This is a genomic window from Streptomyces sp. NPDC126497 (genome assembly GCF_040302425.1).
Taxonomy (GTDB): Bacteria; Actinomycetota; Actinomycetes; order Streptomycetales; family Streptomycetaceae; genus Streptomyces.
Genome location: NZ_JBEORT010000043.1, coordinates 1 through 53,292, shown reverse-complemented (window position 1 = coordinate 53,292; position 53,292 = coordinate 1). Strand labels below are relative to the sequence as shown.

The window sequence follows — 53,292 nt, the reverse complement described above, 5'->3', positions numbered from 1 at the left end:
TGATCGAGATCCGCAAGCAGAACCCGGCGTTCGGCCTCGGCTCCTACACCGAGCTGCCGTCCTCCAACCCGGCCGTCCTCGCCTTCCTGCGCGAGGCCCCGCCGAACGGGGAGGGCGGGGACGACCTGGTGCTGTGCGTGAACAACTTCTCCCGCTTCTCCCAGCCCACCGAGCTGGACCTGCGCGAGTTCGACGGACGCCACCCGGTCGAGCTCTTCGGCGGGGTGCGCTTCCCGGCCATCGGTGAACTGCCGTACCTGCTGACCCTCGGGGGGCACGGCTTCTACTGGTTCCGGCTCACCCGCGTCGCGTCCCGCATCGGCCGACGACTGTGAGCGTGTGCCGGGGAGAGGAGGCGTCACCATGACGAAGACCGCATTCCTGCGGCCGCGAAGCGCGCCCACCGAGCCCATGGAGTCGCTCACCGGGCTGCTGAGGGAGTGGCTGCCGCTGCAGCGCTGGTTCGCCGGCAAGGACCGGCCCGTCACCGACCTCGGTGTGCTGTCGATGACGGAGCTGTTCCCCGGCTGTCTGCACGTGCTGGTGCACGCCGGCCACGGAGGCGTGCCCGCCCCCGGCGGGACGACCCCGGCCGGGGACTGCTACCAGCTCCTCCTCGGGGTGCGGGAGCACCCCTCGCCACGGCTCGGCAGGGCGCTCATCGGCAGGGTGCCGGACGGCCGGCTGGCCGGGCTGACGGTCTACGACGCCCTGCACGACCCGCGCGCCGCCCAGCTGCTCCTGGAGCGGCTGCGCCGCCCCGGCACGGCGGGCCCGCTGCGGTTCGAGTGCGACGGGTCCCGTCAGGTGCCCGCCGGACTGGTGCCGCGCCTGATGACCGCCGAGCAGTCCAACACCTCCCTGGTGTACGGCGACGAGTACATCCTGAAGCTGTTCCGGCGCGTCCAGCCCGGTGTCAACCCGGACCTGGAGGTGCCGGGGGCGCTGGCCCGGCAGGGCTGCCACCGGGTGCCCGCCCCGGTGGCCTGGCTCTGCACCACGCATCCGTTCACGGCGACGCTCGGCGTGCTCCAGCCGTATCTGCGCAACGCCTCCGACGGCTGGACGCTGGCCCTGGACGCGCTCGCCTCCGGTGACGACTTCACCGCGCAGTCGCACGCGCTGGGCCGGGCCACGGCGGACGTCCACCTGGCGCTGTCCTCCGCCTTCCCCGTCGGCGCGCCCGGCGAGAACGGGCGGACGGCGGCGGCGATGACCGAGCGGCTGACCGCCGCGGCGCACGCCGTGCCCGCGCTCCAGCCGTTCGTGCCGGGGCTGCGGGCCGCCTTCGCCGCGCTGGCCACCTGCGACGCCGGGCCGCCCGCCCAGCGCATCCACGGCGACCTGCACCTGGGGCAGGTGCTGCGGGCGGGGCGCGAGTGGTTCGTCATCGACTTCGAGGGCGAGCCGTCCCGGCCGCTCTCCGAACGGCGCAGCGCCCACTCCCCCGTGCGGGACATCGCCGGGATGCTGCGCTCCTTCGACTACGCCGCCCGCCAGCGCCGCCCCTGGCGCCCGGAGTGGGCGCGCCGCTGCCGTGAGGCCTACTGCGCGGGCTACGCCGCCCGCGCCGGCTGGGACCCGCGCAAGAAGCACGGCCTGCTCCGCGCCTACGAGACGGACCGGGCCGTGTACGAGGTGCTGTACGAGGCCCGGCACCGACCCGACTGGCTGCCCGTACCCATGGCGGCGATCGAGCGCCTCGCCGTGAGAGGAGACTGAAGCCGTGGCCCTGCGTGACACCCCGCTTCCCGAATCGGCCGGGCCCGTCCCGTCCGCCGCGCCCCCCGGCGCCGCACCCGCCCTCGACCCGGTCGACCGGGGGCGCCTGCTGGCGGGCGCCCACCACGATCCGCACGCGCTGCTCGGCGCCCATCCGGTGCCCGGCGGGATCGCCTTCCGGGCGCTGAGGCCCTTCGCCCGGGAGGTGAGCGTGATCGTCGACGGCGCGCGCACCCCGCTCGTCCCGGAGGGCGACGGCCTCTTCTCCCGCGTGCTGCCGCTGGCCGCGATCCCCGCGTACACGCTGGCGGTGGCCTACGAGGACGACGAGGCCGTGGAGACGCACGACCCGTACCGGTTCCTGCCCGCGCTCGGCGAGCTCGACCTGCACCTGATCGGCGAGGGCCGGCACGAGGAACTCTGGACGGCGCTCGGCGCGCACCCCATGACCCACCAGGGCGTCACCGGCACCCGCTTCACGGTGTGGGCGCCGAACGCCCTGGGGGTGCGGGTCGCCGCGGACTTCACCCACTGGGACGGCACGGCGTTCCCCATGCGCTCGCTCGGCTCGTCCGGGGTGTGGGAGCTGTTCCTGCCGGGCGTGGGCGAGGGCACCTGCTACAAGTTCGAGATCCACTCGCGCCACGGCCACCGGTTCCTCAAGGCCGACCCGATGGCCCGGCGCACCGAGGCGCCGCCGAACACGGCGTCCGTGGTGACGGCCTCGCACTACGAGTGGGGCGACGCCGAGTGGTTCGCGCGGCGGGCCGCGACGCCGGTGCACGAGGCGCCGTTCTCGGTGTACGAGGTGCACCTGCCGTCCTGGCGGCCGGGACTGACCTACCGCGAGCTCGCCGAGCAGCTCCCCGCCTACGTCAAGGACCTCGGCTTCACCCACGTCGAGCTGATGCCGGTCGCCGAGCACCCCTTCGGGCCGTCCTGGGGCTACCAGGTCACCGGGTTCTACGCGCCCACGGCCCGCCTCGGCACCCCCGACGACTTCCGGTACCTGGTCGACGCCCTGCACCGGGCCGGCATCGGCGTGATCATGGACTGGGTGCCGGCGCACTTCCCGAAGGACGACTGGGCGCTGGCCCGCTTCGACGGGGAGCCGCTGTACGAGCCCGGGGACTCCCGGCGCGCCGAGCACCCCGACTGGGGCACGTACACCTTCGACTTCGCCCGCACCGAGGTGCGCAACTTCCTGGTGGCGAACGCCGTGTACTGGTGCCAGGAGTTCCACATCGACGGGCTGCGGGTGGACGCGGTGGCCTCCATGCTCTACCTGGACTACTCGCGCGAGGAGGGCGGCTGGGAGCCCAACGCCTACGGCGGCCGGGAGGACCTGGCGGCGATGGCGTTCCTGCAGGAGATGAACGCGACCGTGTACCGGCGCTGCCCCGGGGTGGTGACCATCGCGGAGGAGTCCACGGCGTGGGGCGGGGTGACCCGGCCCACCGACACCGGCGGCCTCGGGTTCGGGCTGAAGTGGAACATGGGCTGGATGCACGACTCGCTGGAGTACGTCGCCCACGAGCCGGTGCACCGCAAGTACCACCACCACGAGATGACGTTCGCGATGGTGTACGCCTACAGCGAGAACTACGTGCTGCCGATCTCCCACGACGAGGTGGTGCACGGCAAGCAGGCGCTGGTGTCGAAGATGCCGGGCGACTGGTGGCAGCGGCGCGCCACCGTCCGCGCCTACCTCGGCTTCATGTGGGCCCACCCGGGCAAGCAACTGCTGTTCATGGGCCAGGAGTTCGCGCAGGGTGCCGAATGGTCCGAGCAGCAGGGGCCGGAGTGGTGGCTGCTCGACGAGGGGTACCACTCGGCCGGTGACCATCGCGGGGTGCGGGACCTGGTGCGTGATCTCAACGCCCGCTACCGGGCGACCCCGGCGCTGTGGCAGCGCGACACCGATCCGTCCGGCTTCCGGTGGGTCGCGGTCGACGCGGCCGACGACAACGTCTTCGCGTTCCTGCGGTACGACGCCGGGGGACGGCCGCTGCTCGCGGTGTCGAACTTCTCCCCCGTGGTCCGGCACGACTACCCGCTCGCCGTCGGTGACGACGTGATCGCCTGGCAGGAGGTCCTCAACACCGACGCCGCGCACTACGGCGGCGGAAACGTCACGAACCCGGACCCGGTCAAGCCCGAGGACGGCCGCGTCCGGCTCACCCTGCCGCCGCTCGCGACGGTGTGGCTGGCGCCGACCGCCTGGTGAGGCTCCGGCGACGCCGCCAGGTGTCCGACGCCGCGACCGGGGCATCCGGGGTCGTACGGCCGAGGGCTTCTCGGCGTCGCGGCAGGTCACAGAAGGGCGGCATCAGGTGCGCACCGTGGGAGTGGAGGAGGAGCTCCTCCTGGTCGATCCGGAGAGCGGGGAACCGCGGGCGAGGTCCGCGGCGGTACTCGCCAGGGCCGCCCGGGACGACGCGGAACAGGACGTCTTCGAGAAGGAACTGCACGAGCAGATGCTGGAGTTCGCCACGCATCCGCAGTCCTCGATGGAGAGCCTGCACGCGGAGATCGTCCGCTGCCGCGAGGAGGCCGCCCGGCACGCCGGGGAGATCGGCTGCGCCGTCGCCGCCCTCGCCACCTCACCGCTGCCGGTGAGCCCGTCCGTCGGCGTCAACCGGCGGTACCGGTGGATGGAGGAGCAGTACGGCATCGCCACCCGGGAACAGCTCGTCATGGGCTGCCACGTCCACGTGTCCGTCGAGTCCGACGAGGAGGGGGTCGGGGTCGTGGACCGGCTGCGGCCCTGGCTGGCGGTGCTGGCGGCACTGAGCGCGAACTCGCCGTTCTGGCAGGGCAAGGAGACGGGGTACAGCAGCTACCGCAGCCGGGTCTGGCAGCGCTGGCCGTCGGCCGGCCCGACCGAGACGTTCGGTTCGGCAGAGCGGTACCACCGCCGGGTCGCCGACATGGTGGCCACCGGCGTGATCCTCGACGAGAAGATGGCCTACTTCGACGCCCGGCTGTCCCAGCAGTACCCGACGGTGGAGATCCGCGTCTCCGACGTCTGTCTGCACGCGGAGACGGCGGGACTGATCGCCACGCTCGCCCGCGGGCTGGTGGAGACCGCGGCACGCGAGTGGCGGGCCGGCCGGGAACCGGTGGACCCGGGTGTCAGCCTGCTCCGGCTGGCCGCCTGGCAGGCGGCCCGGTCGGGGCTGACGGGCGAGCTGCTGCACCCCGCGACCATGCGCCGCATGCCCGCCGAGGCCGTCGTACGGGCCCTCCTCGACCACGTCGCCGACGCCCTGGAGGCCACCGGCGACCTGGAGCGCGCCCGCGAGGGCTGCGCACGGCTGCTGCGCGACGGCAACGGGGCGCAGGTGCAGCACGCCCTGTGGGAACGCACGGGCAGTCTGCGGGATGTCGTCACGGAGTGCATACGGCACACCCAGGGGGCGGGGCGCGCCGGGTCCGCTCCTCGCGGGTAGGGGCGTCAGAGGATGAGGATGAGGGCGTAGGCCAGGAAGAACGCCGCGACCAGCACCACGAGGACGAGGATCGCGGCCAGTGGGCCCTTGGCCCAGCCCTTGGTCGGGTTGTGCGTCTCCCGGGGGCCCGCCTCGGGCATGCTGCTCTCCGCGGGCGGGGTCTCGCCCGGGGGTACGCCGCCGCCCGGTTCGAGGCCGGTGGTGCGCTCGGGTTCGGGGTCTGGATTGACGTAGCTCATGCCGTCCGGGTCCCCCGAAAGCGCCGAGATCATCAGTGCGGACACACTTGTCGTGATCCCGGCGCGGGGGCGCCCCGGCTCGGCTACATTCAGGCACCGCCGATGACGGTGCCCGTCGGCCGAGTCACGCCCCGTACACGTCAGGAGCAGCGCATGCGCGATCTCGCTCTCGCTCCCCCGTCCGCCTCGCCCCTGACCGGTGGCCTCGCCGACAGCCTCTTCGAGACGGCCGCCGCGCGCCCCTCCCTGCCGATGCTCGCCCACCGCTCCCATCCGGCCTCCGCCACCTGGGAGCGGGTCACCGCCCTCGAGTTCCGCGACGAGGTCGTCGCCCTGGCCAAGGGGCTGGTGGCCTCCGGCATCTCCCCGGGCCACCGGGTGGCGATCATGGCGCGCACCCGGTACGAGTGGACCCTTCTGGGCCACGCCCTGTGGACGGTGGGCGCCGAGGTCGTCCCCGTCCATCCGGCCTCCTCGCGCGAACAGGTGGAGTGGATCTTGGGGGACTCCGGCTGTGTGGCCGTGCTGGTGGAGGACGAGCAGGGCGTGATGACCGTCGGCTCCGTGTGCGCCGCGCTGCCGCGGCTGCGGCACGTGTGGCAGCTGGACGCGGGTGCCCTGGACCAGCTGGCGGCGCGCGGCGAGCTCATCCCGGCCGCCTCGGTCGACTCGATGCGCCGCATCGTCCTGCCGGACTCCACGGCCGTCGTCGCCTACACCTCCGGCACCTCCGGCCGCCCCGTGGGCTGCGCGCTGAGCCACCGCGGTCTGGCCTTCACGAGCGACACCCTGCTGGCCGGCCGGGGCCACACCGCGGCGCCGCCCGGTGAGCAGGCCGCCGTCCTCGCCTTCCTGCCCTTCTCCCACGTCCACGGTCTGATGATCCAGGTGCTGTGTGTGCGCGGCGGGCTGCTGATGGGCCACGAACCCGACAGCGGCGGGGAGTCCCTGTCCTCGGCCCTGCGCACCTTCCGGCCCACCCATCTGTACGCCGTCCCGTCGCTGCTGGAGAAGATCTACAAGGACTTCCTGCGGGCGGCGCAGCTGTCGGGGCGCGGCACCCTGTTCGAGCGGGCGGCCGGCACGGCACGCGACTTCGCCGCCGCGCTGGAGCGGCAGCGGCTGGGACGCGGCCCGGGGCCCGGCCTCGACCTGCGGCTGCAGCACTCCCTGTACGAGCGCACGGTCTACCGCAGGCTGCGGGCCGCGCTGGGCGGCCGGGTGCTGCGGGCCACCTCCGGGGGTTCGGCGCTCGGCCGCGACCTGTCCCTCTTCTACGAGGGGATCGGCGTCCACGTCCACGACGGGTACGGGCTCACCGAGACCGGCGGCGGGGTGACGATGCAGCCGTTCGGGCGGGAGAAGTCCGGCACCGTCGGGCAGGCGCTGCCGGGCACCGAGATCCGGGTGGCCGGCGACGGGGAGATCCTGGTGCGCGGGCCGTCGGTGTTCCAGGGGTACGTCGGTGACGGCGAGGCCGCCACCCGGGCCGTGCTGCGCGACGGCTGGCTGGCCACGGGCGACCTGGGCCGGCTGGACGCCGAGGGCTACCTGACGATCACCGGGCGCAAGAAGGACGTCATCGTCACGAGCAGTGGCAGGAGCGTGGCGCCGGCGGCCCTGGAGCAGCGGCTGCGGGCGCACCCGCTGGTCCACCAGGCCGTCGTCGTGGGCGACAACCGGCCGTGCGTGGGCGCCCTGATCACGCTGGACCCGGAGTTCCTCGACGACTGGCGGGCGGCGCTGTCCCTGCCGGGTGACGCGCCGGCCCGGCAGGCGCGGGAGGAGAACGCGCTGCGGGAGGAGATCACGCGGGCGGTCGCCGCGGCCAACAGCAGTGTGTCGCGTGCGGAGTCGATCCGGGTGTTCCGGGTGCTGCCGGAACCGTTCGACGTGGCCAACGGGCTGCTGACGCCGTCGATGAAGCTGCGCCGGGACGAGATCGTGCGGCGCCACGCGCTGGAGATCGACGCGATGTACCAGTCCCGGACGCGTCCCGGGAGGACGCCCGCCGTGGACGAGTCGTCCGGCTGGGACGACTCGGACGACGTCTTCCGCTGACCGTCCGGGAGGGACGGCACACCGTGCCCGGCCGGTGACGGGTTTGTCACCGGCCGGGCACGGGCATGCGGGCGCGTAGGCTCCGCCCGCGCGGGAACCCACAGTTCGAGGGGACGCAGAGGGCGGAACGACCGCCCCGCGACAACGGGGCCTGGAAGGCGAGATGGCACGCGAGCCGCATAGGGACAGGACACTGGCTGCCGAGGACATCACGAGCCGCATCGCCAGCTTCCCGGGGGAGCTGCACGATGTGACGGACGCACGCCTGGTCGCGGAGGAGTTCCTCTTCGAGCTGGCCCGCGTGTCGGCTCCGTCGGCTCCGGAGCACTGGGACGACATTCTGCTGGTGGTCACGGAACTGGCCGCCAACGCGGTCCAGTACGCCCCGGGCCCCTTCCAGCTGCGGCTGCGCAGAACGTTCGACGGGGTGCACGTGGTGATGCACGACACCAGCACCACCGAGCCGGCCCCGCGCCCCTTCCACCCCAACCGCGGGGGCGGCGGCATCGGCTGGCACCTGATCCACACGCTGTGCGACCAGGTCAGCGTCGTCAGCGACGACCACGGCAAGGACATCCACGTCTTTCTCCCCTGGTGAGGCCCACGCCCCGTCAGCCCCGGCCGGCGGCGGGCGCGTCGCGCAGGGGGACCAGCACGCTGACGGTCTTGCCCCCGCCGGGGCGCCTGCGGACCGTGATGTCCCGCGCCAGCCGGATCACCAGCGGCCAGCCGTAGCCGCTGCCCCGGTGCACGGCGGGCAGGGCGCCGGTTCCGGCGGCGGCCTCGGGGATCACGTCGCTGTGGTCGTGCACGTCGATCCGTACGCCCTCCTGCGTCGTCCGCACCTCGAAGCCGGCCAGTCCGTCGCCGTGCAGGAGGGCGTTGGTGACCAGCTCCGACACGACGAGGGAGAGGTCGATCATGTCCTGGTGGTGCGGGGTGCGGCCCTCGGCGTCCCACCGGTCGCGCACCGTCGCCTCGGCGTGCGCCCGCGCGTCCGCGGCGCTGCGCACCCCCGTGCCGTCGGCCGGACGCGTCCGTCGTGCGGTGGTCACCCGGTGGGGCTCTCGCGCGGCGGCAGTCGGTGGTAGTAGTCACCGACCGCGGTGAGGTAGGCGGGGTCCATGGTCTCGCTGTCGGTCCGGAACCGGGGCGCCTCCTTCACCTCGGCCCTGGTGCAGGACAAGGTCACCTGGCGTTCCCCGGCGTGGACGTCCGTGACGACGCCGACCGGCACCAGGAGGCTGCGGCCGAACACCCACACCCCGGTGTCGACGACGAGGTGCCGCATGCCGTGGTGGTCGGCCTGCCGGTCCACGTGTCCGATGGTGCCGTCGCTCGCGACGACGGTGTAGTCCGTGAGGTCCTGCCCCTGGACGTGCTCCAGGTCCGGCGCGTATGACCAGATGCTGTCGATGGGCACTGCTCCTTGCCTCCCCGATGACGACGGATCCCCTGGGTCCCGCACCCAGCTCCACAGCAGCAAATACCCGTCAGGCGCGCGCGCATTCGAGAGGCGCGGACCGAAACGGCACGTCGGCCTCCCGGCCTTACACGCCCGGCGCAACCCGTCCGTGTACCCGTCAGGTGCCAGGGTATGCACATGGACCGGGATTTTCCCGGACCGGTTCCGCCGGTGGTGCCGCGCTTTGTTCCGCACCCGCGAACTGGGTTAGCCTTCGGCGTATTTTCTCATCGCGCAGATCCGTGAACTGCGGAAATGCATACTGACCTTGCCGGAACGAGGGTGCGCATGACCAGCAAGAGCACCGAGGGGGCCGAGGCGGCGCCGGGGGACCAGGAGCTGAGGCGGCTCCTGGCGGGGCTGACGGCCGTTCGGGACGGGGACTTCGGCACCCGGCTGCCGGACGACGCGGACGGTCTCATGGGGGACATCGCCAAGGTCTTCAACGGGATGGTGGACCAGCTCTCGGTGTTCACCTCCGAGGTGACCCGGGTGGCCCGCGAGGTCGGCACCGAGGGGGCGCTGGGCGGCCAGGCCCAGGTGCCGGGGGTCTCGGGCACCTGGGCCGACCTGACGGACTCGGTGAACGCCATGGCGGGCAACCTCACCGCCCAGGTCCGCAACGTCGCGCAGGTGACGACGGCGGTCGCCAAGGGCGACCTGTCGCAGAAGATCACCGTGGACGCCCGCGGCGAGATCCTCGAGCTCAAGAACACCATCAACACGATGGTCGACCAGCTCTCCGCCTTCGCCGACGAGGTCACCCGCGTCGCCCGCGAGGTCGGCACCGAGGGCCGCCTCGGCGGCCAGGCCGACGTGCAGGGCGTCAAGGGCACCTGGCGCGACCTCACCCACTCGGTGAACTTCATGGCGGGCAACCTCACCGGCCAGGTGCGCAACATCGCGCTGGTGGCGACGGCGGTCGCCAAGGGCGACCTGTCGCAGAAGATCACCGTGGACGCCCGCGGCGAGATCCTCGAGCTCAAGAACACCATCAACACGATGGTCGACCAGCTCTCCGCCTTCGCCGACGAGGTCACCCGCGTCGCCCGCGAGGTCGGCACCGAGGGCCGCCTCGGCGGCCAGGCGCAGGTGCGCGGCGTCTCCGGCACCTGGAAGGACCTCACCGACAACGTCAACGTGATGGCGTCCAACCTGACCGGTCAGGTCCGCTCCATCGCCCAGGTCGCCTCCGCGGTGGGCCGGGGCGACCTGTCGCAGCGGATCCGGGTCGAGGCGGCCGGCGAGGTCGGGGCGCTGGCCGACGTCATCAACACCATGGTCGACACGCTGTCGGCCTTCGCCGACGAGGTCACCCGCGTCGCCCGCGAGGTCGGCACCGAGGGCCGCCTCGGCGGCCAGGCGCACGTGCCCCATGTCGCGGGCACCTGGAAGGACCTCACCGACAACGTCAACTCCATGGCCAACAACCTCACCGGCCAGGTGCGCAACATCGCGCTGGTGACGACCGCCGTGGCCCGGGGCGACCTGTCGAAGAAGATCGACGTCGACGCGCGCGGCGAGATCCTGGAGCTGAAGACGACCATCAACACGATGGTCGACCAGCTCTCCGCCTTCGCCCAGGAGGTCACCCGCGTCGCCCGCGAGGTCGGCACCGAGGGCCGCCTCGGCGGCCAGGCCGAGGTCGAGGGGGTCTCCGGCACCTGGAAGCGGCTCACGGAGAACGTCAACGAGCTGGCGGGCAACCTCACCCGGCAGGTCCGGGCGATCGCCGAGGTCACCAGCGCCGTCGCCGAGGGCGATCTGACCCGCTCCGTCAACGTGGAGGCCTCCGGTGAGGTCGCCGAGCTCAAGGACAACATCAACTCGATGGTGGAGTCCCTGCGCGAGACCACCCGGGCCAACCAGGAGCAGGACTGGCTCAAGACCAACCTCGCCCGGGTCTCCGGCCTGATGCAGGGCCACCGCGACCTGCCCGTGGTCGCCGAACTGATCATGGACGAGCTGGTGCCGCTGGTGTCGGCCCAGTACGGCGCCTTCTACCTCGCGGAGGACGGCCACGACGGCCCCGAGCTGCGGCTCGTCGGCTCCTACGGCTACCCCGACGACGACGGCCGGCCCACCCGCATCCCCTTCGGCCGCACCCTGGTCGGCCAGGCCGCGCGCAGCCGCCGCGCCATCACGGTGGACGAGCTGCCGCCGGACTACGTCACCATCTCCTCCGGGCTGGGGCAGGTGGTGCCGACCACGCTGGTGCTGCTGCCCATCGTGGTCGAGGGCCAGGTCCTCGGTGTGATCGAGCTGGCGTCGGTGACCCCGTTCACCCAGATCCACCAGGACTTCCTGGCCCAGCTGATGGAGACCATCGGCGTCAACGTCAACACCATCGTGGCCAACGCCCGCACCGACGAGCTGCTCGTCGAGTCGCAGCGGCTCACCGCCGAACTGCAGGAGCGGTCGGCGGAGTTGCAGACCCAGCAGGAGGAACTCCAGCACTCCAACGCCGAGCTGGAGGACAAGGCGGCGCTGCTGGCCGCGCAGAACCGGGACATCGAGGCGAAGAACCTGCAGATCGAGCAGGCCCGGCAGGAACTGGAGGCGCGGGCCCAGCAGCTGTCGCTGGCCTCGAAGTACAAGTCGGAGTTCCTGGCGAACATGAGCCACGAGCTGCGCACCCCGCTCAACAGCCTGCTGATCCTGGCCCAGTTGCTCGCCCAGAACCCCTCGCGCAACCTCAGCCCCAAGCAGGTCGAGTACGCGCAGATCATCCACTCGGCCGGCTCGGACCTGCTGCAGCTGATCAACGACATCCTCGACCTGTCCAAGGTCGAGGCCGGGAAGATGGACGTCAGCCCCGAGCGGGTGGAGCTGCGCCGGCTCATCGAGTACGTCGAGGCCACCTTCCGGCCGATGACGATGCAGAAGAGCCTGGACTTCACCGTGACGACGGCGCCGGGCGCGCCGGCCGACCTGCTCACCGACGACTCGCGGCTGCGGCAGGTGCTGCGCAACCTGCTGTCCAACGCGGTCAAGTTCACCGAGCGGGGCCGCGTGGAGCTGCGGATCGAGCCCGCGCCGGACGACGAGGTGCCGAGCGGTGTGCTGCGGGGCGGGCCCGTGGTGGCCTTCCGGGTGCAGGACACCGGTGTGGGCATTCCCGAGCAGCACCTGGAGGCGATCTTCGGCGCCTTCCAGCAGGCGGACGGCACGACCAGCCGCAAGTACGGGGGCACCGGGCTCGGTCTGTCCATCACCCGGGAGATCGCGCACCTGCTGGGCGGCGCGGTGACGGTGGACAGCGTCGCCGGCCAGGGCAGTACGTTCACCCTGTTCCTGCCCGTGGCGCGACCGGACTTCGAGGAGCTGCTGCGGCCCTCCGTGCTCCCGGACGGGGACCGGGGAGAGGCCCTGCCGGAGGTGCCGGCCCGGCAGCCGGCGGCGGTCGAGACGGGGGCGTCGTCCGGCCGGCGTCCGCGGCGGCTGCTCGTCGTGGAGGAGCGGCCCCGGGGTCTGCTGACCCTGGTCGCGGAGAGCGTGGTCCAGGACGTCGCGCACGGCGACGGCGCCTCCCAGCCCTCGGTCGACATCCTCACCGCCGTCGGCGCCCAGGAGGCGGCCGGTGCGCTGGCCGCCGATCCGTGCCACTGCGTGGTGCTGGAGCTCGGTACGGCCCAGGAGGAGGTGACCCGGTTCCTGGAGGCGCTGCGGGGCGACTCCGCCCTGGCGAGCGTGCCGGTGCTGGTGCACAGCGGCCACCGTGTGGACGCGGCGGTCGAGGAGCACCTGCGGTCCCGTGCCGAGGGCACCGCCCTGGAGTTCCTGTCCAGCCTCGACGAGCTGCGCGAACGCATCGCCCTGCACCTCTCCGCGGAGGAGCCCGGCGACGTGCTGTCGCTGGTGCGGCCCGACGAGCCGCAGCGGCCGGCGCCGCAGGCCGTGGTGGACGACTCCTTCTCCGGCCGCACGATCCTCGTCGTCGACGACGACGCGCGCAATCTCTTCGCGCTCAGCGGGATCCTGGAGCTGCACGGCTTCCGGGTGCTGCACGCGGAGAACGGCCGCAAGGGCATCGAGAGACTGGTGGACAACCCCGACGTGGCGCTCGTACTGATGGACGTGATGATGCCCGAGCTGGACGGCTACGCCGCCACGGCCGAGATCCGCACCATGCCGCAGTACGCCGAGCTGCCCATCATCGCCGTCACCGCGAAGGCCATGCCCGGGGACCGGGAGAAGAGTCTCGCCTCGGGAGCCAGCGACTACGTCACCAAACCGGTCGACACCCAGGACCTGATCGCCTGTGTCCGCCGCTGGCTGCCGGCATGAGCCCCGCCACGGGGCTCCGCCTCCGAGGAGCGTGCGCACAGTGAGCATCAGTGAACGGCAGGGCGAGCCGCGAGACGGCGGGGCCTCGCTCGAGCGCCCGTCGGCCGGGCCGGCCGGGGTGTCCGCGGACTCGCCCGTGGGCAGACTGGCGGCCACCGTGGACCGGCTCAGCCGGGAGGTGCGGGCCGCGCAGGCCGAGGCCGAGGGCCGGGCGCTGATCGAACTCGCCAAGGGCATCCTCGTCGAACGGCTGGGGTGCGGTCCCTCGCAGGCCGCCCGCCAGCTCGCCGAGCTGACCGAGCAGGCCGGGACGAGCCAGCTGGAGTTCGCGGTCGAGGTCATCAACCAGGCCGCCCGGGACCGGATGTCCGAGGTGACGGACGCCTTCCTGGCCGCCACCCGGGCCGCCGAGGAGGCGGGGCGGGACCCCGCCGCCGTACGGCTGCGCGCGGCCGAGAGCGGGGCGCTGGCCGCGGACGACACCCAGGCCGTGGCCGAGTCCCTGCTCGCGCAGGCGCTGCGTCCGCTGGGCGCGGTGGCCGTGGCGATCTGGGCGGCCGGCGCCGACGGGTCGCTCACCCTGGCGGGCAGCGCCGGCTTCTCCCCCGCGGAGGCCGCGCGCTGGTACTACGTGCCGCCGGACGTGGCGACGGTCGCCCGGTGCGGCCTCGCGGAGCGCGACGGCCTGTGGATCACGTCGCTGGCCGACCGGGGACTGCCCAGTGTCGGCCGGCACCACCACCCGGACGGCGGCCGGGCGGCCCTGCCCGCCGGCACGGGGGGCCGGGTGTACGGCGTGCTGGAGATCGTCTGGCCGGATCCGCTGCCCGCGCAGCCGCCGCAGATCGTGCGCCAGGTGGAGGCCCTGGCGGAGCTGTGCGCGCACACCCTGGAGACGTACACGGCGCCGGGCGGTCCGGCCCTGCAGCCCCGGGTGCTGCCGGACGCCGCGGAGCTGATGGACCTGGCCGACGGGCTGTACGACCCGGCCCTCGTCCTGGTGCCGCACCTGGACGACCAGGGCAACCTGCTGGACTTCCGCATCCAGCACGTCAACAGCCGTTTCCTGGACCCGGCGGGCCGGCCGCGCGCCACGGTCAGCGGGGCGCTGCTCCTGGAGGCCTACCCGATGGCCGCCGGGAACAGCGAGCTGTTCCAGCGGATCGAACGGGTGTACGCCACGGGGGAGCCGTTCCGCGCCCGGCGGATGAACCTGACCGCCCTCGTCGACCAGGTGCCGCTGTCGTCGGTCGCCGACATCAGCGTCAGCCGGCACGGTGCCGGCATCCTGTTCATCTGGCGGATCGAGGACGAGACGGCCCGCCTGGCGAGCCTGCTCCAGCACGCCCAGCGGCTCGGCCGGATCGGCGGTTTCGAGGAGAACCTGCTGACCGGGGAGATCACCTGGAACGGACAGCTCTTCGACCTGTACGGACGTCCCGAGTCCAGCCCGCCGGTGCCGCTGCAGGAGCTGCCCGCGCACGCCCACCCGGACGACGCCGTCGCCATCGGCCGCTTCCTGCGCACGCTGCTGCACCACCGCCGTCCGGCGTCGGCCGCCTTCCGGCTGCAGCGGCCGGACGGGGTGACCCGGCACATCCGGGTCGTCGCCGAGCCGGTCCTGGACACCGACGGCCGGCTGCTCACCACCCGCGGCGCCTACCAGGACATCTCCTCCCAGCACTGGACGGAGGTGGCGCTGGCGGCCACCCGCGACCAGCTGGCCCACACCGAACAGCAGGCAAGCGAGCGCGACCGGCTGGCGCTGCAGCTGCAGCGCGCCATCATGCCGCCCACCCAGGCGCCGCTGCAGGTGCCCGACCTGGACGTGGCCGTGCGCTACCGGCCCGCGGAGGCCGAGCAGCTGGTGGGCGGCGACTGGTACGACGCCGTGGTGCTGCCGTCCGGCCTGGTGCTGCTGTGCGTGGGCGACGTCGCCGGGCACGGGATAGAGGCGGCGACCAGCATGGTCGTCCTGCGCAACGCGCTGCGCGGCCTCGCGGTCACCGGGGCGGGCCCCGGACAGCTGCTGTCCTGGCTGAACATCGTGACGCACCACCTGACGGGCGGCGTCACCGCCACCGCCGTGTGCGGCCTGTACGACCCGGACTCGCGCACCCTGCGGTGGGCCCGTGCCGGCCACCTGCCGCCGGTGCTGGTGCGCGGCTCCGAGGCCGCTCCGCTGCCGCTGGTGCGCGGGCTGCTGCTCGGTGCCCTGCCGGAGGCGGTGTACGAGGAGTCGGAGGTGCGGCTGGCCGCCGAGGACAACCTGCTGATGTACACCGACGGTCTGATCGAGCGCCGGGACCGCAGCGTGGAGGAGTCGCTGACCCATCTGCTCACCACCGCCGCCGCGGCTCCGGACACGCTCGACCAGCGGCTGGACCGGCTGCTCACGTACAGCAGGTCGGACACGGACGACGACACCTGCATCGTGGGCATCCGGGTCGGCTGAGGAGGGTGCCTCGGCCCGCCGGGCGGGCCGAGGCATGACCGGGCGATTCGGGGGTACGCGCGGCTGCGCGACGAAGAGCTTGATCACCTTGTTGGAGGTACTCGTGCCCATTGCCCAGGACCCGTTGTCCGTCGAGGTGACCCTGCCGCGTGACGATGTGGCGCTGCTCACCGTGGAGGGGTACTTGGACGTCGACACGGCGACCGAGTTCCAGCACCACCTGGCGAACCAGCTCCATCACGGCCGCCGGCACTTCCTGCTCGACCTGTCGGCGGTCCCCTTCATGGACTCCTCCGGCATGAACATCATCCTGCGGGTCTACCAGGAGGCCCGTGAACTGCCCGGGAGCGTGCACATCATCTCCCCCACCCCCGCGGTGCGCCGCATCCTCGACCTGACGGGCGTGAGCATCACCGTGCCCGTCTCGGAGAGCGTCGACGAGGCGCTGGAGCGCGTGGACGCGCTGCCGGAGACCCCGGTCGAACCGGAGGTCTGAGCGCGGTCCGCGGGGCCCGGCGCACACGGCGCCGGGGCGTGGTTAGAGTGGCCACCCGGCCAAGGTCACACCGTGGTCCCGGAGTTGGGGCGCGGTGCGACGTGACGACGACGAGGAGAGGAAACAGGTGCCGGAGCACGAAGCGGGCGGACCACTCGGGACGCCGGCGCACGAGGTCAGGGACTTCCTGCGGCGCCGACGCGAGCAGATCGCCCAGCGGTGGGCGGACGAGCCCCTGTTCCGTACGGTGTTCACGGTCTCGCGCGACGAGGCGGTGGAGGCGGGGAAGGCGGTCGTCGACGCGCTGGCCCAGGTCGCCGACGCGCAGCAGGTCGAGGACCCGGACGCCGCGGGTTTCTCGGCGGTGCGCGAGCAGCTGGCCCGGATGGGGGCGGCCCGCTCCCGCGCGGGGCTGTCCAACACGCAGGTGTCGAGCGAGCTGGCGGCGCTGTGGCCGCCGGCCGAGAACCTCCTGGTCGCCGAATTGGACCAGGCGTCACCGGAGGAACTGCGGGCGTGCTCGACCACGCTCAGCATGCTCCTGGGCACGCTGCGCCTGGTGGCCATGCAGACGGCGCTGAGCGAGACGCAGTCCCTCATCGACCGGCAGCGGCTGCAGCTGCTGGAGGTGGCGACGCCGGTGATCAAGCTCTGGGACGGCATCGTGGCGGTCCCGCTGATCGGGACGCTGGACAGCGCCCGCAGCCAGGTGGTGATGGAGACCCTGCTGAACGCGGTCGTCGACCAGCACGCCCGGTTCGCGATCCTCGACATCACCGGGGTGCCGACGGTCGACTCCCTGGTGGCGCAGCACCTGATGAAGACGGTCGCCGCGGCCCGGCTGATGGGCGCGGAGTGCGTGGTGTCCGGCATCCGTCCGGCGATCGCGCAGACCATCGTCCACCTGGGTCTGGACCTCGGCACGGTGAAGACGCGGGCGAGCCTCGCCGACGCGCTCGGGCACTGTCTGCACGAGCTGGGGACGAACATCGTGCACGCGGCGCCCGACGGTGCGGGCCGGCGGTGAGCGAGGGGTTCTCCCGCCCGGTCGCGGGACATGTGCCGGTCCTCAGACTCGGTGACCTGCTGCTGGTCACCCTCCAGGGCGACCTGTACGACGGCGCGGCGCACCAGCTGCAGCAGGACCTCTCCGAGACGATTGCGCGCAGCGGGGTCACGGGGGTGGTCATCGACATCTCCGGTGTGGAGATCGTCGACTCCTTCCTCGGGCGGGTGCTGGCCGAGATCGCGGCGCAGACCGAGCTGCTGGCCGCGCGCACCGTGGTGGCCGGCATGCGGCCGGCGGTCGCCATCACCCTGGTGGAGCTGGGGCTGACGCTGCCGGGGGTGCGGACCGCGCTCACCACCGAGGCGGCGATGGAACTCCTCGCGCAGCCCGTCGTGCGGCCGCGTTCCGGCGGCGGGGGCGAGGGGAGTCCGTGATGCACACCGCCGCGGACGTCGAGGCCCGCCTGCCCATCCGGTCGGACATGGACCTGGTGTGGGTGCGCCAGCACGTGCGGCAGGCCGCCGCCCGGCTCGGCTTCGGTCTGGTGGACCAGACGAAACTGGTGACCGCCGCCAGCGAGCTGGCCCGCAACACCCTGGTGCACGGCGGGGGCGGCCTGATGGAGGCGGCGCACGTCAGCTCCGGCGGGGCCGACGGGCTGCGGCTGGTCTTCAGCGACTCGGGCCCCGGCATCCCCGACCTCGAGCGGGCGCTGAGCGACGGCTACACCTCCGGCGGCGGGCTGGGGATGGGGCTGGGCGGCTCCCGGCGCCTGGTGCACGACTTCGAGGTGGAGAGCGCCCCGGGGACGGGGACCACGGTGCGGGTGACGTCGTGGGTGACCCGGCCGCCGCGCCGGCGTGAGGACGTCTGATGCCCCGCGTCCGGTACGTGCCGGTGCAGGACTCGACCCGGGTGCGCGACGTCCGGGTCGCGGCGGAGGAGGCCGCGGCCGAGGCCGGGCTCGACGAAGGGCGCACCGACGCCGCCGCGCTGGTGGCGACCGAGCTCGCCACCAATCTCCTCAAGCACGCGCGGGCGGGAGAGGTGGTCGTCGACGTCGTCGACCCGCCCGTGCCGCGGGAGGGCCGGCCCGGACGGGTCGTGCAGATCACCGCGCTCGACCACGGGCCGGGCATCGCCGATGTGGCGGGTGCGCTGCGGGACGGGTTCTCCACCACCCGCTCGCTCGGCGCGGGCCTCGGCACCTGCCGTCGTCTGGCCGACGACTTCGGTCTGCACAGTGTGCTCGGCCGGGGCACCGTGGCGGTGGCCCGCCTCGGCGCCGCCGGGGAGGACTCCCCCGGGGTTCCCGGCGCGCGCGCCGGCGGCGTCAACGTCCCGTTCGCCGGGGCGGACTTCTCGGGGGACGCCTGGGCCTGGGTCGGCTCCGGCGACCGGCTGACCCTGATGCTGGCCGACGGGCTGGGCCACGGCGGCGAGGCGGCGCGGGCCTCGACCGCCGCCGTCGAGGAACTGCGCCGCTGGGCCCGGCTCCCGCCCGCCGAGTGCCTGGTCAAGCTGCACACGGCGCTGGCCGGCACCCGGGGGGCGGCCGTCGCCGTGGCGCAGCTCGACACCTGGGCCGGCCGGCTGCGCTTCGCGGGGATCGGCAACGTGACGGCCCGGCTGCGGGAGGGCGGCCGCTGGCGGTCCCTGCTGTCGCGGCCCGGCATCGTCGGGGTGCACCGGCCGCTCACCGTGCGCGAGGACGACGTCGCCTGGACCGAGGAGAGCCTGCTGATCCTGCACACCGACGGCCTGCCCGGCCGCTGGACGCCGCCCCCGGACACGGGGGTGCCGCCGGCCGACCCCGCCGTGACGGCCGCCGTGGCCCTCCGGGACGCCGGAAGCCCGGCGCGCCCGGTCCGGGACGACACCGCCGTGGCCGTGCTGGCCCCCGCCCCGGTGGGCCGCCTATGACGCGCACCTGGCGGATCCGGACCGTCACGGACGCGGCACGCGCCCGCATCGCCGTGGCCCGGCTGGCGGCGGCGCACGGGGTGCCCACCGTCGCACGCGCCCGGCTGGCCACGGAGCTCAGCGGCCGGCTGCGGCAGTGCCTCACCAAGGGCGGCGTCTGGGTGCTCACCCTGGACGGCCCCGGCCCGTCCGCCGGGGCGGGGACGCTGCACGTCGCGGTGGTGCCGACCCCGGACGCCGCCGTCGGCGACCGCGCCCCGTGGACGCTGGCCGTGCCGTGCCCCGAGCCGGGCCCCGAACGGGGCCGGGCGTCCGGCGTCGGCCGGGTGCCGGAGGACCCGGCCGGTCTGTCCGAGGCGCTGCTGGGCGCCGACGAGGACACGGCCGTGGTGCTGGACAAGCTCGCCGAGCAGGAGGAACTGGTCGCCTTCCACCGCGAGGAGCTGCACCAGACCAACCAGGGGGTCCTGGCGCTGCACGCCGATCTCGACGCGGCGGGGCGCGCCCAGCGGGAGGCGTTCGCCGCCGAGCGCCGGGCGCGCAGGGAGGCGGAGAACGCGCGCCGCAGACTGATGTTCCTGGCGGACGCGAGCGCCGTGCTGAACGCCTCGCTCAACCACGACGAGATCGTGCGCCGGCTGCCGGAGCTGCTGGTGCCGCGGTACGCCCGCCACGTCGACCTCTGGCTGTTCGACCAGGAGGACGACCGGCGGCCGCCCGCCTCCCACCCGCGGGCCGCGGTCCGCGCCGCCCGCACCGGGCGCCCGCAGTACGCCGCCGTCCACCCCGGCGGTCTGCCCGGGGTGGACGACCACCCCCCGTCGGCCCTGGAGCCCGGCCGGCCGCTGCTCTGCATCCCGCTGCTGACCCGCCGTGCGCCGCTGGGCGTGCTGACGCTGTCGCCGCCCGGTGAGCGCTGGGACCCGGACGACGCGGTGATGCTGCTCGAGCTCGCCCGGCGGGCCGGCACGGCCATCGACAACGCCCGCCGCTTCGAGCACAGCCGTGACATCGCCGAGACGCTGCAGCGCGCCCTGCTCACCGAGCTGCCGGCGACGCCGGGCCTGAGCCTGGCCGCGCGCTATCTGCCGGCCACGCACGGGCTGAACATCGGCGGCGACTGGTACGACGCCTTCCGGCAGCGCGACGGCGGTCTGATCACCGTCATCGGCGACGTGACCGGGCACGGGCTGCACGCGGCGGTGATGATGAGCCAGCTGCGCACCGCGCTGCGCGCCTACGCCGTCGACGGCGACGGCCCCGGCCGGCTGCTGACCCGGCTGCACGGGTACCTGCGCCATCTGCAGCCCGATCTGTTCGCCACGGCGGTCATCGCGCGGTTCCATCCGGACGGGCACACGCTGACCTGGGCCGCCGCCGGTCATCCGCCGCCGGTGCTGCGGCTGCCCGACGGGCGGGTGCGCACGCTGGACGCCAAGCCCGGGGCGATGCTCGGCATCCCGTTGCGGCAGGACATCGCCGACCACACCGAGCGGCTGACGCCCGGTTCGACGCTCGCGCTCTACACGGACGGGCTGGTCGAGCGGCGCGCCCGGGGCATCGACCCGGGCATCGAGCGGCTCGCGGCGGCCCTCGGGACGTTCGGCTCCGAGGAGCTGGAGGCGGACCTGGAGGACTCGGCGGACCGGCTCCTGCGCCCGCTGCTCAGCGACTCCGACCGCGACGACGACGTGTGCCTGCTCCTGTGCCACCTGCACGGCTGAAGGACCGGCCGCGGATCTCCTCCCGGTGCGCTCCGGCGAAGGTGCGGGCATCGTGGTGCTGAACAGGGGCACGCGTCAGTTGTCGATGTTCGAGGCAGACCGCCTGGAGCCGCAGGAAGGGATGGACACCGTGACACGACCCAGGATCCTGGTGGTGGGCGCAGGTTTCGCCGGCGTGGAGTGCGTGCGCCGGCTGGAACGCAGGCTCGCCCCGAACGAGGCCGACCTCACTCTGGTGACGCCGTTCTCCTACCAGCTGTACCTGCCGCTGCTCCCCCAGGTCGCCTCCGGGGTGCTGACCCCGCAGTCGGTGGCGCTCTCCCTGCGCCGCAGCGAGAAGTACCGCACCCGGATCATCCCGGGCGGTGCCGTCGGCGTGGACCTGAAGTCCAAGGTCTGTGTCGTCCGCACCGTCAACGGCGACGTCGTCAACGAGCCGTACGACTACATCGTGCTGGCCCCCGGCAGCGTCACCCGCACCTTCGACATCCCGGGGCTGACGGACCACGCCTTCGGGCTCAAGTCGCTCGCCGAGGCCGCCTACCTCCGCGACCACGTCATCTCCCAGCTCGACCTGGCCGACGCGAGCCACGATCCGGCCGAGCGGGCCTCGCGGCTGCAGTTCGTGGTGGTCGGCGGCGGTTACGCGGGCACCGAGACCGCGGCCAGCCTGCAGCGGCTGACGCACGCCGCCGTCAAGCGCTACCCCCGGCTGGACCCGGGCCTGATCAAGTGGCACCTCATCGACATCGCGCCGAAGCTGATGCCCGAACTGGGCGAGAAGCTCGGACGCAGCGCGCAGGAGATCCTGTCCCGGCGCGGCATCGAGATCTCGCTGGGCGTCTCCATCGCGAAGGCGGGCGCCGAGGAGGTCACCTTCACCGACGGCCGGGCGGTGCCCACCCGCACCCTGATCTGGACCGCCGGGGTGGTCGCCAGCCCGCTCATCGCCACGCTCGGCGCGGAGACCGTCCGGGGCCGGCTCGCGGTCAACGCGGACATGTGCCTGCCGGGACACGACGGGGTGTTCGCGCTCGGCGACTCGGCCGCGGTGCCCGACGTGGCCAAGGGCGACGACGCCGTGTGCCCGCCGACCGCGCAGCACGCCCTGCGGCAGGGCAGGCACGTCGCCGAGAACGTCCTGGCGACGCTGCGGGGCCGGCCGACACGGCCGTACGTCCACAAGGACCTCGGGCTCGTGGTGGACCTCGGCGGCACCGACGCGGTGTCCAAGCCGCTCGGCCTCGAACTGCACGGGCTGCCCGCCCAGGCGGTGGCCCGCGGCTACCACTGGTCGGCGCTGCGCACCGGTGTCGCCAAGACGCGGGTGATGACCAACTGGCTGCTGAACGCGGTCGCCGGCGACGACTTCGTCCGTACCGGGTTCCAGGCGCACAGGCCCGGCAACCTGCGGGACTTCGAGTACCTGGACGCCTATCTGACGCCGGAGCAGGTGCGGGCGCACGTCGAGGAAGCGGGCCGGGCAGCGCGGTGATCCGGGGCGCGGGAGACGGTCCGCGCCCGGTGGTGCCGGGATCCGGGCGGGAGTGCGCGACGGGAGAGAGTGCGGCGGAGTGAAGGCGTCGGGACGCTCGGTGCGGGCACGGCTGGGGGACCGGCTGGCGGCGTCCGACCCCGGTCTGCTGCGGCTGACGGCCGGGCTGCGGACGGTGGGCGCGGTGGCGCTGACACTGGCCGTGCTCGCCCCGGCGGGATCGGACACCACCCACTTGGTGGCGGGCGCGATGGCGGCGATGGTCGCCACCTTCTCCATCCGGGAGCGGCAGCGCGGTGCCCAGGCGGTCACGCTGGCCGCCGGCCTGCCGGTCGCGCTGGCCTCCGTGTCGCTGGGCGCGGTGCTCGACGCGCGGGTCGTCGTGGGGGACGTCCTCTTCGTCGTCCTCATCTTCTGCGCGGTCTACGGCCGCCGGTTCGGCGACCGCGGAACCGCGCTCGGGCTGATCGGCTTCCAGGTCTACTTCATGTCCCTGTTCGTCGGCGCCTCCGCCTCCGGATTGCCGGAGCTGTGGGCCGTGCTGACCGTCGCGTTCGCGTGCAGCGCCCTGGTGCGGTTCGCCGTCGTCCCCGTCACGCCCGCCGGGACGCTCGCGCGGCTGCGGCAGGCCTTCCGGGCCCGGCTGGGCCGGCTCGTCTCCGCGCACCTGGCGCTGCTGGACGCCGGGCCGGACGGGATGGACAAGGCGCTGGAGGACGTGCGGGAGGGCAACGCGCGGCTGCACGAGACGGCCCTGATGATCCAGAGCCGGCTGGAGGAGGGCACGCCGGACGAGGCGGCGGCGCGGCTGGTGCAGCGCCGGATCGCCGACGCGGAGATCGCCGCCGAGCGGCTCGGCCTGCTGCTGCTGTCGGCGCGCAGCGCCCGGCGGGCGGACACCCTCACCCTGCACCTGCCCGGGGCGCCCGCCCCGGAGGTGGGCCGGCTGCCCGGCCCGGACGAGGCCACGGCGGTACTGCGGCGGGACCTGCTCGCGCTGCGGGCGCTGGTGGTGCGCCCCGGGCCCGGCGGGACGGGCGTGGCCCAGCTGCGCAACCGGCTGCTCGGCTACCGGGACGAGGAGAACCTGCCGGCCGCCACCCCGGCCGTGCGGGACGTGTTCCGGGCCGTCGGCGAGACCGCCCGCGCCGTGATGGGGCTGCGCGTCGCCCTGGAGGGTCCGCAGGACGAGTCGGACGACAGTCCGGCCACGGCCCGTTCCCGGGAGGAGCTGGACGCCGAGGACGCCGCCATCGACGCCGGCGAGGAGGCCGGGCCCGACGAGCGGCGGAAGGGGCTGCAACGGCCCACCACGCGCGCCGCCGTGCAGGTCTCCGTGGGTTCCACGCTGGCCATCGCCGGGGGCGAGCTGCTGTCCACGGACCGCTGGTACTGGGCGGTGCTGACCTGCTGGATCGTCTTCATCAACACGGCCTCGACCGGCGAGATCCTGGTCAAGGGCTACCGGCGGCTGCTGGGGACGGTGTTCGGCGTCGTCGCCGGCATCGTGCTGGCCGGCCTGGTGGGCCCCCACACCTGGACGGCCTTCGCCCTGGTGCTGGTGCTGATCTTCACGATGTTCTACACGGCGCCGCTGTCCTACACGCTGATGTCGTTCTTCGTGACGGCGCTGCTGGGGCTGCTCTACACCCTGCTGCACACCTACAGCTGGGAGGTGCTGGTGCTGCGGGTGGAGGAGACGGCGCTGGGCGCGGCCTGCGGGGTGGTCGCGGCGGCGCTGGTCCTGCCGGTGCGCACCGACCGGCGCACCAACGAGCTGCTGGTCACCGTGCTGGAGCGGCTCGCCGAGGTGTCCGAGGCCGCCGTCGGGCAGCTCAGCGGCGGCCCGGCCGGCGACCTGCTGGACAAGGCACGGGAGCTGGACCAGGCGCTGGGCGACCTGCGTTCCGCGACCCAGCCGCTGACGCATCCGGTCACCCCGCTGCGGAGCCGGCGCGCCACCGCCCGGTACGTGGTGGCGCTCCTGGAGACGTGCGCGTACCACGCCCGCTCGCTGGCGGCGACGGCGGAGCTGCTGCCGGCGCATCCCTCGATCGCGGCGGACCCCCGGCTGAGCGGGGCGGCGGGGCGCACGGTGCGCAACATCGTGACGATCGCGGACCGGGTCGCCGACGGGGAGGTCACCGCGCCGGTCGAGACCGGACCGAGCATCGCGTCCCTCCTGGGCGGCGACGGCGCCGCCCGCTACGGCCGCGTCACCGGCCGGGTGCTGCGCCACCTGGAGCGCCTGGACGAGGCCGTGGTGGGCCTCGCCCGTCCCCTGGCCGTCCCGGTGAGGGCTCCCGAGCGGTGAGCGACCCGCCGCCGCGGACCGCCACGAAGCACGCCCCGCCCGCGCGGTCGCGCGGGCGGGGCGTGGGCGGGGGTTCAGAAGTCGGTGGGCAGGCCGCTGGCCTCGGCGATGCCGCGCAGCTCCTCGTTCTGACGGTGGCGGTCCCTGATGTAGTCGGCGATCTCGTCCAGGCGGGAGGGATCGGCGGCGGTCGCCGCGTCGGTGACCACGCGGACCGGCCCGCTCTCGTCGACCTCCAGCTCGACCACCTCGTTGTCCAGGCGTCCGGTGACGGCCGTGGCGATGACCAGGGCGGCCTCGTCGCGGACCTCCTGGGGCAGTTCCTCGTCGCCGCCGTCCAGCGCGAGGTCCAGGCCGGACATCCGGTGTTCCTCGATCGCCTGGAGGACCGGCTCCACCACGTGCAGCAGAAGCCGGTAGTCCTCGGTGTCCATCCGGATCCGCAGGAGGTCGAGGTAGACGTCCACGGGCCGGCTTTCCGGGGGAATCTCGGATTCGCTCATCGGCTTCGGGTTCCCCGCATGCCGCGGGTCATACGGCGGCCGGCGCACCGGTTCCGGACGCGTCCCGGCCGGCCGCCGCCAGCCAGCCCCGGGCGGTGCCGAGCGCCTGGCGCACGTCCCGGGTGCCGGTCGACACGCACAGGGTGTACGCCAGGTCGTCGATCCGCGGGTCCCGGCCGGCCGGTCCGCCTCCGGCCGCGGTCAGGCCCTCGTACTCCTCGACGAGCCGGCGCAGCACGGTGGGGTGGGGCTTCAGCATGTGTCTCGCTTCCTGGTCGGGGCGGGCGCGCTCACGCCGTCGCCGAGTGTCCGCCGGTGCCGCGCCGGACGGCGCGCTGTCCCATCACCTCGGCGCGCACCCGGGCGCAGCTGCGGCTGATGAGGCGGGAGACGTGCATCTGGGAGATGCCCAGCCGGTCGGCGATGCGGCTCTGGGTCATGTCCTCGAAGAAACGCATGTAGAGGATGGCGCGTTCGCGTTCCGGCAGCCTGCGCAGGCCCTCCTTGGCGGACTCGCGGTCGACCACGATGTCGTAGGAGGCGTCCGCGGCGCCGAGGGTGTCGGCGAGGCTGTAGCCGTCGTCGTCGGTCGAGAGTTCCGCGTCCAGGGAGAGGGTGCTGAAGCTCTCCAGCGCCTCCATCCCGGCGGCGACCTCCTCCTCGGTCAGCCCGGTGTGGGCGGCGAGGGCCGCCACGGACGGCTCGGGGCTGCCGGGGTTCTGGGTGAGTTCGCGCCGGGCCACCCGCACCTTGTTGCGCAGCTCCTGCACCCGGCGGGGCACGCGCAGGGCCCACATCCGGTCACGGAAGTGCCGCTTGACCTCTCCGGTGATGGTGGGGACGGCGTAGCTCTCGAAGGCCCCGCGGCTGGGGTCGAAGCGGTCGATGGCCTTCACCAGGCCCAGGGCGGCCACCTGACGCAGGTCCTCGACGGACTCGCCGCGGTCGCGGAAGCGGCCGGCGATGCGGTGGGCCATGGGCAGCCACGCGGTGACGAGCTCGTCGCGGACGGCGTCCCGCTCGGGACCGTCCTCCAGGGAGGCCAGCCGGGCGAAGAGGGCGGCGGTGTCGGGGGCGTCGTCGTGCCGCCGCCGGGGTGCGGCGGTCGTCGTGTCGGAGAGGCCGGAACGAGGGGTGGGCGTGTCAATGAGCATGCGGTTCGCTCCCGAACGGTGGTTTCAGGGATCTACCGCGGGACGGTCGCCGCCGGGACGCCCGGAGGGTCCACAGCAGCCGTACCGCTCCCGCTGGCGCGCCTCCGGTCCGAAGCACGAACCTCCGATTGCCCCCTCGCCGGTGGAACAAACTCCGCTTCTCCACACGATGTGCCGGGGCCTGTTCCGGCCGGTCAGGACAGGGGTACTACGGCGGTGATGCACTTGCCTCCGGCGGGCAGGTCGGACACCCGGACGTCGCGGGACAGCCGGCACACGATGGGCCAGCCGTGACCGCCGGGACGGCGGCGGCCCTGCGGGTCGGTCGGCGGCACGACGGCGGGCAGTTCGTCGCTGCGGTCGCTCACCGACAGGCGCACTCCGGGGCCGCTGACGTCGACCTGGAAGTCGGTGATCCCGCCGCCGTGCAGCATGGCGTTGGTGGTGAGTTCGGAGGCGACGAGCAGGGCGTCCTCCAGGGCCTCGCTGTCGTAGGGGGTGTGCGTGGCCCGGCAGCGTTCGGACACCGCGCGCATCACGGCCTCGCGGACCTCGGCCGGGCGGCTCGGGCGGGGGGAACCTGCCCGGTGCGCGCCGAGCGGTTCGAAGGGTTCGGTCATGTGCTGCTCACACATCGTGGGGACTCCCGATTCGGTGACGAAGTGGAAGAAATGCCTCAGACCTCCCTCTCCGGCTCACCTGTCCCGGTGACGGCAAACCTCCCCGCTGTCCGGTGTACGCCTGTCTTCCTCCCGGCGCACGGGGTACGCGGTCGGTATGGCAGATGTGGTGGACTCGGGTGAACTGCTGCGGCGCATCCAGCGGGCGCGGGCCTGCGCGGCACAGGAGGAGCGGGCCTGGCGGGCCCGGGGCGACGAACTCGGGCGGGCGGACACCGGCGATCCCTCCGCGGCGCGCGACGCGGAGGCGCACCGGGTGGCCTACGGGGTGGTGCTGCGGGTGCTGGACGAGATCCTGACGCCCGGCCGGCACACGGCGCAGGGCTGACCGGCCCGGACACGGTCCGGGGGTGGACGAACGCGTCGGCCCGGACCCGTGAAACAGGTCACGCGACCTGATTACCTGAACGCCGCTCGAATGGTTTATCGTTCATTCATACGTGGTGGCGGAGTCGACACCCCCGTCCTCCGGGCACCACCGCTTACGGCCCTGGCTGGCTTCCCCCGTCCAGCCAGGGCTTCTTCATGCCCGGGCGGAGCCGACGGCGGAAACCGGACTTCCCGTCTCCGCCGAGGTGCCCCGAACGGCCGCAGCGGCTGAAATGAACGTAGGGAAAGCACCGGAACCGATTGCCCGGCGAGGAGCCCCGCGCCATGACCAAAGCGATCAAACTCCTGACCGCCCTTCCCCCGCCGCAGCGCGAGCGCCTGATGGCCCTGGCGCGGGAGGTGTCCTTCCCGGAGGACACCCGGATCTTCGAGACGGGTGGCACCGCCGACCGGTTCTGGGTGATCCGCTCCGGGGCGGTCTCGCTGGACCAGCGGGTGAACGACCTGCACCGGGTGACCGTCGCCGGCCTCGGCGCGGGCGATCTGCTGGGCTGGTCCTGGCTGTTCCCGCCGTACCAGTGGGACTTCGGCGCCGTGGCCTTCAGCCCGGTGCGCGCCTACGAGTTCGACGCGGCGGCCGTGCTGCGGCTCTGCGAGGAGGACCCGCCGCTCGGGATGACCCTCGTGCGCAGCGTCGCCGAGGTGCTCGCCCACCGGCTGGAGACGGCGCGCGGCACGCTGATGGAACAGGTCGCGGTGCACCGGCGCACAACGCTGTAGACGGGGTCGCACCCGGTGCCGCTCGTCGCCGCGTCAGGCCCCGGCGACGAGCGTGAGACCCAGGACGATCATGGTGACGGCGACCAGCCCGTCCAGGACGCGCCAGGCGGCGGGTCGGGTCAGGAAGCGGCTCAGCAGGCGGGCGCCGAAGCCGAGCGCGGCGAACCAGCAGACGCTGGCCAGTACGGCGCCCAGGCCGAAGGTCCAGCGCAGCGGGCCGTGGTCGGCGGCGACCGAGCCCAGCAGGAACACCGTGTCGAGGTAGACGTGCGGGTTGAGCCAGGTCATCGCGAGGCAGGTGAGCACGGCCCGGCGCCGGGAGCCCGCCGCCTCGCCCTCCGCCTCCAGTCCGGTGGCGGCCGGACGGAACACCCGGCGGGCGGCCAGCACGCCGTAGCCGAGCAGGAACGCGCCGCCGATCCAGCCGACCGCCGTCAGCGCGCCGGGCCACGCCACCACCACCGCGCCGACCCCGCCGACCCCCAGGGCGATGAGGACGGCGTCGGAGAGGGCGCAGATGCCGACGACGGCGAGGACGGCGTCCCGGCGGACGCCCTGGCGCAGGACGAAGGCGTTCTGGGCGCCGATGGCGACGATGAGGGAGAGGCCGGTGCCGAAGCCGGCGACGGCGGTGGTCAGGGAGCTGCTCATGCCGAGGACGTTACGGACGGGAGGGACCTGCAGTACAGCTGAGGATTCTTACGTACCCTTAGCCCTCGTGATGAGGGATCTCCCGCTGGACCAGGTACGGACCCTGCTCGCCGTGGTGGACGAGGGGACGTTCGACGCGGCGGCCGCCGCGTTGCACGTGACGCCGTCGGCGGTGAGCCAGCGGGTGAAGGCGCTGGAGCAGCGCACGGGGCGGGTGCTGCTGCTGCGCACCAAGCCGGTGCGGCCGACCGAGTCGGGCGAGGTGCTGGTGCGGCTGGCCCGCCAGGTGGCCCGGCTGGAGCGGGACGCGTACGCCGAGCTGGGGCTGAGCGGAGCCGGGGAGCCGGTCCGGGTGTCGGTGGCGGTGAACGCGGACTCGCTGGCGACCTGGTTCCTGGACGCCCTCACGCGTCTGACGGCCGGGTCCCGGCTCTGCTTCGAACTGCGCCGGGAGGACGAGGCGCACACGGCGGCGCTGCTGCGGGAGGGGGCGGTGATGGCCGCGGTGACCTCGTCGCCGGAGGCGGTGCCGGGCTGTTCCGTACGGCACCTGGGGCGGATGCGCTACCTCCCGGTGGCGCACCCGGAGTTCGCCGCACGGCATCTCGCGGGGCCCTTGCGGGAGGCGCTGCCCGCGGCGCCGGTGGTGGTGTTCGACCGGAAGGACGACTTCCAGGACGGCTTCGTGCGCCGCCTCACGCGCGGACGCACCGAGGCGAGCGCGCTGCGCCACCACGTGCCGACCTCGGAGGGCTTCGTCGAGGCGGTCGCCGCGGGTCTGGGCTGGGGCATGGTCCCCGAGGCGCAGGCGGACCCGCTGCTGCGGGCCGGCCGCCTCACGGTGTTCGCCCCGGACCGCGAGGTCGACGTCTCCCTGTACTGGCAGCAGTGGAAGCTGGACTCCCCCGCGCTGGCGGCGGTGGCCGACGCGGTCGCCGAGGCGGCGGCGCGGGCCCTGCGGCGTTAGGCCAGGCCGTTCCCCGCGCTGTCCAGGAGCATGTCCAGCGCGGTCGGGTAGGCGCTGGTGACCATGCGGGTGGCCAGCAGCGGCGCGGCCTCGGCGATGCGGGGGTGGGTGGCGGCGGGGAGGCGGGCATAGGTGGAACGCCACATCTCCTCGTCGGCGCGGCGCGCCGCGCCGGGCAGGGCCAGGGACGCGGCGTCGAGGGCGGCGAAGGCCAGCGTGGTGTCGATGAAGGCGTGGTAGACGCGCACCGTCTCCGGCAGCGGGAAGCCCGCCGTGCGCAGTACGTCCAGCACCGCCTCGTCGGCCGCCAGCTCACTGGCCCGGCCGGAGACCCGGCTCGCCGTGAGGACGGCGGCCTGCGGGTGCGCCACATAGGCCGCGTGGATGCGCAGCCCGACGGCCCGCAGGTCCTCACGCCACCGCCCCGTGGGGCGCCAGTCGTGCAGCGCCCGCCCGATCAGCGCGTCCCCGATGGCGAGGGTCAGCTCGTCCATGCCGCGGAAGTAGCGGTAGAGGGTGCTCGGGTCGCAGTCCAGGGCGCGACCGAGCCGGCGGGCGGTCAGACCCGTGCTGCCGTGCTCGCGCAGCAGACGGAGCGCGGCCTCGACGATCAGCGCCTCGGACAGGACCACGCCGCCCTTCGTCGGTCTGCGGCGCCGTCGGCGCTCCTCGGGAACCACACGCTTCGGCACCGGCCCGCTCCTCGTCCTCTTATGCCAACGCCATTGACCTTACGCCGTCGCACGGCGTTGTATCTCCGGACCGGGGCCCCGCACACATCCCGGATCCATGAGGATCCACGAGGCAGAAAGGGAGTGCTCCGTCATGCGCGTACTGCTCGTGGGAGCCGGCGGGGTGGGCACCGCCGTCACCCGGATCGCCGCCCGGCGACCGTTCTTCGACCACATGGTCGTGGCCGACCACGACCCGGCCCGCGCCGAGGCGGCGGTCGCCGCGCTCGGCGCGGAGGGCGCCCGGTTCCGCGCCGGGCGCGTGGACGCCGGCGACGAGGACGCGGTGGCGGCGCTGCTCGAACGGCACGGCTGCGACGTGCTGCTCAACGCCACCGACCCCCGGTTCGTGATGCCGCTGTTCCGGGCCGCGCGCCGCGCCGGCGCCACCTATGTCGACATGGCGATGTCCCTGTCCCGGCCGCACGCCGGGCGCCCGTACGAGCAGTGCGGGGTGAAGCTCGGCGACGAGCAGTTCGCGCGGGCCGGGGAGTGGGAGGAGGCCGGCACGCTGGCCCTGGTCGGGATGGGCGTGGAGCCCGGGCTGTCGGACGTCTTCGCCCGGTACGCCGCCGACGAGCTCTTCGACGAGATCGAGGAGATCGGCGTCCGCGACGGCGCGAACCTCACGGTGGACGGCTACGACTTCGCGCCGTCCTTCAACATCTGGACCACCATCGAGGAGTGCCTCAACCCGCCCGTGGTCTACGAGAAGGACCGCGGCTGGTTCACCACCGAGCCGTTCAGCGAGCCGGAGGTGTTCGACTTCCCCGAGGGCATCGGCCCGGTGGAGTGCGTGAACGTCGAGCACGAGGAGGTGCTGCTCGTCCCGCGCTGGGTCGACGCGCGCCGCGTCACCTTCAAGTACGGTCTGGGCCGCGCGTTCATCGACACGCTCAGGACGCTGCACCTGCTGGGCCTGGACCGCACCGAGCCGGTGACCGTGCCCGGCCCGGAGGGCCCGGTGCGGGTCTCCCCCAGGGACGTGGTGGCCGCCTGCCTGCCCGACCCGGCGACGCTGGGCGGGCGGATGCACGGCAAGACCTGCGCCGGCACCTGGGTGCGGGGCGTGAAGGACGGGGCGCCGCGCGAGGTGTACCTGTACCACGTGGTCGACAACCAGTGGTCCATGGCCGAGTACGGCTGCCAGGCCGTGGTGTGGCAGACCGCCGTCAACCCGGTCGTCGCCCTCGAGCTGCTGGCCACCGGCGCCTGGTCGGGCACGGGTGTGCTCGGCCCGGAGGCGTTCCCCGCGGGACCGTTCCTGGAACTGCTGACCGCGTACGGATCGCCCTGGGGGCTGCGCGAACAGTGAGCGCTCGCACGGCGTCACGTTGTTTCACCGCCCGTCGACAGGTCACCCGAAAGGAGCAAGGTGCCCAAAAGGGTGTCTGTCCGTATCCACACCGATCGCAGGTGACTCTCGATGGACAACTGGCGCAGCCGTGCGGCCTGCAGGACCGAGGACCCCGACCTCTTCTTCCCGATCGGCACCACCGGCCCCGCCCTGATGCAGACGGAACAGGCCAAGGCCGTGTGCCGACGCTGCCCCGTGCGGGAACAGTGCCTCCGCTGGGCACTGGACACGGGGCAGACCATCGGGGTGTGGGGCGGTACGAGTGAGACGGAACGCCGCGCCCTGAAGCGCCGCATCGCCGCCCGGCGCTCGTCCGGTTAGGCCCGGGCGGCCGGCCCGTGCGAGCCCCGTGCGGCGTTCAGCGGCCGGTGCGGCGCAGTGGCCCCCAGGGACTGGCCTGGCGGGCCACTTCCGTCCGCGCCTGGGCGATCACGGCGTCGTCGATCCAGCACAGCGGACGGACGTCCGCGACCAGCGGCTCGTTGTCGGGGCCGCGGGCGACCTCCCGGCCCTTGAGCGCCCAGGGCCGGATGCCGGCCCCCTTCTCCCGCGGCAGGTGCCCGTAGTCGTACAGCCTGCGCGCCACCCACAGCTCCACCGGCCGGCCCCGCCACCACGTCTCGACGTCGAGCGGATTGGCGGACAGCCCGGGCATGGCGACCCCCGTGAGGTCGTCGGTGCTGGACACGGCGCGCAGATCGGCCGCCGGCCCGCGCGACCAGCGGACGTACAGGTTCCGGTCGCGCTCGACCAGTGACGTGAGGTCGGCGAGCGTGCCGACCACCGGCAGATCGTCCGATGCCTCCATGAGCGCCCTCCCGCGGTGCCACGGCCCCAGGCGGTCCGTAGTACCCGCCCCGCGCGGACGGAACCCGGACCGGCGGTCCCGGCGCGCCCGGCCCGGCGCGCCGCAGTAGGCTCGCGGGAGATCACCGGAAGGGGACGGTCATGAGCGTGCGCGTGCGCCGTGTCCACGAACCGCCCGAGCCGGACGACGGCGTCCGGGTCCTGGTCGACCGGCTGTGGCCGCGCGGTCTGGCGAAGGACGCGGCGCGGGTGGACGAGTGGCCCAAGGGGCTCACGCCCTCGACGGAGCTGCGCCGCTGGTACCACGGGGGCGAGGGCTCCTACGAGGAGTTCTGCGAGCGGTACGGGGCCGAACTGGCCGCGCCGGAGGCCGCAGGGCTCCTGGAGCGGGTGCGGGAGCTGGCGGGGAAGGGCCCCGTGACCCTGCTGACGGCGTCCAAGGACCCGGAGCACAGCCACGCGCAGGTGCTGGCCCGCCTGCTCACCGGCTGAGGGCGGGCCGCTCACCGGCTGAGGGCGGGCCGCTCCCCGCCCCTCGCCGTGGCCTACGCCGTCCGTTCGGCCGCCGCCCGTCCGGCCGCCCGGCCCGAGAAGAGGCAGCCGCCGAGGAAGGTGCCCTCCAGGGCGTTGTAGCCGTGGAGGCCGCCGCCGCCGAAGCCCGCCACCTCGCCGGCCGCGTACAGCCCCTCGACCGGCCGGCCGTCGGCGCCCAGCGCGCGGGAGTCCAGGTCGGTCTGGATGCCGCCGAGGGTCTTGCGGGTGAGGACGTGCAGCTTGACGCCGATCAGCGGACCGGCCGCCGGGTCGAGGATGCGGTGCGGAGCGGCGACGCGGCCGAGGCGGTCGCCGATGTAGCGGCGGGCGTTGCGGATGCCCTGCACCTGCGCGTCCTTGCTGTACGCGTTGGCCATCTGCAGGTCGCGGGCCTCGATCTGGCGGCGTACGAGGTCCGCGTCGAGCAGCGGTTCGTCGGTGAGGGCGTTCATCTTCTCGACGAGCTGCTCGACGGTCGGGGCGGTCACGAAGTCGGCGCCCTTGCGCAGGAACGCGTCCACCGGCCCGGGGGCGCCCTTGCCCAGCAGGCGGGTGCGCAGGAAGCCGGCCCGGTCCTTGGCGGTGATGTCGGGGTTCTGCTCGGAGCCCGACAGCGCGAACTCCTTCTCGATGATCCGCTGGGTGAGGACGAACCAGGAGTGGTCGTGTCCGGCGAGGTCCCCGGTGGTGCGCAGGTGCCTCAGCGTGCCGAGGGTGTCGTAGCCGGGCAGGCAGGGTTCGGGCAGGCGGCGGCCGAGGGCGTCGAACCACATCGAGGACGGTCCGGGCAGGATGCGGATGCCGTGTCCGGGCCAGATGGGGTCCCAGTTGCGCAGTCCCTCGGTGTAGTGCCACATGCGGTCCCGGTTGACCAGCCGGACGCCCGCGCGGGCGCTGATGTCGAGCATCCGCCCGTCGACGTAGGCCGGCACTCCGGTGACCATCTCGCGGGGCGGGGTGCCCAGCCGTTCGGGCCAATGACGACGGACCGTGTCGTGGTCGGCGCCGATGCCGCCGCTGGTCACGATCACGGCCTGGGCGGTGAGTTCGAACTCGCCGGTCGTCTCGCGGCTGGAGGCGACCCCGCGCGGTGCGTCGTCCGCGGCCAGTACGCTGCCGCGCACCCCGCGCACGGCACCGCCCTCGACGACGAGTCCGTCGACCCGGTGGCGGTGGTGGAAGGTGAGCAGTCCGTCGCGCACGGCCTGCCGGGCGTACCGGACGAAGGGCTCGACGACGCCCGTTCCGGTGCCCCAGGCGATGTGGAAGCGGGGCACGGTGTTGCCGTGGCCGTCCGCGCGGAGGTCGCCGCGCTCGGCCCAGCCGACCGTGGGCAGGAAGGTGATGCCGTGGCCGTCCAGCCAGGACCGCTTCTCCCCCGCCGCCCACTCGACGTAGGCCCTCGCCCAGCGCACCGCCCAGCTGTCCTCGTCGTCGAGGCGGTCGAAGCCCGCGCTGCCCCGCCAGTCGCTCCAGGCCAGGTCGAAGGAGTCCTTGATGCCCAGGCGCCGCTGCTCCGGCGAGCCGACGAGGAACAGCCCGCCGAAGGACCAGAAGGCCTGCCCGCCGAGGTTGGCGGCGTTCTCCTGGTCGACCAGGGCGACCCTGCGGCCCCTGGCGGTCAGCTCGTGGGCCGCGACGAGGCCCGCGAGTCCCGCTCCGACGACGATGACGTCGGCATCCATGGCGACCGTCCCTTCCTGTTATCCGGTGAGCAGCGCGGTCAGCAGTCGTCCCAGCCAGGCCCGGGCGTGCTCGGCGTCCCGGTCCAGCAGCAGTTGGGTGGTGACGCCGTCGTAGGCGGCGATCACCGCGTGCGCGGCCCCCTCGGCGTCACCGAGCGCGGCGGGCAGTCCGGTGCGGCCGCGGGCCCGGGCGAGCCGGTCCGCGACGGCCCTCCGCAGCCGCGCCCGGTGTTCCAGCAGGGCGCGCGCCACCTCCGGGTCTCGGGCGGCGTGCACCAGGAAGTCGGTCTTCACCAGCAGCCAGTCGCGGTCGAGGAGCAGGACCTCGGTGACGCGGTCGACGGCGGCGGCCACGTCGAGGTCGGGTCCGTCCTGGGCGAGGGCCCCGGCGACCTGCTCCGCGATCAGCTCGGCGCGCTGTGTGTACAGGGCGAAGAACAGGTCGTCCAGACCGGCGAAGTTGGAGTAGAAGGCGCCCCTGGTGTAGCCGGCGGCCTCGCAGACCTCCTCGATCGAGACGTGCCCGAAGCCCTTGGCGGCGAAGACGGAGAACGCGGCTTCGAGCAGGTTCGCGCGGGTGCGCAGCCGGCGCCTGGTGACGCGCCCCGCCGTACCGCCCGCCGCCATGCCGGCCCCGTTCCCTCGGTTCGATACGGGAACGTATCCGATACACCGGTGCATCGAAAGATCCGGGAGCCGCGGAGTTCACGCCGCGAGCCCGTACTCCCCCTCCCCGCTCCCCCGCTCCCCCGCACCGGGCGGCGCCCGGGCGGGGCGGGAGCCGGCCGGCGCGGCCGGGCCCACCGCCCGCGTCCGCGCCGTGATCTGCTTTCCTTCTCCCGTCCGGCAGCAACGACTCCCACGACTGGAACGCGGAGCGATCATGCGAGCAACCGTCCGGCACGTCACGGAGGGCACCTATCTGGTGCACGGCACGAACACCAACTGGGTGATCCTGACCGAGGGGGACGCCGTCACCCTGATCGACACCGGCTACCCCGGCGACCGTGAGGGGCTGCTCGCCTCCCTGGCCGAGGTGGGGAGTTCACCGGAGGCGGTGACGGCCGTGCTGATCACCCACGCCCACAGCGACCACCTGGGGTCCGCCGAGTACCTGAGCGCCGCCCACGGCACCCCCGTCTACACCCACGAGGCGGAAGTCCCGCACGCCCGGCGGGACTTCCTGCACCAGGTGACCGTCGGGCAGGTACTGCGCAACGGCTGGCGGCCGGGCGTGCTGCCCTGGGCGGCGCACGCCCTGCGCTCCGGCGGGACGGCGGACGTGGCGGTCACCGCGCCCGCGGCGTTCCCGCGGTCCGGTCCGGGCCCGCTCGACCTGCCGGGCCGGCCCGTGCCCGTGCACACGCCCGGGCACACCGCCGGGCACTGCGCGTTCCACCTCCCGCACACCGGGGCGGTGGTGTCGGGCGACGCCCTGGTGAGCGGCCATCCCACCTCGCGGACCCGGGGCCCGCAGATGCTGACGGACATGTTCCACCACGAGCGGGCCACCGCCCTGGCCTCGCTGGACGTCCTGGCCGGACTGGACGGCGACCTGCTGCTGCCCGGGCACGGCCCGCTGCACGAGGGGTCCGTGCGGGACGCCGCCCGGCTGGCCCGGGAGCGTGCGCAATAGGGTGAGGGGACGGTCACCCACGAGACGAGGACACCCCCGCCATGGCACTGCAGATCAACGCCACCAACCCGGAGCACCCCGCGCTCCTGTTGGAACTGCCGTGGCACCTGCCGCTGGAGGAGTGGCCCGAGGAGTACCTGGTGCCGCTGCCGCGCGGCATCTCCCGGCACGTGGTGCGCTACGCGCGCGCCGGCGACGAGGTGATCGCGGTGAAGGAACTCGCCCGGCGGCCCGCGCTGCGGGAGTACGAGCTGCTGCGCGACCTGGACCGGATCGGCATCCCGGCGGTGGACCCGCTCGCCGTGGTCACCGGCCGCACCGACCTCGCCGGGGAGCCGCTGGAGAGCGTCCTGATCACCCGTCACCTCGGCGGCTCGATGCCGTACCGGTCGATGTTCGAGACGACGCTGCGCCCGGCGACCATGCACCGGCTGATGGACGCGCTCGCCGTGCTCCTGGTGCGGCTGCACCTGGCCGGGTTCGCGTGGGGCGACTGCTCGCTGTCCAACACCCTCTTCCGGCGCGACGCGGGCGCCTACGCCGCCTACCTGGTGGACGCCGAGACCGGGGACCTGCACCCGGAACTGAGCGTCGGCCAGCGCGAGTACGACCTCGACCTCGCACGGGTCAACATCAGCGGCGAGCTGCTCGACCTGGAGGCGTCCGGGGCGCTGCACCCCTCCGTCGACCCGATCGAGTTCGGCACCGAGATCTGCGCCCGCTACCGGGGCCTGTGGCAGGAGCTGACCCGCACCTCCGTCTACCCGGCGGGGAAGCACCACTACATCGAACGCCGCATCCGTCGGCTGAACGACCTCGGTTTCGACGTGGCCGAGATGCAGATCGAGCACGCCTCCAACGGCGACACGGTCACCTTCGTGCCCAAGGTCGTCGACGCCGGCCACCACCAGCGGCAACTGCTGCGCCTGACCGGACTGGACGCCGAGGAGAACCAGGCCAGGCGGCTGCTGAACGACCTGGAGAGCTGGATGGCCACCCAGGACGACTACGCGCCGGACGATCCCCTCGGCGCCCGGCCGGAGGTCCTCGCCCACCGCTGGGTGCGCGAGGTCTTCCGGCCCACCGTGCGGTCCGTGCCACCGGAGCTGCGCGGCCCGATGGACGCCGCGGAGATCTACCACGAACTCCTGGAGCACCGCTGGTACCTGTCCGAGCGGGCGCAGCACGACATCGGCCTGGACACGGCCGTCGAGGACTACATCAGGAACATCCTGCCGAAGGCGCGGGAGACGCTCCAGCCGACGGCCGAGTGACCCGGGCCGCCCCGCCGGGTCAGGCCGGCGGCACCACCGCCACCGGGCAGTCCGCGTGGTGCAGGACGCCGTGGGCCACCGAGCCGATCCGGGCGCCCACCGCCGTGCGGTGGGCGCGGCGGCCGACCACCATCAGCTGGGCGGTGCCCGCCACCGACAGCAGCACCTGTCCCGCGCTGCCCATCTCGACGTGCTCGACCACGTGCACGTCCGGGTAGCGCTCCCGCCACGGCGCGAGGGCCGCCGCCAGCGCCTTCTGCTCGTACGGCTCCAGACCGCCGGCCTCGTCGAGGAGCTGCAGCGAGGCGGGGCTGTAGGCGAACACCGGCGGCAGGGTCCAGGCCCGTACCGCGCGCACGGTGGCCCCGCGCCGGGCCGCGGTCTCGAAGGCGAGGCCGAGCGCGGCGGCGCTGTCCTCCGGGTCGCCCTGCTGGCCGACCACGATCTCGTGCCCGGAGACCTCGTTCGACGCCTGGTCCCCGGCCCGCACGAACACCACGGGACGCCCGGCGTCGACGATCACCTGCTGGCCGACCGAGCCGACCAGGAAGCCCATGATCCGCCCGTGTCCGCGCGAGCCGAGCACCAGCATCTCCGCGTCCGCGGCGGCCCCGGTCAGCGTCCGCACGGCGTCGCCCTCCAGGACGTCCGTCGTCACGGCGAGACCGGGGTGCCGCTCACCGACGGCACGGACCGCCTCCTCCACCGACGCGCGGACCCACTGCTCCTGTGCGGCCCGGTCCCCGGTGTCCACCGCGTCGTGCTCCTCGAACCGCCAGGCGTGCACCACCCTGAGCGGCAGTCCCCGGCGGACCGCCTCCCGCGCGGCCCAGGCCAGCGCGGCGAGGCTCTCCTCGGTTCCGTCGATCCCTGCCGTGATCGGGCGCGTCATGCGGTCCCTCCCGGTGTCGTGTCCCAGTGCGCGATTCGCGTGCTCCAGTCTTCCCTACACCGCCGTCCCGGCCGCACCCGGCCGCGCCGCCGAGGGCCGCGGCCGGGAACCCGCGGCCGCCGCCCGTCGTTGTGCGACCCCGTCCTCGTCCACGCCGCCGTGGGGTACCGCGACGGGTCCGGCGACCTCTGCCGGACGGCGCTGTGGGCCACGCCGCCCGCCCCGGACGGCCCGGACCGCACGGCCGGCGAGGTCGTCGACCCCGCCGGCCGGGAGCGCGCCCGCGCCGGGCCGCCGCCGCGGGCTGTGCGCTGCGGACGGTCGGTGAGGACATCGCGTGCGGGCGGCGCCCGGGCGGGCACGTGCTGGACCCAGCCCTTCGGCGGCTGACGGCGCCGGTCCCAACGACACGTGATCGTGGCGGAACGAGAGGGTCCGGGTGAGGATGGCCCCCATGAAGGGTGACCTGTTCTCCAGTCAGCACATGGTGCGGCCGGCCACTCAACAGCGTCTTCACCGGGCACGGCCGGCTGGGGCTGGTGTGCGAGGGCGATCCGCTGGTGATCCCGGTGTCGCCGCAGGACCCGGTGTACGTGGACACGGACGCGGTCGTCGGCTGGACCGCCGGCCTGACCACCTCGCTGCACCGTTCGCAGTCGCTGGGCTCGATGCTGCGCGGCGGCTCCGGCGAGGCCGTGCAGCTGATGCTGCAGGGTGAGGGGCACGTCGTCGTCCGGCCCAGTGAGGCGCCCCCGCAGAAGGCACGGCAGCACTGAACGCTGTTGACCCCGGCCGCCGCGCGGGTCAGGGTGGATCGCGGCGCGGATCACCCTCCCCGGGCCGGAAAGGTGGCAGTCGTGATCGGGATCGCCGACATCGAGACCGCGGCCGGGCGGATCGCCGGGCACGTGGTGCGGACCCCGACCGTGCCGAGCCCCGGGCTGTCGGCGCTGCTGGGCGTCCCGGTCACGGCGAAGCTGGAGTTGCTGCAGCGCACCGGTTCGTTCAAGGTGCGCGGCGCGGCGGCGAAGCTGCTGTCGCTGAGCGGGGCCGAGCGGGCCGCCGGGGTCGTGGCGGTGAGCGGCGGCAACCACGGGATCGCCCTCGCGGTGATGGCCGCGGCCCTCGACGTGAAGGCCACGGTGGTGATGCCGCGTTCGGCGCCCCTGCGGGCCGTGGAGATCGCGGAGTCCGCGGGTGCGTCCGTGCGGGTGACCGACGACATGGACGGCGCGTTCGCGCTCATGACGCGGCTCCAGCAGGAGGGGCTGACCCTGGTCCACCCCTTCGACGACCCGGTGGTGATCGCCGGTCAGGGCACGGTGGGCCTGGAGTTCGCCGCGGACGCCGGTGAGCTCACGGACGTCCTGGTGAGCATCGGGGGCGGCGGGCTGATCTCCGGCGTCGCGGCGGCGCTGTGCGCGCTGCGGCCCGGCGTGCGGGTCTGGGGTGTGGAGACCGGGGGCGCGCAGGCGATGTCCGAGGCGCTGGCGGCGGGCGGCCCGGTGCCGGTGGAGCTCACCTCGATCGTCTCCACGCTCAGTGCCCCGGCCGTGTCCCCGCTGACCTACGCGCACGTGTCGGAGCTGGTCACCGAGGTGCTGGTGGTGCCGGACCGGGAGGCGGTGCACGGCTCGCTGGAGCTCGCGGACCACGCCAAGGTGTGGGCCGAACCGGCCGCCGGCTGTCTGCTGCCCGCCGCGCGGCGGGTGCTGGAGCGGGTCGGCGAGGGGGCGCGGCTCGGTCTCGTGGTGTGCGGCGGCAACGCCACCACCCGCGACATGATCGCCTGGACGGAACACTTCGAGCTCCGCTGAGCCTCCCGTTGAACGGACCCCGTCCGCTCCCCGCACCCCTGGGGACAGCGGGAGCCGGCTGTTCGGCGAGGGACGGCCATGGGCAGGGCGCACGTCTCCACGGACCGGGCGGTCGCCGGACGCCACCGGCTGGTCGAGGTCACGCGCCGCGAGACCGACCGCGTCCGCCGGTACGCCGACGACCTGCGGACCGGCCGTCCCTGCCCGGTCACCCGGGTCGGTCTCCCGCAGGACGCGGGCGACGCCGCCGGACGCGCGCCCTCGCGGGTCCTGCGGGCCGACGCACGGAGTGGTGCGCCACGGCCGGCGGCACGCGGGCGCGCACCTCCGGCCGCGGCGTCCCCTGGGCGGCGGACGGGGCTTCTCGCCGTGCTGGACGACCCCGGCCGACGGCTGGGGGGAACCCGCGAGCCGGGAGGCCCTGCGGACCTTCCTGCGGACCTTCCGGCCCGCCGCGGGCTAACCGCGCGGGGCGCGCAGCCTGCGCAGGGGCCAGGCGTGCAGCGGGCGGGTGAGCCAGCGGGCGGTGAAGGTCCGGCCGGTGAGGGAGCAGGTGACCCGGAGGCGGTGCGGCGTCTCCAGGAACACCAGGTCCACGGTGAGGGTGCCGTCGTCGGCCCGGCCCCCGCTCACGGCGACCGGGACGGGCTTCTCGGCGGTGGTCCACCCCTGCCCGGCGAAGAACCGCGCGCCGAACCGTTCGCCGTCCTCGGTGAGGGTCAGCGTCCAGCCGCCGTCGGCGTCCGCCGTGACCTCGGCCGCGGTCAGCGCCGGCTGGTCGGCGCAGGCGCCGCCCTCCGGGGCGAACACGGCGCCGGACCAGTCCACGGCCCGCTCCGGCGGCACGGGGCCGCCCCCGGCCGGGGGCAGGGCGAGCCGGCCGAGGCGCTCGCGCAGGGCGGTGTCCGCGGCCTGACGGCCGCTCAGCGGCCCGGGGCGGAAGGCGGGCAGGAGGTGCCGCCAGACCAGGTCGAGGTACTCCTGCGTCTCCTCGGTCGCCGTCGTCACGGCGACCACCGCGTCGTGCTCGGGCAGGACGAGGCAGAACTGCCCGTAGGCACCGTCGCCCCGGAATCCGTGGCGGGAGACCCAGAACTGGTACCCGTAGCCGCGGACCGAGTCCTGCCGGTCCCCCACCAGCGGGGTCCCGGCGGTCGGTATGTGCGGGTGCGAGGCCCGGGCGGCCCACCCCCCGGGCAGCAGCCGCTCGCCCCGCCACAGGCCGTCGTCCAGGTACAGCTGGCCGAGCCGCGCGACGGCGTCGGTGGCGGCGTGCAGTCCGCTGAAGCCGATCTCGCGGCCGGTGCGGTCCCGCTGCCACAGCGCCTCGCCGATGCCCAGCGGGTCGAACAGGCGGGTCCGCAGGTACGCGGTGAGCGTCTGCCCGGTCACCCGCTGCACGATCGCGCCGAGGGTGTAGGTGCACGGCTGGTTGTAGGCGAAGACGGTGCCCGGATCGCGCTGCGGCGGCTGGAGCAGGAATCCGCGTACCGGCTCGGCGGGATCGGCGGCGAACGCCGCGTCGACGGTCTCGTCCTCGTGGCCGCTGGCCATCGACGCCACGTGCCGCACCAGCATCGCCCGGCTGCGCGGATCGGTGATGTCGGCCTCGAACTCCGGGAAGTACGACAGCACCGGGGCGTCGAAGTCGAGCAGTCCCTCGGCCTCGGCGAGGGCGGCGGCGGTCGCGGTGAAGCTCTTGCTGAGCGAGTACAGCAGATGCGGCCGTGCGGCGGTGTACGGCGCCCACCAGCCGGCGGCCACGAGGTGTCCGTGGCGCAGGATCATCAGGCTGTGCGGCTCGATGCCGGGGGCGGCCTCGAGGGCGTCGAGGAAGGCGTGCACGCCGGAGGCGTCCACGCCCTGGGCGGCGGGGTCTGCGGCGGGGAGCGGATGGACGGTCATGGCGGGCATCCTGCCCCGTCCACCACCGGGTGATCCACCGTTTTCCCCGCCCCCGGCCGGGGGACCCGGGATGCATGGTGCGAATCGGATACACGATGATGACCGAGCAGGCCGGGCCCCGTGAGCTGGTCGACCACGTGGTGCGGGCCGAGGAGGCCGGCTTCGACTTCTCGGTGACCTCGGACCACTACTTCCCCTGGCTGGCCTCGCAGGGACACGCGCCGTACGCGTGGAGCGTGCTGGGCGCCGCCGCGCAGGCCACCTCGCGCATCCCGCTGATGACGTACGTGACGTGCCCGACGTTCCGCTACCACCCGGCGGTGGTGGCGCAGAAGGCGGCGACGATGCAGTTGCTGTCCGGGGGCCGGTTCCGGCTGGGACTCGGCTCCGGCGAGAACCTCAACGAGCACGTGGTGGGCGACGGCTGGCCGTCGGTGGACGTGCGGCACGAGATGCTCGAGGAGGCGCTGGAGATCATCCGCGCGCTGTTCGAGGGCGGGCACGTCAACCACCGGGGCACCCACTTCGACGTCGAGTCGGCCAAGCTGTGGGACCTGCCGGACCAGCCGCCGCCGATCGGTGTCGCGGTCTCCGGGAAGCGGTCCTGCGCCCTCGCGGGCCGGCTCGCCGACCTGGTGATCGCCACCGAGCCGAAGGCGGACCTGCTGGACGACTTCGACCGGCACGGCGGGCGGGGCAAACCCCGGGTGGGCCAGCTGCCGGTGTGCTACGACCCGGACCGGGACGCGGCCGTCGAACGCGCCCACGACCAGTTCCGCTGGTTCGGCAGCGGCTGGAAGGTCAACTCCGAGCTGCCGCACCCGGACTCCTTCGCGTCGGCGACGCAGTTCGTCCGGCCCGAGGACGTCGCCGCGTCGATTCCGTGCGGGAGCGACCCGGCGGACTTCGTCGAGGCCGTCCGCCCCTACGCCGAGGCGGGTTTCACCGAGATCGCCCTGGTGCAGATCGGCGGCGAGTCCCAGCCGGCGTACCTGGACTGGTCGGAGAAGACGCTGCTGCCGGCGCTGCGGGACGCCTTCGGCTGACTCCCCGGCGCCCCCCGCGACCGCGGGTCGCCCGAAGGGCCGGGCATCTTACGCGGATGCGGGGTACTAGAGGGCTTTACATCGGTACTTCCCGGAGGCCCTCTCGTGAACTCGTTCGTGCACAAGACCCTGGTGGTGGAGCTCCAGGCGGGCGACGCGGACCGTTTTCCCGTGCTCGCCCACCTGGGCTACGACCCGTCCGACCCGTTCGCCGTCACCTTCGTCTTCAGCCACGACGGACGGGTCCTCGCCCGCTGGCAGCTGGACCGGGAGATGGTCGCCGAGGGGCTCACCCGTCCGGTCGGCATCGGGGACGTGCGGCTGCGGCCGGAGGCCCGGGGGGTGGGGCGGGAACTGCGGATGGAGTTCCTCGGTGAGGCGCACGCCGACGGCGGCCGGCACCACGCGGTGGTGTTCGCCTGGGCCGAGTCCGTCGGCGCGTTCCTGCACGAGACCCGGGTGCTGGTGCCGCCGGGGTGTGAGGAGGTCCGCGTGGACGACTTCCTCGCGGACGTCCTCACCGGGAACTGATCAGTGCGAGGTGTGGCGGTGCCGGGCCCACATCGGCAGGCCGAACCAGCACAGCAGGTACCAGCCCACCACCCCGGTCACCAGGTACGGGACGAATTCGTCATGGGTGGCCACGCGCAGGATGAGCAGCAGGGAGCAGCTGGTGGTGGCGAGCAGCAGCAGCAGGCCGAGCAGGGTGAGCCGGGAGGCCCACCGCACGGCGTGCGCCTTGATGCGCCGCCCGGAGACGAGCCGGTGCAGGGAGACCGGGCCGATGAGGGCGCCGGTGGCGCAGGCGCCCAGCACCACCGTGATGAGGTAGACCGTCTGGTCGGTGTCGGACAGTTTGGCGTAGGTCGGGGTGAACACGACGGTCAGCAGGAAGCCGAAGAGGATCTGCACCCCCATCTGGGCGACGCGGACCTCCTGGATGAGCTCCGTCCACATCCGGTCCGCTCTCTCCTCCTCGGTCTCGTTCCGTCCCCGGCGCCTGACGTCGTCCCGCTCCGCTTCGGGCACAGTGCCTCCCTCTCCGTGGGCCTCCCTCCCGGGTGCCCCGAAAGCCGCCGCCCTCCCGGGCCGGCCGCCGGTTTGGGGGCGCGGGGCACGGTTACACGGACGGCGATGACACCGAGGCCAGGAGGTCGTGGACGCATGTCGGACACCCAGCTCACCGTGACGCTCAGCGGCGGGGACGCCGACGACGCCCGGGCGGTCGTCCGGGTTCTGGAGGGCACGTTCGGGGCGGCGGACCAGCGTCCCTCCGAAGAACGGGCGACGGTCCGCGTGGCGACGTTCACCGGTGCGGAGCGGGCGGCGGCCGGGACCGGGGACGCGGGGCCGCTGTCGGCGCCGGTGACCGTCACCGTGCAGGGCGCGCCCGAGGCGGTGCGCCGGGCGAGTGACACCCTCACCCGGTCCTTCACGGCGCGCGACGAGGGAACCGTCTCCGGCGACCAGGAGCAGGAACGGCAGCTGCTCCTGGAGCCGTGACGTCCGCGGCCGCTACCAGCGGGCCTCCACCTGGTCCTTGATCCGGCGCTCGTAGAGGTCCCGGATCGCCGTGAGCGTCTCCTCGGACAGCTCCGGCAGCCGGGCGGCGGCCGCGTTGGCGCGGGCCTGCTCGGGCGAGCGGGCGCCGGGGATGACGGTGGTGACGCCGGGCTGCTGGACGATCCAGCGCAGGGCCAGCTGGGCCGGGGTGTATCCCTCGGGGGCGAGCGCGGCGAACTCGGCGGCGGCCTCGACGCCGGTCGCGTAGTCGACGCCGGAGAAGGTCTCGCCCTGGTCGAAGGCCTCGCCGTGCCGGTTGAAGGAGCGGTGGTCGTTCTCGGCGAAGACGGTGTCCCTGGTGTACTTGCCGGAGAGCAGCCCGGAGGCGAGCGGGACGCGGGCGATGATGCCGACGCCCGCCTCCCGGGCGGCCGGGAGGACCTCGCGCAGCGGCTTCATGCGGAACGGGTTGAGGATGATCTGCACGCTCGCCACGTTCGGCCGGGCGATCGCGGCGAGCGCCTCCGCGCAGGTCTCCACGCTGACACCGTAGGCGGCGATCCGCTCCTCCGCCACCAGGGTGTCGAGGGCGTCGAACACCTCGTCGGTGGAGTAGACGGGGGTGGGCGGGCAGTGCAGCTGCACCAGGTCGATGCGGTCGACGCCCAGGTTGCGCCGCGAACGGTCGTTCCAGGCGCGGAAGTTGTCCAGGACGTAGTTCTCGGGGATCTGGTCGACCCGGCGGCCCATCTTGGTGGCGACCAGGACGTGCAGGTCGGGCCGTCCGCTCAGGAACGACGCGATGGTCTGCTCGCTGCGTCCGTCGCCGTAGACGTCGGCGGTGTCGAAGAAGGTGACGCCCGACTCGGCGGCGGTCTCCAGGACCGCGAGGGCTTCCTTGTCGTCGACGTCACCCCAGTCCGCCCCGAGCTGCCATGTGCCCAGCCCGATGACGGAGGCGTGCTGCCGTGACCTGTCGAATGTGCGCTCTTCCATGGGGGTCAGTCTGTCATCCGTGCCGCCCGGCGGCGGACCGCACCCCCGTCGCGGCGCCCGTTCAGACGCTCCGGGCCGTGCGGCACTCGGGGTGGCCCCACCCCTTGTCGTTCCTGGCGATGGGCTCGCCGGCCGCGTAGGACCGTCCGCAGGGGCAGCGGCCCGGGAACTTCGCCTTGAGCGTGCGGGACGACGAGCCGCCACCGCGTGGACGGGGCGTCCTCGCCCCGCCCTGCCCGCGCTTGGCCGCGCCGCCCGCCGGGCGGTCCGGGGCGGCCGGCGGCTCGGGCGAACCCAGGGCGCTGCCGGCGTCCTCCTGCGCGGTGGCCGCCTGGCTGGCGGCGCGGTCGGCGAAGTCGTTGAGCCGGTCGCCGTCGGCCTGGTGGGCGGGGACGTAGCGGAACTCGACCGAGCGGTCCTGGAGGAGCTCGTCGATGCGGACGACGAGTTCCTGGTTGGCGACCGGTTTGCCGGCCGCCGTGCGCCAGCCGTTGCGCTTCCAGCCGGGCAGCCAGGTGGTGACGGCCTTCATGGCGTACTGCGAGTCCATCCGGACCTCGAGCGGCACGGTGGGCTCGGTCGCCGCCAGCAGCCGCTCCAGCGCGGTGAGTTCGGCGACGTTGTTGGTGGCCCTGCCGAGCGCGCCCGCCGCCCAGCGGACCGGTGTCTCGGACTCGTCGGCGACCACCCAGGCCCAGCCGGCGGGTCCGGGGTTTCCCTTCGAAGCCCCGTCGCACGCGGCCACCACACGTTCACGCATGCGTCCGATCATGCCATGGCCGGGCGGGCGGCCCGCCCCCGCCCGGCCCGCGCCGGCCGTCCTCGGCGTCCTCCCGCCCGCGGTGCCGGCACCGCGGGTCGCCGGGAAGTCCGCGCCCCGCCGGACGCACCGTGCGCGGTGGCCCCGCCGGCCCTCCCGGTCTCACTCGCCCGCGTACGCCTTCTCCAGGGCGGCGATGTCCAGCTTGCCCATCGACATCATGGCCTTCAGGGCGCGGTCCGCCTTCCGCCGGTCGGGGTCGCCGATCATCTCCGTCAGCCGCACCGCGTTGACCTGCCAGGAGACGCCGAACCGGTCCTTGAGCCAGCCGCAGGGGCCGTGCTCGCCGCCGCCCTCGACGAGTTTCTCCCAGTAGTGGTCGATCTCCGCCTGGTCCGCGCAGTCGAGCTGGAAGGAGATCGCCTCGTTGAACGTGAACTCGGGTCCGCCGTTGAGCGCGACGAACTTCTGGCCGTTGGCCGTGAACTCGACGGTGAGCACGGAGCCCTCGGCACCGGGGGTGGCGCCGGTGTTCCGGACGACGGCGCCGAGGCTCGAGTCCTCGAAGACCGAGACGTAGAAGGCCGCGGCCTCCTCGGCCCGGCCGTCGTACCAGAGACACGTGGTGAATCCGTCGGTGGTCATGAGTACCTCCAGGGGCGTGGAACGCGGTCATCAGTGCTGACCCGGCCGCGCCCCGGAACTCATCGGTGCCGGCGGGGCGGACGGGGGTTTCTCTGCCCGCGGCGAATCTGCCGCGGGCAGAGAAACCCCCGTCCGCCCCGCCGGCCGGTCGAGAGTGGGGGAACGCGGTCGCTGCGGCCGCGTTCCGACGAGCGACCACCAGGAGCGCCGATGTCCCCACTCACCGCCGGCCCGTGGCCGGCCCCGCTGCCCCGGGCCGAGGACGGCGACACCCCGCCGACCCGGTTCGACGACCACCTCGCCGCCCAGCTGCTCGCCCAGCGCATCGTGCTGCTCGGCACGCAGGTCGACGAGGTGTCCGCCAACCGGGTGTGCGCGCAGTTGCTGGTCCTGTCCGCCGAGGACCCGCGCACCGACATCAGCCTGTACATCAACAGCCCCGGCGGCTCGGTCCACGCCGGCCTGGCCGTCTACGACACGATGCGGCTGATCCCCAACGACGTCTCCACCCTGGCCATGGGCTTCGCGGCCAGCATGGGCCAGTTCCTGCTCTGTGCCGGCACGCCCGGCAAGCGCTACGCCCTGCCCCACGCTCGCGTCATGATGCACCAGCCCTCGGGGGGCATCGGCGGCACCACCGCCGACATCGAGATCCAGGCGGAGAGCCTGGAGTTCACCAAGCGGACCATCGAGCGGATCACCGCCGAGCACACCGGCCAGACCCCGGAGACCATCTCCCGGGACGGCGACCGGGACCGCTGGTTCACGGCCGAGCAGGCGCGGGAGTACGGGATGGTCGACCGGGTGGTGGAGTCGCTGGACGACGTCCGTCCGGCCGCCGCCCGGCCCAGGATGGGGCTGCGGTGACCGGGACGTACACGATTCCGAACGTCGTCGAGCGCACCCCGCGGGGCGAGCGGTCCTACGACGTGTTCAGCCGGCTGCTGGCCGAGCGGATCGTCTTCCTGGGGACGGAGATCGACGACGGGGTCGCCAACGTGGTCATCGCGCAGCTCCTCCACCTGGAGTCGGCCGCCCCGGAGAGCGAGATCGCGATCTACATCAACTCCCCCGGCGGCTCGTTCACCTCGCTGATGGCGATCTACGACACGATGACGTTCGTCCGGGCGCCGATCTCGACGTTCTGCGTCGGGCAGGCGGCCTCCACGGCGGCCGTGCTGCTGGCCGGCGGGGACCCGGGACGGCGGTTCGTGCTGGAGCACGCGCGGGTGCTGCTCGGGCAGCCGGCCACCGGGGGGACCCGCGGCACGGCGTCCGACCTGGCGCTGCGCGCCAGGGAGATGGTGCGGATCCGCTCCCAGGTGGAGGAGGTGCTGTCCCGGCACACGCACCACGACGTGGCGACCCTGCGGGCCGACATGGACCGCGACAGGGTGTTCACCGCCGCGGAGGCCGTGGCGTACGGCCTGGCCGACGAGGTGCTGGCCCGGCGCCTGGCGGGGGCGTGAGGCGCCGGGCCCGGGTCAGGCGGCCAGGCAGAGTCCGCCGTGCGGGGATCCCGGCGCTCCCCGGCCGGTGACGGCCCGGCGGCCGGCGACGCGGACCAGCTGCCCGTGGGCCCGCGCCAGCAGGTCGCCGAGGCCGAGGCCGAGCGCCCGGGCGGCGGCCGCGAGGACCTCCGAGGAGGCCTCCTTGCGGCCCCGCTCCACCTCCGAGAGGTAGGGCAGGGAGATCCGGGCCGCGTCGGCCACGTCCTTCAGCGTCCGCTCCTGGGCGAGCCGCTCCCTGCGCAGCACGTCGCCGACGAGATCGCGCAGCAGCGGCTCCCCGGGCGCGCGGGCCGCCGGGTCCGGCGGCGGGCCGGGGCGCAGGGGGACGACGCGGGCACGGTCCGGCGCTCGGCCGGTCACCTCTTGATCGGTCACCCCTTCAGCCTAGGGATGCGCGCCCCGGGGGGAAGGGCGCGGCGTTCCGCCCTGAGTGAAGGCGCTCCCGGGCGCGGCCCGGGCTGCCCCGCGGGCCGCGCCCCCCGTACCATCGGACGGAGGAGTGACGTCCGGCGCGCACCTGTTTTCGGCCCTTCCGGGAACACGGCGGGCATGGATGCGCACGGAGCGGGTACTCGCAGAATTTCAGGCATATGCCAGCCGGGACGTTCGTGGGGAGAGGCAATGAAGACCGCCGTGGTCCGGTCGCAGGCGCAGGTGGCCGGGGAGCACGCCGAGGCCGGAACGGGTGACGGGAGCCCGTGGGACGGGGTGGACCCGCGCACCGTCGCCCCGCGCGACGCCCGGGAGCTGTCCCGGCAGTTCTTCCGCCGCCTGGCGGAGCTGGAGGAGGGCACGCACGAGTACCAGTACGCGCGCAACACCCTCATCGAGATGAACATGTCCCTCGTGCGGTTCGCGGCCGGGCGGTTCCGCGGCCGCGGCGACGACATGGACGACGTCGTGCAGACCGGCATGATCGGTCTGATCAAGGCCATCGACCGGTTCGAGCTCTCCCGCGAGGTCGAGTTCACCTCCTTCGCGCTGCCGTACATCGTCGGCGAGATCAAGCGTTTCTTCCGGGACACCACCTGGGCCGTGCACGTGCCGCGCCGGCTCCAGGAACTGCGGGTCGAGCTGGCGAAGGCCCGTGAGGAGCTCGCCAGCCGGCTCGACCGCGAGCCCACGGCCGCCGAGCTGGCCACCCTGATGAACATCACCGAGCAGCAGGTCGTCGAGGGGCAGATCGCCGCGAACGGGTACAACTCGTCGTCGCTGGACGCCGCCCTCACCGGCGAGGGGCCCGAGAACGGCGAGTCGGTCCTGGCCGACTTCATCGGCGTCGAGGAGGAGGGGCTGCGCCTCGTCGAGGACTTCCACTCGCTCGCCCCGCTGATGGCCGAGCTCAGCGAACGCGACCGGGAGATCATCCACCTGCGGTTCGTCGAGGAGGCCACCCAGGCGGAGATCGGCGAGCGCCTCGGCTGCTCGCAGATGCACGTGTCCCGCCTGATCAAGCGGATCATCGCCCGGCTGCGCGAGGGCATGCTGGGCGAGCTCGGCTGCGCCTGACCGGGCGGGAACACCGTGGCCGGTCAGGCGGCGCCCAGGTCCAGCACGGCGCGCACCCGCTTGCCGACCGGCACCCGCTCCACCGTGACGTCCCGCGCCAGCGCGCGGACGATCTCCAGACCGTGCCGGCCGACGCGCTCGGGGTCGCGCGGGAAGACCCGGGGCAGGGCGGCGCTGCTGTCGTAGACCGACACCGTGAGCGCGGTGTCGGTGCCTTCCAGTTCCAGGACGTAGGGCCCGTTGCTGTGCCGGTCCGCGTTGGTGACCAGTTCGCTCACCACCAGCAGCACCGCGCCGTCGGCCCGCCCGCCGATCGTGGCGCACCACTCGGTCCGCAGCTGCTGGAGGAAGTGCGCGGCGAACGCCCGCGCCTCGGCGATGCATCCCGGCTCGCCGGTGAAGTGCGCCGACCGCCGCAGCGGCTCCACGGGCACGTCGAAACCAGTCGGTATCACTGCCCCGTCCAGGTGATAGGTCATGCGTTTCTCTCTGCGAAGCCGGGAGGCCGGACGAATCTGCACCAGTCCTGGTACCCCGACTCCCGCGGGGCAGTCCCCCCGATCGGTGTTCGGGCCGCGGGGCGGGGAACCCGGGGTGCGGCGGGAAGGGGAGCCATGAACGGACTGACGGCGGTACGGAGCCTGATGACGCTGCCGGTGGTGACGCTGGGCGGCGACACCGTGGCGCATGTCAGGGACACGGTGTTCGACACGGAGGCCGGGCGGATCGCGAACTTCACCCTCAGCGGGCGGACCCTGCTGTCGGGCCCGCTGCCGCGGGACCTGCCGTGGGCGGCGGTGCACTGCCTGGGCCCGCACGCGGTGATGGTCCGCGACGCGGGGGCGCTGTGCGAGCTGCCCCTGTCGGCGGCGCGCCGCGACGCCGTGCGCGGGCGGCTGCTCGGAGCGCACGTGGTCACCGACGCCGGCGACACGGTGGGCACGGTGCTCGACGTGCTGGTCGAGGGCGGCACCAGCGGCCGGCTCGTCGCGTTCCGGCTCGCCGCGCACCGGGAGCTGGTGCGCGGCTCCCGGCACCGCCGGCACCAGGTGTACGTGCCGCGGGGCGAGGCCCTGAGCGTCTCCGGCCGGACGGTGGTGATCCCGGCGCACGCGACGACGTACGTCACCGGCGATCTGCCGCCCTTCGCCGCCGGCGCCCACCGCGGCCATGGAAGGGGCGCGGTCCGATGATGCTGTTCTCCCGGGTGCACGGGCTGCCCGTCCTGACCCCGGGCGACGCCGACCGGGTCGGGGTGGTCCGCGCCCTGACGGTCGACGCCGCGTCCGGGGAGGTCACGCATGTCCGGATCCGGCGCGGCCGGCTGCGCAGGGAGGCCGTGGTGCCCTGGACCGCGCTGGGCGCGGCCGGGCCGGACATGCTGATCGCGCGCCCGGCCGGCGACCCGGCCGCGGCCCCGCCCCACCGCGACCTGGTGGGGAGCAGGGTGCTCACCGAGTGCGGCGAGGAACGCGGCACCGTGCTCGACGCGGCGTTCGATCCGGCCACCGCCCGCATCGAGGCGGTCCTGACCACGCGCGGCGAACTGCCGGCCGACCGGCTGCTGGGGCTCGGCGACCACGCCCTGGTGATCCGGACGGGCGACGGACACCACGGGTAGCGGCGGTGTCCGGCCGCGCGGACGGACCTCCCGGCGGGCGGGGGCCGACGGGGCTGCTTAGCGTGCAGGGGTGAGCCCACGCACCTCTTCCGGCCGTCCGGTCCCCCGTCACGGCTGGGCGCAGGCCCTCGTCACGGTCGTCGGCGCGCTGCTCGCCATGGGTGGGGTGGCCGCGCTGGGACTGTGGGCGGCCGGCGCCACCGGTCTGCCGGGCGGTTCCTTCCCCCGGGTGGTCGCGGCGACCGTGGTCACGGCCGTCGGCGGGACGGTGGAGCTCGCCGGGGACGCCGGCGGTCTGGCCGGCACGGCGGGCGGTCTGACGGTCGTCCCGCTGTCCGTCACCCTCACCGGGGCGCTGGTCGTCGGCCTGGGTTTCCTGCGCCCGCTGCGGCACCGGGCGGTCGCCGGGCCGCCCCAGCTGGCCCGGTGGGCGGCGAGGATCGCCGTGCTGTGGCTGCTCGCGGTGCTCGGCCTCGCGCTCGCCGCGCGGCACACCTACGAGCTCTCCCTCGGGGACGGCCCGCTCGGCGACCTGGGCGACCTGTTCGGGATCAGGCCGGTGGTGGGGTTCTCCACCGATGTGCCGCCGACCGTCCTGACCGGTCTGCTCTGGCTGGCGGCGGTGCTGGTGGTGGCGCTGCTGGTGTCCCGCGGCGCCCCGCTGCCGGCCGGACTGCTGCGGTTCCAGGAGTCGGCGCGTCCCGCGGCGCGCGCGATGACGCTGCTGCTGCTGGCCGCCGTCGCCATCGGCCTCGTCGTCGCGCTGACCGTCGCCGCCACCCGGGGGCATCCGGCCGACACGTTCGCCGTGATCCTGCTGGGGCTGCCCAACGTGGCCTGGCTGGCGCTGACGGTCGGGTTCGGCGCCACCTGGGACGGCAGGGTGGAGGGGCCCTTCGGGCTGCCCATGCCCCGGGTGCTCGACGAGGTGCTGCGCACACCGGACGTCTCCACCCTGAACCTGGGCACGCTCACCGGGCACGACGGCGGGAGGTGGTGGTGGCTGCTGGTGGTGGTCGCGGTGCTGCTGCTCGCCGCCGCGTTCCTGGCGGCGGCCCGCTCCCCGGCCCGGGTGCGGGTCCGGCGGCACGCCGTGCACATGGCGGTGGCGTCGGCGCTGACCGCGCTGATGATCTGCCTCACGGTCCGGATCTCCGCGCGGATCGGCCTGTCCGTGCTGGGCATCGGCGATCCCGGCGAGGGCCTCTCCGGCCAGGTGCTGCTGAGACCACGGCTGTGGAGCACCCTGGGCCTGGCCCTGCTGTGGGGGCTGGCCACCGGCTTCGCGGGAGCGCTGGCGGCCCGGGCGCTGGACCGCCGCCGCGGCGCCGGGACCCGCCGCTGACCCCGGCCGCC

General features: G+C 74.0%; 54 protein-coding genes and 1 pseudogene. 35 read left to right on the top strand and 20 right to left on the bottom strand.

Translation table 11 applies throughout. The features are described 5' to 3' along the window. The 4 genes from ABTY20_RS19505 to ABTY20_RS19490 form a co-directional block, all read left to right on the top strand. On the top strand, positions 1-335 hold a 335-nt coding region (locus ABTY20_RS19505), incomplete at its 5' end, for an alpha-glucosidase C-terminal domain-containing protein (RefSeq protein WP_351998251.1). A 28-nt stretch (positions 336-363) separates the two neighbouring features. Continuing rightward, the gene (locus tag ABTY20_RS19500) at positions 364-1,722 is read left to right on the top strand and encodes a maltokinase N-terminal cap-like domain-containing protein (RefSeq protein ID WP_351998250.1); all 1,359 of its coding nucleotides are present in this window, start codon (positions 364-366) and stop codon (positions 1,720-1,722) included. Positions 1,723-1,726: 4 nt separating this feature from the next. Continuing rightward, positions 1,727-3,949, top strand: a complete 2,223-nt coding sequence (gene glgB / locus ABTY20_RS19495) for a 1,4-alpha-glucan branching enzyme (RefSeq protein ID WP_351998249.1) — start codon at positions 1,727-1,729, stop codon at positions 3,947-3,949. Between the two features lie 106 nt (positions 3,950-4,055). Further along, complete coding sequence (locus tag ABTY20_RS19490; protein WP_351998248.1) at positions 4,056-5,174, top strand: glutamate--cysteine ligase 2; 1,119 nt, start codon at positions 4,056-4,058, stop codon at positions 5,172-5,174. Positions 5,175-5,179: 5 nt separating this feature from the next. On the opposite strand, the gene ABTY20_RS19485 is transcribed toward ABTY20_RS19490, so the two are convergent. Continuing rightward, positions 5,180-5,413, bottom strand: a complete 234-nt coding sequence (locus tag ABTY20_RS19485; protein ID WP_351998247.1) for a DUF6480 family protein — start codon at positions 5,411-5,413, stop codon at positions 5,180-5,182. 153 nt (positions 5,414-5,566) lie between these two features. Between ABTY20_RS19485 and ABTY20_RS19480 the strand changes: the two genes are divergently transcribed. Both ABTY20_RS19480 and ABTY20_RS19475 read left to right on the top strand, forming a co-directional pair. Then, positions 5,567-7,474, top strand: a complete 1,908-nt coding sequence (locus ABTY20_RS19480; protein WP_351998246.1) for an AMP-dependent synthetase/ligase — start codon at positions 5,567-5,569, stop codon at positions 7,472-7,474. Between the two features lie 163 nt (positions 7,475-7,637). Further along, on the top strand, positions 7,638-8,072 hold the full coding sequence (locus tag ABTY20_RS19475; protein WP_351998245.1) for an ATP-binding protein: 435 nt from the start codon (positions 7,638-7,640) through the stop codon (positions 8,070-8,072). 13 nt (positions 8,073-8,085) lie between these two features. Here the strand turns inward: ABTY20_RS19475 and ABTY20_RS19470 are convergent, their stop codons facing one another. Together ABTY20_RS19470 and ABTY20_RS19465 are read right to left on the bottom strand one after the other, a co-directional pair. Further along, entirely contained in the window at positions 8,086-8,529 is a 444-nt protein-coding gene (locus tag ABTY20_RS19470) for an ATP-binding protein (RefSeq protein WP_351998244.1), read from the bottom strand. Continuing rightward, positions 8,526-8,897, bottom strand: coding sequence for a PRC-barrel domain containing protein (locus ABTY20_RS19465; protein ID WP_351998243.1), 372 nt, complete (start codon positions 8,895-8,897; stop codon positions 8,526-8,528). The genes ABTY20_RS19470 and ABTY20_RS19465 overlap by 4 nt, the downstream gene beginning before the upstream one ends. A gap of 330 nt (positions 8,898-9,227) precedes the next feature. On the opposite strand from ABTY20_RS19465, the gene ABTY20_RS19460 reads away from it, so the two are divergent. The 10 genes from ABTY20_RS19460 (at position 9,228) to ABTY20_RS19415 (ending at position 24,642) form a co-directional block, all read left to right on the top strand. Further along, positions 9,228-13,226, top strand: a complete 3,999-nt coding sequence (locus ABTY20_RS19460) for a HAMP domain-containing protein (RefSeq protein ID WP_351998242.1) — start codon at positions 9,228-9,230, stop codon at positions 13,224-13,226. A 40-nt stretch (positions 13,227-13,266) separates the two neighbouring features. After that, positions 13,267-15,681: a SpoIIE family protein phosphatase gene (locus ABTY20_RS19455; RefSeq protein ID WP_502991843.1), complete on the top strand. Its 2,415-nt coding sequence runs from the start codon at positions 13,267-13,269 to the stop codon at positions 15,679-15,681. Positions 15,682-15,784: 103 nt separating this feature from the next. Further along, the gene (locus ABTY20_RS19450; protein ID WP_351998241.1) at positions 15,785-16,177 is read left to right on the top strand and encodes an STAS domain-containing protein; all 393 of its coding nucleotides are present in this window, start codon (positions 15,785-15,787) and stop codon (positions 16,175-16,177) included. Positions 16,178-16,304: 127 nt separating this feature from the next. Next, entirely contained in the window at positions 16,305-17,204 is a 900-nt protein-coding gene (locus tag ABTY20_RS19445) for an STAS domain-containing protein (protein ID WP_351998256.1), read from the top strand. Beyond that, positions 17,201-17,620 (top strand): STAS domain-containing protein, encoded by a 420-nt coding sequence (locus ABTY20_RS19440; RefSeq protein ID WP_351998240.1) that lies wholly within the window; start codon positions 17,201-17,203, stop codon positions 17,618-17,620. The genes ABTY20_RS19445 and ABTY20_RS19440 overlap by 4 nt, the downstream gene beginning before the upstream one ends. Beyond that, a complete protein-coding gene (locus tag ABTY20_RS19435) occupies positions 17,620-18,060 on the top strand; it encodes an anti-sigma regulatory factor (protein WP_351998239.1) in 441 nt (146 codons plus the stop codon). The genes ABTY20_RS19440 and ABTY20_RS19435 overlap by 1 nt, the downstream gene beginning before the upstream one ends. Beyond that, on the top strand, positions 18,060-19,109 hold the full coding sequence (locus ABTY20_RS19430) for a SpoIIE family protein phosphatase (protein ID WP_351998238.1): 1,050 nt from the start codon (positions 18,060-18,062) through the stop codon (positions 19,107-19,109). Before ABTY20_RS19435 ends, ABTY20_RS19430 begins: the two co-directional genes overlap by 1 nt. Next, on the top strand, positions 19,106-20,833 hold the full coding sequence (locus ABTY20_RS19425) for a PP2C family protein-serine/threonine phosphatase (protein WP_351998237.1): 1,728 nt from the start codon (positions 19,106-19,108) through the stop codon (positions 20,831-20,833). The genes ABTY20_RS19430 and ABTY20_RS19425 overlap by 4 nt, the downstream gene beginning before the upstream one ends. A gap of 121 nt (positions 20,834-20,954) precedes the next feature. Then, positions 20,955-22,328, top strand: coding sequence for an NAD(P)/FAD-dependent oxidoreductase (locus ABTY20_RS19420; protein WP_351998255.1), 1,374 nt, complete (start codon positions 20,955-20,957; stop codon positions 22,326-22,328). Positions 22,329-22,407: 79 nt separating this feature from the next. Next, a complete protein-coding gene (locus ABTY20_RS19415; protein WP_351998254.1) occupies positions 22,408-24,642 on the top strand; it encodes an FUSC family protein in 2,235 nt (744 codons plus the stop codon). Between the two features lie 74 nt (positions 24,643-24,716). On the opposite strand, the gene ABTY20_RS19410 is transcribed toward ABTY20_RS19415, so the two are convergent. The 4 genes from ABTY20_RS19410 to ABTY20_RS19395 form a co-directional block, all read right to left on the bottom strand. Next, a complete protein-coding gene (locus ABTY20_RS19410; protein WP_351998236.1) occupies positions 24,717-25,145 on the bottom strand; it encodes a hypothetical protein in 429 nt (142 codons plus the stop codon). Positions 25,146-25,173: 28 nt separating this feature from the next. Further along, positions 25,174-25,404 (bottom strand): DUF5133 domain-containing protein, encoded by a 231-nt coding sequence (locus tag ABTY20_RS19405; RefSeq protein ID WP_351998235.1) that lies wholly within the window; start codon positions 25,402-25,404, stop codon positions 25,174-25,176. A 31-nt stretch (positions 25,405-25,435) separates the two neighbouring features. After that, positions 25,436-26,299, bottom strand: a complete 864-nt coding sequence (locus ABTY20_RS19400) for a SigB/SigF/SigG family RNA polymerase sigma factor (RefSeq protein ID WP_351998234.1) — start codon at positions 26,297-26,299, stop codon at positions 25,436-25,438. 194 nt (positions 26,300-26,493) lie between these two features. After that, entirely contained in the window at positions 26,494-26,934 is a 441-nt protein-coding gene (locus ABTY20_RS19395; RefSeq protein ID WP_351998233.1) for an ATP-binding protein, read from the bottom strand. Between the two features lie 142 nt (positions 26,935-27,076). On the opposite strand from ABTY20_RS19395, the gene ABTY20_RS19390 reads away from it, so the two are divergent. Beyond that, positions 27,077-27,307 carry a hypothetical protein gene (locus tag ABTY20_RS19390; protein ID WP_351998232.1) on the top strand — a complete coding sequence of 77 codons (231 nt, stop codon included), beginning with the start codon at positions 27,077-27,079 and terminating at the stop codon, positions 27,305-27,307. A gap of 326 nt (positions 27,308-27,633) precedes the next feature. After that, the gene (locus tag ABTY20_RS19385) at positions 27,634-28,089 is read left to right on the top strand and encodes a cyclic nucleotide-binding domain-containing protein (protein ID WP_351998231.1); all 456 of its coding nucleotides are present in this window, start codon (positions 27,634-27,636) and stop codon (positions 28,087-28,089) included. A gap of 33 nt (positions 28,090-28,122) precedes the next feature. Here the strand turns inward: ABTY20_RS19385 and ABTY20_RS19380 are convergent, their stop codons facing one another. Then, positions 28,123-28,740, bottom strand: coding sequence for a LysE/ArgO family amino acid transporter (locus ABTY20_RS19380; protein WP_351998230.1), 618 nt, complete (start codon positions 28,738-28,740; stop codon positions 28,123-28,125). A gap of 70 nt (positions 28,741-28,810) precedes the next feature. On the opposite strand from ABTY20_RS19380, the gene ABTY20_RS19375 reads away from it, so the two are divergent. Continuing rightward, positions 28,811-29,707 carry a LysR family transcriptional regulator ArgP gene (locus ABTY20_RS19375; RefSeq protein WP_351998253.1) on the top strand — a complete coding sequence of 299 codons (897 nt, stop codon included), beginning with the start codon at positions 28,811-28,813 and terminating at the stop codon, positions 29,705-29,707. On the opposite strand, the gene ABTY20_RS19370 is transcribed toward ABTY20_RS19375, so the two are convergent. After that, positions 29,704-30,399 carry a TetR/AcrR family transcriptional regulator gene (locus tag ABTY20_RS19370; RefSeq protein ID WP_351998229.1) on the bottom strand — a complete coding sequence of 232 codons (696 nt, stop codon included), beginning with the start codon at positions 30,397-30,399 and terminating at the stop codon, positions 29,704-29,706. The two genes, ABTY20_RS19375 and ABTY20_RS19370, sit on opposite strands and share 4 nt — an antisense overlap. A gap of 133 nt (positions 30,400-30,532) precedes the next feature. Between ABTY20_RS19370 and ABTY20_RS19365 the strand changes: the two genes are divergently transcribed. Together ABTY20_RS19365 and ABTY20_RS19360 are read left to right on the top strand one after the other, a co-directional pair. Next, positions 30,533-31,753, top strand: a complete 1,221-nt coding sequence (locus ABTY20_RS19365; RefSeq protein WP_351998228.1) for a saccharopine dehydrogenase family protein — start codon at positions 30,533-30,535, stop codon at positions 31,751-31,753. A gap of 111 nt (positions 31,754-31,864) precedes the next feature. Continuing rightward, a complete protein-coding gene (locus tag ABTY20_RS19360; protein WP_351998227.1) occupies positions 31,865-32,116 on the top strand; it encodes a WhiB family transcriptional regulator in 252 nt (83 codons plus the stop codon). Positions 32,117-32,153: 37 nt separating this feature from the next. Here the strand turns inward: ABTY20_RS19360 and ABTY20_RS19355 are convergent, their stop codons facing one another. Continuing rightward, the gene (locus tag ABTY20_RS19355; RefSeq protein WP_351998226.1) at positions 32,154-32,603 is read right to left on the bottom strand and encodes a DUF6098 family protein; all 450 of its coding nucleotides are present in this window, start codon (positions 32,601-32,603) and stop codon (positions 32,154-32,156) included. Between the two features lie 140 nt (positions 32,604-32,743). Between ABTY20_RS19355 and ABTY20_RS19350 the strand changes: the two genes are divergently transcribed. Next, positions 32,744-33,094, top strand: a complete 351-nt coding sequence (locus ABTY20_RS19350; protein ID WP_351998225.1) for a DUF488 domain-containing protein — start codon at positions 32,744-32,746, stop codon at positions 33,092-33,094. 53 nt (positions 33,095-33,147) lie between these two features. Here the strand turns inward: ABTY20_RS19350 and ABTY20_RS19345 are convergent, their stop codons facing one another. Both ABTY20_RS19345 and ABTY20_RS19340 read right to left on the bottom strand, forming a co-directional pair. Then, positions 33,148-34,821, bottom strand: a complete 1,674-nt coding sequence (locus tag ABTY20_RS19345) for an FAD-binding dehydrogenase (RefSeq protein WP_351998224.1) — start codon at positions 34,819-34,821, stop codon at positions 33,148-33,150. A gap of 18 nt (positions 34,822-34,839) precedes the next feature. Then, complete coding sequence (locus ABTY20_RS19340) at positions 34,840-35,448, bottom strand: TetR/AcrR family transcriptional regulator (RefSeq protein ID WP_351998223.1); 609 nt, start codon at positions 35,446-35,448, stop codon at positions 34,840-34,842. A gap of 256 nt (positions 35,449-35,704) precedes the next feature. On the opposite strand from ABTY20_RS19340, the gene ABTY20_RS19335 reads away from it, so the two are divergent. Beyond that, positions 35,705-36,457 (top strand): MBL fold metallo-hydrolase, encoded by a 753-nt coding sequence (locus ABTY20_RS19335; protein ID WP_351998222.1) that lies wholly within the window; start codon positions 35,705-35,707, stop codon positions 36,455-36,457. 41 nt (positions 36,458-36,498) lie between these two features. Then, a complete protein-coding gene (locus ABTY20_RS19330; RefSeq protein WP_351998221.1) occupies positions 36,499-37,731 on the top strand; it encodes a DUF4032 domain-containing protein in 1,233 nt (410 codons plus the stop codon). A gap of 19 nt (positions 37,732-37,750) precedes the next feature. Here ABTY20_RS19330 and ABTY20_RS19325 read toward each other — a convergent pair whose 3' ends face one another. Continuing rightward, complete coding sequence (locus ABTY20_RS19325; protein ID WP_351998220.1) at positions 37,751-38,623, bottom strand: universal stress protein; 873 nt, start codon at positions 38,621-38,623, stop codon at positions 37,751-37,753. A 491-nt stretch (positions 38,624-39,114) separates the two neighbouring features. Here ABTY20_RS19325 and ABTY20_RS19320 point away from each other — a divergent pair. Both ABTY20_RS19320 and ABTY20_RS19315 read left to right on the top strand, forming a co-directional pair. Continuing rightward, positions 39,115-39,399 (top strand): annotated as a pseudogene (locus ABTY20_RS19320) (AIM24 family protein); the annotation flags it as partial. Positions 39,400-39,480: 81 nt separating this feature from the next. Further along, the gene (locus ABTY20_RS19315) at positions 39,481-40,440 is read left to right on the top strand and encodes a threonine/serine dehydratase family protein (protein WP_351998219.1); all 960 of its coding nucleotides are present in this window, start codon (positions 39,481-39,483) and stop codon (positions 40,438-40,440) included. A 459-nt stretch (positions 40,441-40,899) separates the two neighbouring features. Here the strand turns inward: ABTY20_RS19315 and ABTY20_RS19310 are convergent, their stop codons facing one another. Next, complete coding sequence (locus ABTY20_RS19310; RefSeq protein ID WP_351998218.1) at positions 40,900-42,345, bottom strand: serine hydrolase domain-containing protein; 1,446 nt, start codon at positions 42,343-42,345, stop codon at positions 40,900-40,902. 74 nt (positions 42,346-42,419) lie between these two features. Here ABTY20_RS19310 and ABTY20_RS19305 point away from each other — a divergent pair, with 74 nt between their 5' ends. Continuing rightward, the gene (locus tag ABTY20_RS19305) at positions 42,420-43,391 is read left to right on the top strand and encodes an LLM class F420-dependent oxidoreductase (protein ID WP_351998217.1); all 972 of its coding nucleotides are present in this window, start codon (positions 42,420-42,422) and stop codon (positions 43,389-43,391) included. 105 nt (positions 43,392-43,496) lie between these two features. Beyond that, entirely contained in the window at positions 43,497-43,922 is a 426-nt protein-coding gene (locus tag ABTY20_RS19300; protein ID WP_351998216.1) for an SsgA family sporulation/cell division regulator, read from the top strand. Here ABTY20_RS19300 and ABTY20_RS19295 read toward each other — a convergent pair whose 3' ends face one another. Further along, on the bottom strand, positions 43,923-44,420 hold the full coding sequence (locus ABTY20_RS19295; RefSeq protein ID WP_351998215.1) for a DUF6328 family protein: 498 nt from the start codon (positions 44,418-44,420) through the stop codon (positions 43,923-43,925). Between the two features lie 135 nt (positions 44,421-44,555). On the opposite strand from ABTY20_RS19295, the gene ABTY20_RS19290 reads away from it, so the two are divergent. After that, on the top strand, positions 44,556-44,894 hold the full coding sequence (locus ABTY20_RS19290; RefSeq protein ID WP_351998214.1) for a hypothetical protein: 339 nt from the start codon (positions 44,556-44,558) through the stop codon (positions 44,892-44,894). Positions 44,895-44,906: 12 nt separating this feature from the next. On the opposite strand, the gene ABTY20_RS19285 is transcribed toward ABTY20_RS19290, so the two are convergent. From ABTY20_RS19285 to ABTY20_RS19275, 3 genes are all read right to left on the bottom strand, one after another. Further along, positions 44,907-45,890 (bottom strand): aldo/keto reductase, encoded by a 984-nt coding sequence (locus ABTY20_RS19285; RefSeq protein WP_351998213.1) that lies wholly within the window; start codon positions 45,888-45,890, stop codon positions 44,907-44,909. 61 nt (positions 45,891-45,951) lie between these two features. Beyond that, the gene (locus tag ABTY20_RS19280) at positions 45,952-46,662 is read right to left on the bottom strand and encodes a ribonuclease H family protein (protein WP_351998212.1); all 711 of its coding nucleotides are present in this window, start codon (positions 46,660-46,662) and stop codon (positions 45,952-45,954) included. 150 nt (positions 46,663-46,812) lie between these two features. Beyond that, a complete protein-coding gene (locus tag ABTY20_RS19275) occupies positions 46,813-47,295 on the bottom strand; it encodes a VOC family protein (RefSeq protein ID WP_351998211.1) in 483 nt (160 codons plus the stop codon). Positions 47,296-47,505: 210 nt separating this feature from the next. Between ABTY20_RS19275 and ABTY20_RS19270 the strand changes: the two genes are divergently transcribed. Next, the gene (locus tag ABTY20_RS19270; RefSeq protein ID WP_351998210.1) at positions 47,506-48,162 is read left to right on the top strand and encodes an ATP-dependent Clp protease proteolytic subunit; all 657 of its coding nucleotides are present in this window, start codon (positions 47,506-47,508) and stop codon (positions 48,160-48,162) included. Beyond that, positions 48,159-48,764 (top strand): ClpP family protease, encoded by a 606-nt coding sequence (locus ABTY20_RS19265; RefSeq protein WP_351998209.1) that lies wholly within the window; start codon positions 48,159-48,161, stop codon positions 48,762-48,764. Before ABTY20_RS19270 ends, ABTY20_RS19265 begins: the two co-directional genes overlap by 4 nt. Before the next feature lie 15 nt (positions 48,765-48,779). Here ABTY20_RS19265 and ABTY20_RS19260 read toward each other — a convergent pair whose 3' ends face one another. Beyond that, the gene (locus ABTY20_RS19260; RefSeq protein ID WP_351998252.1) at positions 48,780-49,166 is read right to left on the bottom strand and encodes a helix-turn-helix domain-containing protein; all 387 of its coding nucleotides are present in this window, start codon (positions 49,164-49,166) and stop codon (positions 48,780-48,782) included. A gap of 261 nt (positions 49,167-49,427) precedes the next feature. Here ABTY20_RS19260 and ABTY20_RS19255 point away from each other — a divergent pair, with 261 nt between their 5' ends. After that, positions 49,428-50,315 carry an RNA polymerase sigma factor SigF gene (locus ABTY20_RS19255; RefSeq protein ID WP_351998208.1) on the top strand — a complete coding sequence of 296 codons (888 nt, stop codon included), beginning with the start codon at positions 49,428-49,430 and terminating at the stop codon, positions 50,313-50,315. Between the two features lie 23 nt (positions 50,316-50,338). On the opposite strand, the gene ABTY20_RS19250 is transcribed toward ABTY20_RS19255, so the two are convergent. Beyond that, complete coding sequence (locus tag ABTY20_RS19250; RefSeq protein WP_351998207.1) at positions 50,339-50,794, bottom strand: ATP-binding protein; 456 nt, start codon at positions 50,792-50,794, stop codon at positions 50,339-50,341. 135 nt (positions 50,795-50,929) lie between these two features. Between ABTY20_RS19250 and ABTY20_RS19245 the strand changes: the two genes are divergently transcribed. From ABTY20_RS19245 to ABTY20_RS19235, 3 genes are all read left to right on the top strand, one after another. Further along, entirely contained in the window at positions 50,930-51,508 is a 579-nt protein-coding gene (locus ABTY20_RS19245; RefSeq protein WP_351998206.1) for a PRC-barrel domain-containing protein, read from the top strand. Next, positions 51,505-51,936, top strand: a complete 432-nt coding sequence (locus tag ABTY20_RS19240; RefSeq protein WP_351998205.1) for a PRC-barrel domain-containing protein — start codon at positions 51,505-51,507, stop codon at positions 51,934-51,936. Before ABTY20_RS19245 ends, ABTY20_RS19240 begins: the two co-directional genes overlap by 4 nt. A gap of 70 nt (positions 51,937-52,006) precedes the next feature. After that, complete coding sequence (locus ABTY20_RS19235; RefSeq protein ID WP_351998204.1) at positions 52,007-53,281, top strand: streptophobe family protein; 1,275 nt, start codon at positions 52,007-52,009, stop codon at positions 53,279-53,281. The last annotated feature ends 11 nt before the right edge of the window (positions 53,282-53,292 follow it).

Bases quoted from the DNA above. Each gene is read 5' to 3' on its own strand.
- ABTY20_RS19305 (WP_351998217.1), top strand. From the start codon at position 42,420: ATGGTGCGAATCGGATACACGATGATGACCGAGCAGGCCGGGCCCCGT.
- ABTY20_RS19410 (WP_351998236.1), bottom strand. From the start codon at position 25,145: ATGAGCGAATCCGAGATTCCCCCGGAAAGCCGGCCCGTGGACGTCTAC.
- ABTY20_RS19390 (WP_351998232.1), top strand. From the start codon at position 27,077: ATGGCAGATGTGGTGGACTCGGGTGAACTGCTGCGGCGCATCCAGCGG.
- ABTY20_RS19290 (WP_351998214.1), top strand. From the start codon at position 44,556: ATGTCGGACACCCAGCTCACCGTGACGCTCAGCGGCGGGGACGCCGAC.
- ABTY20_RS19475 (WP_351998245.1), top strand. From the start codon at position 7,638: ATGGCACGCGAGCCGCATAGGGACAGGACACTGGCTGCCGAGGACATC.
- ABTY20_RS19250 (WP_351998207.1), bottom strand. From the start codon at position 50,794: ATGACCTATCACCTGGACGGGGCAGTGATACCGACTGGTTTCGACGTG.
- ABTY20_RS19460 (WP_351998242.1), top strand. From the start codon at position 9,228: ATGACCAGCAAGAGCACCGAGGGGGCCGAGGCGGCGCCGGGGGACCAG.
- ABTY20_RS19350 (WP_351998225.1), top strand. From the start codon at position 32,744: ATGAGCGTGCGCGTGCGCCGTGTCCACGAACCGCCCGAGCCGGACGAC.
- ABTY20_RS19340 (WP_351998223.1), bottom strand. From the start codon at position 35,448: ATGGCGGCGGGCGGTACGGCGGGGCGCGTCACCAGGCGCCGGCTGCGC.
- ABTY20_RS19360 (WP_351998227.1), top strand. From the start codon at position 31,865: ATGGACAACTGGCGCAGCCGTGCGGCCTGCAGGACCGAGGACCCCGAC.
- ABTY20_RS19435 (WP_351998239.1), top strand. From the start codon at position 17,620: ATGCACACCGCCGCGGACGTCGAGGCCCGCCTGCCCATCCGGTCGGAC.
- ABTY20_RS19310 (WP_351998218.1), bottom strand. From the start codon at position 42,345: ATGACCGTCCATCCGCTCCCCGCCGCAGACCCCGCCGCCCAGGGCGTG.
- ABTY20_RS19285 (WP_351998213.1), bottom strand. From the start codon at position 45,890: ATGGAAGAGCGCACATTCGACAGGTCACGGCAGCACGCCTCCGTCATC.
- ABTY20_RS19325 (WP_351998220.1), bottom strand. From the start codon at position 38,623: ATGACGCGCCCGATCACGGCAGGGATCGACGGAACCGAGGAGAGCCTC.
- ABTY20_RS19255 (WP_351998208.1), top strand. From the start codon at position 49,428: ATGAAGACCGCCGTGGTCCGGTCGCAGGCGCAGGTGGCCGGGGAGCAC.
- ABTY20_RS19270 (WP_351998210.1), top strand. From the start codon at position 47,506: ATGTCCCCACTCACCGCCGGCCCGTGGCCGGCCCCGCTGCCCCGGGCC.
- ABTY20_RS19280 (WP_351998212.1), bottom strand. From the start codon at position 46,662: ATGATCGGACGCATGCGTGAACGTGTGGTGGCCGCGTGCGACGGGGCT.
- ABTY20_RS19330 (WP_351998221.1), top strand. From the start codon at position 36,499: ATGGCACTGCAGATCAACGCCACCAACCCGGAGCACCCCGCGCTCCTG.
- ABTY20_RS19240 (WP_351998205.1), top strand. From the start codon at position 51,505: ATGATGCTGTTCTCCCGGGTGCACGGGCTGCCCGTCCTGACCCCGGGC.
- ABTY20_RS19335 (WP_351998222.1), top strand. From the start codon at position 35,705: ATGCGAGCAACCGTCCGGCACGTCACGGAGGGCACCTATCTGGTGCAC.
- ABTY20_RS19480 (WP_351998246.1), top strand. From the start codon at position 5,567: ATGCGCGATCTCGCTCTCGCTCCCCCGTCCGCCTCGCCCCTGACCGGT.
- ABTY20_RS19380 (WP_351998230.1), bottom strand. From the start codon at position 28,740: ATGAGCAGCTCCCTGACCACCGCCGTCGCCGGCTTCGGCACCGGCCTC.
- ABTY20_RS19395 (WP_351998233.1), bottom strand. From the start codon at position 26,934: ATGTGTGAGCAGCACATGACCGAACCCTTCGAACCGCTCGGCGCGCAC.
- ABTY20_RS19500 (WP_351998250.1), top strand. From the start codon at position 364: ATGACGAAGACCGCATTCCTGCGGCCGCGAAGCGCGCCCACCGAGCCC.
- ABTY20_RS19430 (WP_351998238.1), top strand. From the start codon at position 18,060: ATGCCCCGCGTCCGGTACGTGCCGGTGCAGGACTCGACCCGGGTGCGC.
- ABTY20_RS19425 (WP_351998237.1), top strand. From the start codon at position 19,106: ATGACGCGCACCTGGCGGATCCGGACCGTCACGGACGCGGCACGCGCC.
- ABTY20_RS19400 (WP_351998234.1), bottom strand. From the start codon at position 26,299: ATGCTCATTGACACGCCCACCCCTCGTTCCGGCCTCTCCGACACGACG.
- ABTY20_RS19245 (WP_351998206.1), top strand. From the start codon at position 50,930: ATGAACGGACTGACGGCGGTACGGAGCCTGATGACGCTGCCGGTGGTG.
- ABTY20_RS19365 (WP_351998228.1), top strand. From the start codon at position 30,533: ATGCGCGTACTGCTCGTGGGAGCCGGCGGGGTGGGCACCGCCGTCACC.
- ABTY20_RS19420 (WP_351998255.1), top strand. From the start codon at position 20,955: ATGGACACCGTGACACGACCCAGGATCCTGGTGGTGGGCGCAGGTTTC.
- ABTY20_RS19385 (WP_351998231.1), top strand. From the start codon at position 27,634: ATGACCAAAGCGATCAAACTCCTGACCGCCCTTCCCCCGCCGCAGCGC.
- ABTY20_RS19355 (WP_351998226.1), bottom strand. From the start codon at position 32,603: ATGGAGGCATCGGACGATCTGCCGGTGGTCGGCACGCTCGCCGACCTC.
- ABTY20_RS19405 (WP_351998235.1), bottom strand. From the start codon at position 25,404: ATGCTGAAGCCCCACCCCACCGTGCTGCGCCGGCTCGTCGAGGAGTAC.
- ABTY20_RS19345 (WP_351998224.1), bottom strand. From the start codon at position 34,821: ATGGATGCCGACGTCATCGTCGTCGGAGCGGGACTCGCGGGCCTCGTC.
- ABTY20_RS19375 (WP_351998253.1), top strand. From the start codon at position 28,811: ATGAGGGATCTCCCGCTGGACCAGGTACGGACCCTGCTCGCCGTGGTG.
- ABTY20_RS19485 (WP_351998247.1), bottom strand. From the start codon at position 5,413: ATGAGCTACGTCAATCCAGACCCCGAACCCGAGCGCACCACCGGCCTC.
- ABTY20_RS19275 (WP_351998211.1), bottom strand. From the start codon at position 47,295: ATGACCACCGACGGATTCACCACGTGTCTCTGGTACGACGGCCGGGCC.